We start from the raw sequence: 55670 nt of genomic DNA, 5'->3' as shown, positions 1-55670 counted from the left end.
TGTGGCACCTGCCCGGAATGCCACGCGGGGCACCAGCAGGTTTGCGACAACCAGTTTCAACCCGGCTTCACCCATTGGGGCAGCTATGCCGAATTCGTCGCGCTGCCACAGGCGGACCTGAACCTTGTCGGGCTGCCGCCTGACATGAGGTTCGATACCGCGGCCAGCCTCGGCTGCCGCTTTGCCACCAGTTTCCGCGCCGTGGTCGACCAGGGGCGGGTCTCCGGCGGCGAATGGGTCGCCGTGCATGGCTGCGGTGGCGTGGGGCTGTCCGCCATCATGATCGCGCGGGCGATGGGCGCGCGGGTCCTGGCGGTGGACATCGACGCGGACAAGCTGGACATGGCACGCAGCATGGGCGCCACGGCGGTCGTGGACGCGCGCGCCGGGAACGTGCCAGAGGCCGTGCGCGACCTGACGCGGGGTGGCGCGCATCTGTCGATCGACGCCCTCGGCCACCCCGAGACCTGCGCGAACTCGATCCTTTGCCTGCGCAAGCGCGGCCGCCATGTGCAGGTCGGCCTGCTGCTGGGCGACCAGAGCCGTCCGCCCCTGCCGATGGATCGCGTGATCGGCTGGGAACTGGAAATCCTCGGCAGCCACGGTATGCAGGCGCACCGTTATGGTACCATGCTGGACATGATCGCCAGCGGCGCCCTGTCCCCAGACCAGTTGGTCGGCGACCGGATCAGCCTTGAAGAGGCGGTGCCTGCGTTGATGGACATGGACAGTTTTCAGGCGCGCGGCGCGACGGTCATCACCCGGTTCTGACCTCAGCCGCGCAATTCTTCGCGCACCTGCATCAAGATTTCGCCCAGCCGGTTCAGCCCCTGCCCGTCCGGGCCGCAGCCCCAGTAGGCATCCATTGGCGCGTTTTCGACGATCTGCGCGTCACCCGTGGACAAGAGCAGGTCGCGCGGCCCCCGGTGCAGGGTGAACTTGTCAAGGACGGCCTCCATCATGATCCCGTCCTTGACCTCTTCCCAGTCACTGCGGAGCGGGATGTCACGGGTCATGCCCAGCGCCTTGGCCTGCTTCGGGCGCGAACACATGCGGATGCGTTCCCGGTGGGCGATGTCTTGGAACTTCATCGCCTGAAAATAATGTTCGACCGTGCGCCACCACAGGCCCTCCTTGTCCACGCCAAAGGGCGCAAAGTTCGAGAACTCTCCGTAAGGGTCGGTCTGGGCGTAGAAATAGATCGTGTCGGTCATGGCGCCAGAAACCCCGGAAGCGCCCGCAGTGCCAGTCCGGTATTCCCGACGTACATTCAGCCCCCCTGCGTATCGATGGCGCGCAGGAAAATAGACGCGCCGATTGCGATCAGGTCGTCGGGAAAGTCATAGTCGGGATTGTGCAGCGCCGGAGCCTCCTCCCCGGCCCCCAGAAAAAACATGGCAGAGGGCATCACGCTGCCGAACAGCCCGAAATCCTCGGAGGCACGCATGGGCACGGCGGCATCCTTGCGCGGCAGTCCTTCGACCGCGCGTTCCAGCAGGGCCACCGCCTCGGGCGCATTCACGCAATGGCCAAAGGCCTCGTACACCGTGATCTCCGTGCCAAAGCCCCGCGCCGAACCGGCGATCATGCCCCGTGCCTCGGCCTCAAGATCCGCCATCTGGTCATCCAGCAGTGTCCGCAGGGTGACATAAAGCTCGGCCTCGCCGGGCGCCACGCCGAATGCAGGCACGCCCAGCCGGGCATGGGTCACGGTGGCCAGCCGGAACCGCACGTCATCGGTCGGCAGATCACGGCTGAGCCCGGCCAGACCTGGGATCAGCGCGGCCAGCGCCACGCCGGGCGACATGCCGGTCTCGGGCTGCGAGGCATGGGCGGTGCGCCCGCTCAAACGCACGCGCAAGCCGCGCGAGGCACAGTTGGCTGGCCCCTCTCGCAATGCCACGGCACCCAGCGGCAAGCCGGGCAGGTTGTGCAGTGAAATCGCCATCCGCGCGCCCAGCGCGGCAAAGCGCGGGTCCGCCAGCACCGCGCGCGCCCCAGCCCCAGTCTCCTCGGCCGGCTGGAATAGCAGGATCACCCGGCCCGCAGGCGAGGACCGTGACAAAACCTGCGCCACCGCGTGCAGGATCGCCATGTGACCGTCATGTCCGCAAAGATGGGCAACCCCCGGCTGTTCCGATCGCCAGGCGGGCGCGCCGGTTTCCTCGATCGGCAGCGCGTCCAGCTCGCACCGGATCACAAGCCCGTCTTGCCCGCTGCCAAAGACCGCCGCCACGCCGGTACCCCCCAGCCCGGTGATGACTTCGGCCGCGCCCAGCGCCCGCATTTCCGCGGCGATACGCACGGCGGTGGCATGTTCCGCCCCGGACAATTCCGGCGCCCGGTGCAGCGCATGGCGCAAGGCCCGCGCCCGTTGCAAAACGCTTGCGTCGATCGCATCCACTGCGGACATGCCTTCCCCCTTGCCGATAGAGCAGCCTTTCACGGCGCAGGCCCCCGATGCAAGCCCGGCAGGCTCTTCCCAGCTCGCGATCTAGCTGGCACAGTCACCGCATGAAGGATCTCGTCTGCCCCTCGCCCCGGACCGGACTGCGCCCGCCGTCGCAGGTCATGCGCCTGCACCGCATGGGCGCAAGCTTTCCGACACGATTGAGCTTTCTGCGGGTTCTGACCCGACGCTTGGCCGCCGAAGGGGCGAGGCTGCGGCGCCCGGTCTGGAACATCGGTGCGGAGGGTTTTGGCCATGCGGTCTATACCATTGCACTGGGCGGGCACGACTACAGCCTTGTCGCCGTCTCGACCCATCTGCCCGACGAGATGCGCACCGACCGCGTGATCGCGACCGCCTGGGACACGGCCTATGTCCTTTATGATGGCGTGCCCGACTCCGATGAAATCGCCCGCATCTGCGCCGCCGCTCCGCAACAGGAGGCCGCCCGCTACACGGAAAGGGACCTGGTCCTGTCGCGTGCCAACAAATCCGTGCGGCTGTTTTCCCACGTGATCGAACGCCTGCGCGCGGGCCGGCAACCGGATGAGGCGCTGGTCAACGAGGTCGGCTACCTGATGCGGACAACGGCGGTTTACGGGAACGGCAAGTTCGGCATCGCCGACCGGGGGCTGATCGAGGGCCGGCCGGGGATCGAAGGTCCCTTTGCCGCCGAGATGCTGACGGTCTGGATGATCCGCAGCTTTACCCACGATCTTGTCGAGCACCTGGGCGGCACGGCCCTGGATCCGGCCCTGAAACGCCACCTTGGAATCGGCAATTCCACCGGGCTGGGCATGGCTCCCTTCCTGGTCTCGCATCCCGTTTTGCTGAACAACTGGATGCAGGCGCGGGAAACCGCCCTGGCCAGGGTTCGCGCCCTGCCCACGCTGGGACGCGAAGACCGCACAAGGCTGACCACCCTGTGCGATCGAGTGGCCGCGCACCTTGTAGAATGGCAGGTGCCAGCCCCCGACCACCAGGCGCGGATCGACCTGATCCGGGCCGAATGGCCCGCAATCCGCGGCTTTGTCGAGGAGCTTCCGCAGGACTCGCCGGTCGACGCGCTGATCCGCCGGTCCGAGGCCTTTTCGGTCGACACGCAGGAGCTTTGTGTTGCGCTGGCGCTGGAACCCTTCGGGGACATCGTGGACGACCTCGCCGCGGGCATGACGGACCCGCTGGCCCCGTCGGTAAACGGGTTCGACGACGCCCAATCCCTTCGCACGGCCATCGAAACGCATTTCGATTGGGTGCTGCGGCTGGATTTCGAAGAGACCGCACAGCAACGCCGCTTCTGGTACGTCTCCGAAGAAAAGCTTGAACCCAGGCTGGGCGATCGTTTCGACGACCCCGGCGCGGACCGCGAAAGCCCGCTGGACATTGCGCGGCGCGTGCAGGCGCTCTGGCATGCGCTGGATGGCGTCACGGACCTGCGCGCCTTTCGCGCCGCCCGGCCCGAACATGAGCTGGCCATAGCCCGGGTTGCCTGCCTGGCCGCGCATCCCTATGCCGAAATCCGCGACAACCTGATCGCCGAAAGCTGTCTGCCCATCGACATGTTGCGCTGCAAGCTGGCCTTTTTCGGCGCCACCAAGTTCGATCCGAAATCCGATCGCTGGACACGCATCACCCTTGCCCAGGGCGCCCCGCTGCCCGAGGACCTGGCGACTGCGCGGGCCGATGACTGGTGGCTTGCGGGGTTGGGCGCATGAGCTATTCCGCCAATGAAATCGCCACGCTGGCCCAGAAGGCCGCGCGCGGCGCCGGTTTTCCGCCGCACCAGGCGCAGATTTTCGGCGCCGCGACGGTGCAATTCCTGGCCAGCGGAGGAGAGGCGCAGGCCCTGCTGGACGCGCTCTCCGATCCTGATGACAGCCCGATCCTGCGCCTTCCGCTGCTGGTCGAGGACATCCAACGCGCGGTGGACCTCGCCGGTCCTGAGATCACCCTCACCCTGCAACCGGGGGACGAGGCGCTGGCCCCGGCCTATGCCCGCCTGACCGCCCTGCACATCACGCGCGCCGAGCTGGGCCAAAGCGAGGACGGACTGCCCCGGTTGTGTCTGGACACCGCCCCCGTTCAGGGCGCGGCCCCCACCCTCCCCCCGCGCATCGCGGCAGATCCGGCGCTGATAGACCGGCTGTCCACCCTCGCGGCCCTGACATATGTCCCGGCCACGGACAGCTCGCGCAGCGCCGGCGCCGGAGCGGGCGACATCGACAACGACTGACCCGGGCGCGGCTTGCCCATTCCGGCGCCCCGTGCTTCTCTCCGCCAAAATTCAGGAGAGTCCCATGCCCCACCCTTTGCTGACCCAGGCCGACATCGACGATTACCAGCGCAATGGCGTGGTCGTTGTGCGGGGGCTCTGGGCTGACCAGGTTGAAACGCTGCGCGCCGGAGTGGCCCGCAACATGTCCGAACCGGGTCCCTACGCGGCAGAAAACCTCAAGGAGGGCGAGGCCGGGCGTTTCTTTGATGACTACTGCAACTGGCAGCGCATCCCCGAGTTCGAAGAGGTCATCCGCAGCTCTCCCGTGGCCGAGGTCGCCGCGGACCTGATGCGGTCGGACAGCGCGCAGCTGTTCCACGATCATGTGCTGGTCAAGGAGCCGGGTACGTCAAAGCCCACGCCCTGGCACCAGGACGGCCCCTATTACTTTGTCGAGGGTCGCCAGACCGTCAGTTTCTGGAGCCCGCTGGACCCGGTGCGCGAAGCCACCCTGCGCTGCGTCGCCGGATCCCACCTCTGGGAAAAGCCCGTGCTGCCGACGCGTTGGCTGTCCGAGGAGGATTTCTATCCCGACGCGGATGCCTACATGCCGGTGCCGGATCCGGACGCCGAAGGCATGGAAGTTCGCGAATGGGCGCTGGAACCAGGCGATGCCGTGGCCTTCAACTTTGCCGTCCTTCACGGCGCGCGCGGCAATGACAGCCCGACGCGGCGCCGTGCCTTCTCGTTGCGGCTGGTGGGCGATGACGCGCGCTATACCAAGCGACCCGGCCCCACCTCTCCGCCGTTCCCCGGCCACGACATGACCGAGGGCCAGCGCCTGCGCGAGGATTGGTTCCCGGTCCTGTTCAACCGCTGAATCCGGTCCGACGGGCGCCTCTTGGGTCAGCAATTCAAAGGGCGGTGGGCTGTCTCAGGCGAAAGGATCGTCCGGATAGCCCACGCCCATCAGGCTCAGCCCGTCCGGTGGGCAGACCGGCCCGCAGGCGGCGCGCGACCGCGCCTCGAGCGCCGTCTTCACGTCCTCCGGTGCCCAGGCACCGGCGCCGACCCGTTCCAAGGTGCCCACGATAGACCGCACCTGGTTGTGCAGGAAACTGCGGGCACGCAGGAAGAAATGTACTTCGGGACCGGCCAGCCCCTCGACCCGCCTGATGGTGATCTCGTCCATCGTCTTGACCGGCGATTTCGCCTGGCACATGACGGATCGGAAGGTGGTGAAGTCGTTCTGACCCAGTAGGTGGGCCGCGCCGTCGCGCATGGCATCGACGTCAAGCTCGTGGTTGACCCGCCAGACCTGCCCCGCCTCCAGCGTCGCGGGCGCCCGCCGCATCAACAGCCGGAACAGGTAGCGCCGTTCGACCGCTGAGAACCGTGCGTGCCAGTCATCGGAGACCGCCGATGCCGCGCGGATCGCCACCGGTGCGGGCTTGAGGTGAAAGTTCAGCGCCTCGGACAGGCGAAAGGGATCCCAGTCCTTGTCCATGTCGCAATGGGCCACCTGCCCGCGCGCGTGCACCCCGGCGTCAGTGCGCCCTGCGGCGGCGATGGTATGGTCGCGCGGTTCCAGTCGGGCCAGCGCCGCCTCGATGGCCGCCTGAACCGAAGGCTGATCCGCCTGCCGCTGCCAGCCCGCGAAGGGACGGCCGTCATATTCCACCAAAAGCGCATACCTGGGCATGACGCGCCTCCTAGCCGTACACCGGACCAAGGGCAATCCCGCCAGGCTGTCCCGCGCGCGACAAGACGAGGATGGGCGCGTGGGAGACGCGCCGCGCGCGGGGCGCAACATTGCCCACATTCCCCCTGTCCGCCTCTGGCCCCGCACCGCGGCAATGACTAAGTTCGCATCCGAACCGAAGGGAAAGGCCCGGAACTCATGGTCATTGGCGCCATCGCCGACACGCTCACCCGGAGCGTCGAGAATGTCACCGGCACCTTGTCGGAAACCTTCTTCGAACCGACCCTCCGGCTGGGTGTCACCGGGCTGTCCCGGGCGGGCAAGACCGTCTTCATCACCTCGCTGGTGGCGAACCTGATGGACCGCGCCCGCATGGCGCAACTGGTGGCCGAAAGCGAACAGCGCATCCTTTCGGCCTTTCTGCAGCCCCAGCCCGACGACACGCTGCCGCGCTTCGACTATGAAACCCACCTAGGCGCCCTGACCGCCCGCACGCCGCATTGGCCGGACAGCACCCGCGCCGTTTCGGAACTGCGTCTGTCGCTGAAAATCCGGCCCGCCGGACTGCTGGCGGGCCTGCAGGGGCCACGCACCCTGCACCTCGATATCGTCGACTATCCTGGCGAATGGCTGCTGGACCTCTCGCTGATGGACAAATCCTATGCCGAGTGGTCCCAGGACATGCTGGAACGGCTGGAGCTTCGTCCCGGCGGCCCGGAAACGCTGGACCGGATACGGGCCGAAGACGGCAGCGCCGAACTGGACGAAACCCGCGCGCGGGCACTTTCAGAGGCCTATACACAAAGCCTGCACGCCGCCCGCAACGCCGGTTTCTCCGACTGTTCGCCGGGACGGTTCCTTCTTCCCGGGGAACTGGAAGGCTCGCCCGTGCTGACCTTTGCGCCGCTGCCTGCGGTCAGTGGCGCGCCACGCCGCTCGCTCTACCGCGAATTCGAACGGCGCTATGACAGCTACAAGTCGCGCGTGGTCAAACCCTTCTTCCGCGACCATTTCAGCCGCATCGACCGGCAGATCGTGCTGGTGGATACGCTTGGCGCCATCCATGCCGGGCCGCGCGCGATGGAGGACCTGCGCCGCACCCTCGCCGAGATCCTGACCGCCTTCCGCCCCGGCACCAATGCCTTTCTGACCAACCTCCTGATGGGCAAACGGGTGGAAAAGATCCTGTTCGCCGCCACCAAGGCCGATCACCTGCACCACCTGCAACACGGTCGCCTGACCGGCATCATGGAGGCCCTGACCCGCGAGGCGCGCGACCGGGCGCGCTTTGCCGGGGCCGAGACGCAGGCCATGTCCATCGCCGCCCTGCGCGCGACGACGGAACAGATGATGCCCCATCAGGGCAGCGAACTGCCCTGCGTGCGCGGCACCCTGATGGACAGTGGCAAGCAGGCGGCCTTTTACCCCGGTGAATTGCCGGAAGATCCGACGCACCTGTTGGGCAGCGCCCGCGAAGGGGCGGAAAAATGGCTCGATCAGGATTACTCGGTGATGAATTTCGCCCCCGCGCCGCTGACCCTGAAACCCGGCGAAGGCCCGCCGCACATCCGGCTGGACCGCGCGGCACAATTCCTGATCGGGGATCGGCTGTGACCGCCGAAACGATTACCCTGCGCGCAGCGGACCCGGGCGATGCCGGACGGCTTGGCGCGATGATCACAGAGGCGGTCGAGGCCCGCGCATGGAAACCGCGCCTGCATTCGGCGGCGCAGGACATCTCGCACGCGGGCACGCTGATTGATCGCGGCTGGGTCACGGTGGCAGAACTGGGGCCGGAGGTTGCGGGGTTCCTCGCCCGCGAGGGGTCTGAAATCCACGCGCTTTTCGTGGCGGGCTGGGCGCAGGGGCGGCGGCTGGGCAGCGCATTGCTGGACCATGCCAAAGCCCGCACCGACCGGCTGGAACTCTGGACCTTTCAGCAGAACGCGGGCGCGCAGCGCTTCTACCTGCGCCACGGCTTTGCCGAGACGGGTCGCACCGATGGCGACAACGAAGAAGGCCTGCCCGACATCCATTACCTCTGGCGCCGCGATGCGGGCGCCCTGCAGGAGCCTGTGACATGAGCCAGCCCCCCAAGGGTCCCGTCCTGATCGACCTCGACGACGACGGCGCAACGCCCAGCCCGTCCGAAGCGCCCCCCGTCCCCGAACCGCACCTGCCCCCGCCAGAGGGGGCCGCCATGACCACCGTCGCGGCGCTGGCCACGCGCGATCCGTCGCCGCTGGCGCGCTGGTTCTGGCGGCTGCTGCTGGCGCTGGTGGGCACGCTCGTTTCCATCGCGGCTTGGCGCTTTGTGACCGATCTGATCGCCAGCAACGCGATGCTCGGCTGGGCCGTGACCGCGCTCTTCGCCGCTTTCGGGCTTGTCTGCCTGATGATCATCATCAAGGAAATCGCGGCCTTCTCGCGGCTTGCACGGATCGACGCCTTACACCATGCCGCCGAAACCGCCCTGGCCGACGAGGACCTTGCCGGGGCGCGCAAGCTGACCGACGACCTGGTGACGCTTTACAAGGGGCGCGAAGACACGCGCTGGGGTCGGGACAAGCTGAAATCCCGGCGCGACGAGATATTCGACGCCTCCGGCCTTCTGACCCATGCCGAGGATGCGCTGCTCGCTCCGCTGGACACGGCGGCGCGGCGCGAGGTCGAGGCAGCGGCGCGGCAAGTGGCGACCGTGACGGCACTAGTGCCGCTGGCGCTGGCCGACGTGGTGGCGGCGCTGACCGCCAACCTGCGGATGATCCGCCGGATCGCCGAGATCTACGGCGGGCGCTCGGGCACGCTGGGCAGCTGGCGGCTGACGCGGGCGGTGATGTCCCACCTTGTCGCCACGGGGGCCGTGGCGGTGGGCGACGAAATGCTGGAACCGATCCTGGGCGGCGGCCTGCTGGGCAAGCTGTCGCGGCGCTTTGGCGAGGGGATGGTCAACGGCGCCCTGACCGCACGCGTCGGCGTCGCGGCGATGGAGGTCTGCCGCCCCCTGCCCTTCGGCAAGGGCAAACGCCCCTCGGTCCGGGCGATCATCCGCAGCTCGCTTAGCGGCCTCGTGATGCAGGACAAAGGGTGACACGGCCGGCTTGCGCGGGGTCCGGCATTCCGGACCTGTGCAGCGCCGGCCCCCCGTCCTAGACTGCGCGACCGAAGACATCGGAGACCGTCGACGGATGGAAGCGCTACTCGTTATTCTGGGTTTGGGCCTGCTGGCTCTGCCCATCGTGGTGATCGTCACGGTCGTCATGCAGGTCCGCACGCGCCGCGAGGTGCGCGCCTTGCAGGCCCGTCTGCAGGATCTCGAACGCAGCCTTGCGCAAACCACCCGTCCAGCCCCGGCAGAGCGGCCAAGGCCCGCGCCTGTGACCGCCAGCGCGCCGCGGGATGCCGCCCGATCCGCCACACCGCAGCCGGCCAACCTGTCGCCCGCGCCCGGAGAGGCCCCCAAGGCGCCCGCGAAACAGGCGCCGGCAAGCCCGCCCGCTCGGCCGCCAGCGCCCGCCCGTACCGAAGCCCCCCGCCCCTCCGCGCCTTCCCCGGCCGCACCCTCGGCCTTTGACCGGCTGGGCCGCTGGCTGCAGGAAAACTGGTTCTACGCCATTGCCGCCGTCTCGCTGTCGCTGGCCGGGATCTTCCTGGTCCAATACGGGATCGAAACCGGATTGCTGACGCCGACCGCCCGCGTGATCGCGGCGCTGGTATTCGGCGCTGCCCTGATCGCCGGAGGAGAGACCATCCGACGGCGGTTTGGCGACGACGAAAGCAGTTCGACCGTCTACCTGCCGTCCGTGCTGTCGGGCGCGGGCCTCGTCTCGCTGATGGGCGGCATTCTTGCGGCGCGGCTGCTGTATGACCTCGTCGGGCCAGGTTTCGCCTTGTCGGCGCTGTTCGGCGTCGCACTGTTCGGGCTGGTCCTGGGTTGGCGGCATGGCCCCCTGTTGGCGGCCATCGGATTGATCGGTGGCATGGGCGCTCCCTTTGTCGTCGGTGGACAAAGCGACGCGCCCGAGTGGTTCCTGGTCTACTTCGGCCTGCTCGCAGGCATGGGCCTGGGCATCGACACGCTGCGTCGCTGGGCCTGGGTCAGCGTGCTGTCGGTGGTGCTGGCGCTGGGCGCAGGGCTGCTGCTGGCGACGTCGGGCGGTGAGGCGATGATGGCGGGCCTCGCGGCCTTTGGCGTCGCGCTGGTGATCATGGTCCTGCTGATTCCTTCGCGCGGCTTGGCACCCGACCATGAGGGACCCGGCCTCGTGCAATCCGTGCTGGAGACCGGCGCTCGCGGACGGCCCGGTTTTCCGCTGATCCTGGCCCTCGGCACATTGGCGGCGGCCTGCGCGATCCTCGTCCATGCCGCGCCTGAAAGCGCATTGACCTGGCGGTTGTCTCTTGCATTGGCCTCGGGCCTGGCCGTGGCACTGACGCTGTGGTCACGCGGGGCGCCCGCCTTGCAGGAACTGGTGGCACTGCCGGTCCTGACCCTGCTGGCGCTGATCGGAATGCCGGATCTGAACGCCCCCGCGCAGGACGTGCTGACAGCGCGGTTCATCGCCGGGCAAGAGCTGACCGAACAGCGGATGCTGATGGCTTTCACGCTGATCCTGCTGGCAGCGGTGCTGCCGGGGCTGGCCGCGGCCTGGCGCAGCCTGCAACCCGGGGGCCACGCCGCCTGGGCCGCGGTCGCGGCCCTGATCGCCCCGCTTGCGGGGTTGGCGCTGGAATTCGGCTGGCACCCGGCGATGATGATCGGCGCCTGGCCCTGGGCGCTGCACGCGCTGGCACTGGCAGGACTGATGGTGGCCAAGGCGGCGCGGTTTGCCCAGGCCGACCCCGGGGACCGGCTGCGGCCCGCCCTGGCCACGGTTTCGGCCCTGGCCTGCATCGCGTTTGCCCTGACCGTCCTGCTGACCGATGCCGCCCTGACGCTGGCACTGGCGGCTGTCGTGGTCAGCGCCACCGCGCTGGACCGGCGGTTCGACCTGCCGCAGATGACCGGCTTTGTCGCGGCGGGCGTGCTGGCCCTGGGCTATCGGCTGTTGATCCAGCCGGGGCTCCCCTGGGCGTTGGAGGCGCCGGTGCTGGAGATGCTGGCCGCCTATGGCGGAACCCTCGCGGCCCTGCTGGGCGCGCTGATGCTGGGCCAGTCCCGGCCACGCCCCCGCGCGCAGGTCTTCCTGGAAAGCGCCGCCTGGTCGGTGGGCGGCATGACGGTCAGCCTGACACTGTATCACGCCATCGAGGCCTACGTGGGCCATGTCCCGAAAGAGGCGCATTGGGCGCTGGGTCTTTATGCGACGATCTGGATCGGCACCGCGCTGGCCCAACTGGAACGCCTGAAGGCGGGCGGCGCGCTGCGCTGGCTGCGCGCCGGGCTGGCGGCCGTCTTTGGCCTGGTGTCGCTGATCTGGCTCGCGCTGGGCGTCACCCTGGGCAACCCGCTCTTCGAGGAACAGGTGATACACGGCCTGATCGGGGTGAACACGCTGATTCCGGCCTACCTGCTGCCGGCGGCGGTTCTGTTGGCGGGCGCCCTTCGGCTGATCCACCTGCGGCGCTGGCTGCGCGTGGTGATCGGCGCGCCCGGTGCTCTCCTGGCGCTCTTGTGGCTGGGACTGGTGATCCGCCACGCCTGGCAGGGCGGCACGTTGATGCACACCGCCAACGGCATCACCGACGGCGAGCTGTACAGCTATACCGTCGGCCTGCTGCTGGCCGGGGCCGGGCTGTTCTACCAGTCACTGGCGCGCAGCTCTGACGGGTTGCGCCGGGCCGGGGTCGCCGTGATCGCACTGGCCGTGGCCAAGGTCTTTCTGATCGACATCTCGGGACTGGCGGGCTTGGTCAGGGTGTTTTCCTTCCTGTTGCTGGGCCTTTCGCTGGCGGGGCTGGCATGGGTCAACCGCTGGGCACAGACCCGCGCCACACCGGCGCCCGAAGCCTGAGGGTGCGACGCCCGCGCCCTTGACCGCAGGCGTCGCGCGCGCCAACCAAGAGGGGCCGAACGAGGGAGAGCGGGCACATGGACCTGCCGGAACATGGCCATTCCGAAGGCGAGATCGCCGAGCGCCTGGCCCACCCGCCGGGCCGTGGCGACCTGAGCGATGCGGTCTATGGCGCCATCGACGGGTGTGTAACCACCTTTGCCATCGTCGCGGGCGTGGCGGGCGCCGGGCTGTCGCCCTTCGTGATCGTGGCGCTTGGGCTGGCCAACGTGCTGGCGGACGGGTTTTCGATGGCCGCCGGGAACTTCTCGGCCACCAAGGCCGACCGCGACAACAAGCTGCGCCTGCGCCAGGTCGAGGAACGCCATATCCGCCTTTACCCGGATGGAGAGCGCCGCGAGTTGCGCGAGATCCTGCGCCAGAAAGGCCTGTCAGGCGCAACGCTCGACGACGCGGTAGAGCAGATCGCGAAGAACCGCCAGATCTGGATCGAGACCATGCTGGAAGGCGAGTACGGCATCGGCTCTGTCGATCCGCATCCAATGCGCGCCGCGCTGGTGACATTCGGCGCCTTCCTGGTGGCGGGCGCCGTGCCGCTCCTGCCCTTCCTGATCGGGCTGGCGCATGGGTTCACGGTGGCCAGCGTGCTGACGCTGGTGACCTTCTTTGCCATCGGATCGCTGAAAAGTATCTGGTCGCTGGCCCCCTGGTGGCGGTCGGGGCTGGAGACGCTGGCCATCGGCGGCGTGGCCGCGGGGATCGCCTACTGGGTCGGTTCCTTGTTTGGGTAGCCGGCAGGGAAGTCGGGTATACCTCACTCGCGCCAAACGGGAGTCCGGCACAGGATGGCGCTATTGTTTCCGCCCTTTCCCATTTGCCCGGACCCTTTTTCCCATGATCGATTTCCTGTCCACCGCCGAGCCAGAGGACATCTTTCGCGCCATCGGCCTCTGCGGGTTCTTCCTTTATGTCGGCGTGTACGCGGCGCTCAGCTTTCGGCTGGTGACCGGGGATTGTCTGACCTATTTTGTCGGCAATACGGCGGCCGCGTCGCTGGTGCTGATCGGCCTCAGCCATGAATTCAACCTGGCTTCGGCCTTGATCCAGGTGTTCTGGATCAGCATAGGAATCGCGGCCATTGTCCTGCGCCTGGTACGCAGGGGATCCGACCGCCGGGCAGAGGCTGCCCGGACAAGGCGCGTCACGCTTCGGGAGGCGCGAGAGAACCGAACGGCGGCAGAAGGTCCCCGCAGACAAGCCGCGTCAGGATACCCTGAATCGGTTTCAGCGTAGACATCGGGTACAGCACCCTGTCGCGCAGGATCGGTAACAGGCGGCTGTCGCCCTGGTACTGCGGCGTGAAAAGCCGGCTCATCAACTGGTAGCTGCGAACGTGCCAGCGCCGCGCCCGGGCATAGGTCAGCGCGGCCAGCGGCAGGTCATCATGTGCCAGCTTCAGAGCCTGCGCCAGGGCCCAGGCATCCAGAAGCGCCATGTTCGCCCCCTGCCCCAGCTGCGGGCTGGCGCGATGTGCCGCATCGCCGATATGCACCACGCGCTCGCGAAAGGGGCGCCTCAGGGTGCCATGCGCGTAGCGCGCCATCGTCATCTGGCCCGGATCGGTGATCTGGCTGATGAAGGGCGCGAAATCGGGCCAGAGCGCCACGGCCTCGGCCTGCCAGTCCTCCAGACCTCGGTCCAGCCAGGCCGCATGACTGCCGGACGGCAGAGACCAGAAGATCGCGCTGCGAAATCCCTCCTGCCCGGGAACGGCCCCCACGGGCAGGACGCCCATCATCCGGTCGGCGCGGCGATAGGCCTGGCGCAGTTCGTTGCGTGGCAGATCGGTCCTGTCCGGCCAGTTGACCGTCGCCCAGAGCGCGCCGTAGCCCAGCGGTCGGGCGCGCATCGGCGACAACGGAGAACCGGCGCCGGTGGCATCCACGATGAGATCGAAAGGACCTGCGCTGCCATTCTCGAACAAGAGCTTGCCGTCCTTTTCACCGGTGACGCGATGCCCGGGCTCCAGCCGCGCACCGGATGCCAAAGCAGTGTCGAACAATGCCTGGAACAGGGCGGCCCGGTGGATCGCCAGGCCAAACCGGGGCACACCCGGCGCGTCATAGGCCACGTCAAGCACAGGGAGCCCGCTGTTGGCCTCGTGGCCGAACATGCGGTGGATGCGGTTGCCCTTGGCCATCGCTGCGGGCAAGGCGCCCAGCTGTTCCAGGACGTCCAGGCCCACCGGCTGCAGCACCAGCCCCGAACCGACCGGCGCGGGCGCCTCGAACTGGTCGAAGACGGTCACGTCGTGGCCGGACTGCCGCAGCGCCGTGGCCGCCGCCAGGCCACCCATTCCGGCCCCGGCGATCGCGATGTCGAGTTTTCTGGACATGCCGCCCCTCCCAACCGACAGGGAAGCCCGGAGAGGCACGACAGCGCAAGCGGCGCACTGCCGCAGGCGGCCTGAATTTCCTGCAAACCGCGGCGACTGACGCAAAGAAGCCCGGGACCGGTAATGCCGGCCCCGGGCGCTGCCACCCGCCCGGGCGGGTTCATTCGGCGGGAACCGCCGGTTCCGTCGGAGCGATGGGCGCGTTTGTCTCTGCCTCGGGCGCGGCGGTGCCCAGGGTCGGGTCCATCGCCGTCGGCGCCCCTGCAGGATCAATGGCCGCCGGATCGACCGGCGTCGTGGTCGAACCCGAGCCGTAAGCGATCAGCGCCACGACCCCGAGGCCGACCAACAGAGCGACCAGGATGCCCAGTGCCGACCCACCGGAACGGCGCGAACTGGCAAGGCGATCGTCGATGCGCTCTTCGGGCGAATAGCGGGCTTCGTGTTGTCGCAGGTACGGGTCTGTCGTCTGATGTGTCATCTGGCTTTCCTTTCCTCCTGGCGCGCCGGGAGTGGCCGGCGCTCATGTACCAAGATGGGGAAGCTACGCGCCCGGAAAACCCGCCGATCCCGACGCGAAACCGGATCGGTCAAGGCCCGCCGAAACGGCAGAGTCGCCTCGGCGGGTTCCGGCGGATACAACCCAAGGATGTCACCAGACAGCCGTTTCCCGCCCATGCTGCAGGGCGGCATCGCAGGTTCCCGCCGATGCCTGCCCACTTTACGCGCCCGCACGGCGGGCCTATAAGGCGCGCAAGATGACGTACCATGTGTTCATCATTCGAATTACATGCCCGGCGCTCTGAGGATACGAGCCGCCGGGACAAGGCGTATGAGACGTCGCGCCGCCCCAACATCCTGACCGACACCAGTGATTCAAAGGACGCCACAAATGTGCGCCGACACGACCGAAACGACAGTGCCCGACTACAAGACCACACTGTCCCTGCCGAAAACCGATTTCCCCATGCGCGCCGGCCTGCCCAAGCGCGAACCCGACTGGCTGGCCCGCTGGGAAAAGATCGGCGTCTATGACCGCCTGCGCGAGAAAGAGGGCCGACCGGCCTTCACGCTGCACGATGGTCCGCCCTATGCCAACGGCCACCTGCACATCGGCCACGCGCTGAACAAGGTCCTCAAGGATTTCATCGTCCGCTCGCAGCAGATGATGGGTAAGGACGCGCGTTACATCCCCGGTTGGGACTGCCACGGGTTGCCGATCGAATGGAAGATCGAGCAGAAATACCGCGAAAAAGGCCAGAACAAGGACGAGGTCGACGTGGTCGACTTTCGCCAGGAATGCCGCAAGTTCGCCGACGGCTGGATCGACATCCAGCGCGAAGAGTTCAAGCGCCTGGGCGTGACCGGCAACTGGGTCGATCCCTACCTGACGATGAACTTTCACGCCGAGCGGGTGATCGCGGAAGAGTTCCAGAAGTTCCTGATGAACGGGACGCTCTACCAGGGGTCCAAGCCGGTGATGTGGTCGCCGGTGGAAAAGACCGCCCTGGCCGAGGCCGAGGTGGAATACCACGATCACAAGTCGCACACGATCTGGGTGCCGTTCGATGTTGTCTCCGCAGCGGACTTCCCGAATACCGGCGCCTGCATGGACACGGACCTGCTGTCCGCCCGCGTGGTGATCTGGACAACCACCCCCTGGACCATCCCCTCGAACAAGGCAGTCGCCTACAACCCGGCGATCTCCTACGGCCTCTACGAGGTCACGGGCACGCCCGAGGAATGCTGGGTCAAGGTGGGCGATACCTATCTTCTGGCCGATGCACTGGCCGAAGAGGTGCTGACCAAGGCCCGCCTGTCCGACGGACAATGGACCCGTGTCCGCGATGTTTCCGCTGACGAGCTGGCCGGGCTGACCCTCGCCCACCCCTTCCGGGGCGTCGAGGGCGGCGAGGACTTCTGGAACTACGACGTGCCGATGATCGATGGTGAGCACGTCACCGACGAGGCCGGGACCGGCTTTGTCCACACCGCGCCCAGCCACGGCCAGGAGGACTATGACGCCTTCGTCAAGCGCGGCTGGATGGACCGGATGACCCACAACATCGGCGAAGCGGGCGAGTTCCTGCCCCATGTGCCGCTGTTCAAGGGGCTGGAGGTCATCACCGCCAAGGGCAAGGAAGGCAAGGCCAACACCGCCGTCATCGACAAGCTGGTCGAGGTCGGCGGGCTGATCGCGCGCGGGCGGATGACGCACAGCTATCCGCATTCCTGGCGGTCCAAGGCGCCGGTGATCTACCGCAACACGCCGCAATGGTTCGCCGCCATCGACCGCGAGGTCGGCGACGGTCAGGACACCTATGGCAAGACAATCCGCGAACGCGCCCTGACCAGCATCGACAAGCTGGTCAAATGGACACCGCAGACCGGGCGCAACCGGCTGTACTCCATGATCGAGGCGCGGCCCGACTGGGTCCTGTCGCGCCAGCGCGCCTGGGGTGTGCCGCTGACCTGTTTCGTGAAACGCGCGGCCATGCCGACGGACGCGGATTTCCTGCTGCGCGACGAGGCCGTCAACGCCCGCATCCTCGAGGCTTTCGAGGCCGAGGGCGCGGATGCGTGGTACAAACCCGGCGCCAAGGAACGGTTCCTGGGCAATGACTATGACCCCAGCGAATGGGAACAGGTCTTCGACATCCTCGATGTCTGGTTCGACAGTGGCTCGACCCATGCCTTCGTGCTGCGCGACCGGCCGGACGGCTCCGAGGACGGTATCGCGGACCTCTACCTCGAAGGCACCGACCAGCACCGCGGCTGGTTCCATTCCTCGATGCTGCAGGCCTGCGGCACGCTGGGCCGCGCGCCCTATCGCGGCGTGCTGACTCACGGCTTTACGCTGGACGAGAAGGGCAACAAGATGTCCAAGTCGCTCGGCAATACCGTGGCGCCCGAGGACGTAACCAAGCAATACGGCGCGGACATCCTGCGGCTTTGGGTGGCACAGGCGGATTACACCGCCGATCTGCGCATCGGTCCGGAGATCCTGAAAGGCACCGCCGACGGTTATCGCCGGTTGCGCAACACCCTGCGCTACATGCTGGGCGCGGTGACGCATTTCACCGAGGATCAGCGCGTCGACGCCAAGGACATGCCCGAGCTGGAACGCTACATCCTGCACCGCCTTGCGGAACTGGATCACGTGGTGCGCGAAGGCTATGCCGCCTATGACTTCCAGGGTGTCTACCAGCAGCTGTTCAACTTCTGCACCGTGGAACTGTCGGCCTTCTACTTCGACATCCGCAAGGACGCGCTGTATTGCGATGGCGACACCGCACGCCGCCGCGCCGCGCGCACGGTCATGGACCTGCTGTTCCACCGCCTGACCACCTGGCTGGCGCCGATCCTGGTGTTCACGATGGAAGAGGTCTGGCTGGAACGCTTCCCGGGCGACGATAGCTCGATCCACCTGCAGGACATCCCCGAGACGCCCAAGGACTGGCTGGACGAACCGCTGGCGGCCAAGTGGCAGATGGTGCGCCGCGCCCGCCGTGTCGTCACCGCCGCGCTGGAGGTGCAGCGCACCGACAAGGTGATCGGCGCCTCGCTGGAAGCGGCGCCGGTGGTGCATGTGCGGGAGCCGGACATGCTGGAGGCGCTGAAATCGGTCGCCTTCGAGGATGTCTGCATCACCTCGGACATCTTCCTGACCGGCGACCCGATGCCGAACGAGGCCTACCGGATGCCCGAGGTCGAAGGCGTCGGCGTGGTCTTTGAGAAGGCGGACGGCGAAAAGTGCCAGCGGTGCTGGAAGATCCTGCCGGACGTGGGCCACCATGCCCACCCCGCCACCTGCAAACGCTGCAACGCCGCCCTGGACTGATCCCCGGAGCGCATCGAATAGCCTGCAAGGCCCGAAGTCCTGCCGGACTTCGGGCCTTTTTCATGGCCGTCCAGGGCCTTTCCCTCCGGCGTTGCCCGAAAGGTGACGTAGGGTTAGGCTATCAAAAAACAGACGAGGGATGCCATGAACCGCCGTTTCTTCCTGTTGGGCGCCGCCGCGCTTGTGCCCGCCTGCGGCATGATGCCCGGGCAGGCCCTGGCGCTTGCCCCCAACTCCACGCTGATCGTCACACGCCATGCCGACCGCGACGGCGAGGACCTGAATGCGCGGGGGCGCGAACGCGCGCGGGCGCTGGTGCAGGCGGTCAAGGATTTCGACATCGACCTGATCTTCAGCCCCGGCATAAAGCGCAACCTCGACACCGCCGCGCCGCTGGCGGGCGCCCGTGGGCTGGCCGTGAACCGCCTGCCACAAGAGGCGCCGACCGCCGGCCTCGTGCAGAGCGGCGCGGGCAAGACGCTGATCTGGATTGGCAACAAGGGCAATATCGCCACGATCTGGGAGGACCTGGGCCTGTCCGAGCCAATGCCCATCGAATACGGCGACCTTCACATCGTTCGGGCGGATGCACAGGGACGGGTGACGATTGAACGCCGCCGCTATGGCCCCAACTGACGCAGAGATCGCCGCAGTTCTGATGGATCTGGCCCGCGCAAGAGGACCCGGCAAGAGTCTGTGCCCGTCAGAGGCGGCAAAGACACTGGCCAGCGACTGGCGCCCGCTGATGCCCCGCGTCCGGCAGGTCGCGGCAACCCTGCCGCTGGTCGCCACCCAGAAAGGGCGCCCGGTCGACCCGACTGGCGCCTTCGGCCCGATCCGGTTGTCTTTGCACCGGGATTGACCCCGGGTCCGAAACCGGCGTTCAGATCAGTCCCCGGTCCCGCCCGATCATCGCGGCATGGGTCCGGTTGCGCGCCTCCAGCTTGCGCGAGAGCGTCTTGACGTGGAGCTTTACGGTGACCTCCTGCAGGTCAAGGTCGCGGGCGATTTCCTTGTTTGACTTGCCTTCGCAGATGCCCTGCAGGACCTGCTGTTCCCTGCGGGTAAGAATGTCATCCTCGCCCTTGCCGCCGGTTTTCAGGAACTCGATCGGAGTGTAGACCTCTCCGGCGGCCATGAAACGGGCTGCCGTCAGCAACGACCGGGCGCTGAGCGTCTTGGGGATGAACCCTTGTGCCCCCGCCTTCAGCGCCGCCGTGGCCACGTCGCGCGTGGCACTGCCGGACAGGATCGCCACCGGGCGCCCCTCGTTCGCGGCGCGCATGCGTTCCAACCCCTCCAGCCCGTTCATGCCAGGCATGTTATAGTCCAGCAGCACGAGATCGAAACTGCCGCTCGATTTGGCGAGCGAAACCGCATCCTGCAGCGTGGCCACGGTACAGACTTCTTCGACATCCGCACCGTCCAGATAAGCCGCAATCGTGTCCCGCACCAGGTCGTGGTCGTCTGCAACCAGAATTCTCATCTTTCAACTCGTCCCATCTGCGCCGATGGCGGATACACGCACAGTGGCAGTCTAGCCCGCCACGGCGCCTCAGGAACCCTGAAAGATACAGAAAACGCTACCTATTACAAACATCAGTTCCGGTCAGATGACACTTTGACCGGCTTTGGCCCCTTGCGCCCGCCTCTCTGCCCCGTTTTTCTGGAGAGGGCCGTTGGCCAGCCAGGAGATCCGGATGATCCAAGCCACCCACGCCCCGGTCACGCAGAGATGCAGTCGCCCGCCCTCGTCCTCGGGCGGCAGCACCGCGTGACCCAGGGACCCGAACGCACCCCGGGCCGCGATGGGCCCGGCTGGATGTCCAGCCTGCCGAACTGGCTGACGGGGATCGTCATTGTGATGATCGTGGTGTCCATCGCGGTGCTGGTCCTGGACCTGCAACAGCAGACACGCCGGCTGGCCTCGTCGGCGGCGGACAACATGCAGTGGACCCTGGGCCAGGCCGAGGTCGAACTGATGGCATTGGAAATTTCCGCCCTGCGCGCCGATACGGGCGACGTCTCGCTGAGCGATGTACGTCTGCGCTATGACATCTTCTACAGCCGGGTCGAGACGCTGACCGAAAGCCACAGGTTCGAAACCCTGATGCAGATCGGCGTGATGCCCGAACGGATCGAGGAAATCCGGACGTTTCGCAGCACCTGGCTGCCCTTGATCGACGGGCCGGACGAGGCCCTGAGGGCCGCCCTGCCCGACCTGGCAGAAGATGCAAGGTCGGTGCGCACCACCGTGCGCGACACCACCCTGGCCGGGGTCGAGTTCTTTTCCCAACAGGGCTTTGAACAGCGCGACAGCCTGAGCCGGAGCATGGTGCGCGTCGGCCTTCTGACCGTCGCCCTCGTGATCCTCCTGGCGGTTCTGGCGCTGATGCTGTTCCGGCTGGCCCGCAAGAGCGACGCCGAGGCCCGTGCCAACCGCGAGACACGCGAGCGGATCGAGACGATCCTGTCCACGTCGCTGGACGCGGTCGTGGTCTCGGATGCCGCCGGGCGCATCCTGGACTACAACGGCGCCGCCGAGCGCATCTTCGGCTATGATCGCAACCAGGCGCTGGGGGCGGACATGGCCGACCTGATCGTACCGGATCATTACCGCGCCGCGCACCGGCGCGGGATGGCCCGGTTCCGCCGTGACGGTGACGCGCGGGTGATCGGCAAAGGGATCGTGCGGCTGGACGCCCGCCGCAGCGACGGCACGGTCTTTCCCGTCGACCTTTCCCTGGCCCGGGCGCAAAGTCCCGCCGGCGAAATCTACATCGCCTTCCTGCGCGACATCTCGGACCGGGTCCGCAACGAGGCCGAGCTGAAACGCGCCCGCGACCGCGCCATCGCAGGCGAAAAACAGAAAGCCGAACTGCTGGCCGTCATGAGCCACGAAATGCGGACGCCGCTGAACGGGATGCTGGGCACGCTGGAACTGGTCGATGACCAGTCGCTGGACGCGCGTCACCAACGCTACCTGCGGATCGTGCGCGACTCGGGCCGTATCCTGCTGGGCCATGTGAACGACGTGCTGGACATCTCGCGGCTGGACGCGGGCAAGATGACACTGCGCAAGAGCGGTTTTGACCTGGTTAGACTGCTGGAAGACATCGTCGACAACCAGGGCCAGCACGCCAGCGCCCGGGGAAACCGGCTGATCCTGGTGCCCCCAAACCCCGAATTGCACCGGGTCTACGGCGATCCCGACCGGTTGCGCCAGATCCTGTTGAACCTCGTCGGCAACGCGATCAAGTTCACATGGAACGGGCGGATCACGCTGGAGGCCGACTGCGCCGCCGGGCTGGAGTCGGTCGAACTGCGCGTGACGGACACCGGGATCGGCATCGCCGAAGAGGACATCGACCGGATCTTCGAGGATTTCGTCACCATCGACAGCACCTATGGACGCAGCACCTCGGGCACGGGGCTGGGGCTGGGCATCTCGCTGCGGCTGGCCACGGTCCTGGGGGGTGAGCTGGGCGTGGAAAGCGAACCGGGGGACGGCAGCGTTTTCTGGTTGCGGGTGCCGCTGGCCCCGCCGGAAGAGAAACCCATGCCAGAGGTGCCCAGCCCGGAGCCCTGCGAGCGCCCCCCGGCCTGCGATGTCCTGCTGGTCGAGGACAACGAGATCAACCGCCTGGTGGGCCGCGACCTCCTGGAACGCGACGGCCACCGGGTCGAGACAGCCAACAGTGGCGAGGCGGCGCTTTCCGCCCTCGGAACCCGGCGTTTCGACGTGGTGATGATGGATATCTCGATGCCCGGCATGGACGGGATCGACGTGGCGCGCGCCTTGCGGCACAGCGCCGGAATCAACGCGGCAACCCCCGTGGTCGCCACCACCGCCCATGCCCTGCCGCAAGAGGTCGAGGCCTTTCATGCGGCCGGGATGCAGGCGGTGTTGATCAAGCCGTTGACGCTTGACGCGATCCGCACTGTCCTGACCGAGGTCTTGGCAGCAGGTGCAGCGGTCCGCCCTCTCGCGACCCGCCCGCCCGCGCCCGGTGACCAGACCACCGTGATCGACGAGGCTCACCTGGAGGAAATGCGCCAGGACCTCGCCCCGGCGCGACTGCGGCACCTGCACGAAAGGTTCCTGTTCGAGATGACCGATTTTCAGCATGCCATGCCCGACCTCGCCAAGGCCGGGATCACTGGGCAGGCGACCCTGGCCGCGGAGGCCCACCGCATGGCCGGGTCTGCCGCGATGATGGGCGCGGCCCGGCTGATGACGCTGCTGCAGGAGATCGAGCAGGCGGCCAAGGCCGGGAACGCAATGGAGCTGGACGGGCGCCAGGCCGATCTGGCCGAATGCTGGCAGACGACGCGCGACGCACTTTCCGCCGTGTTGCGCCCGGTAGAACAGTTGCACTGAGCCCGCTTTACCCCCTGTGCACGCTGCGTTTAAACACGAGGGGCCAGCGCAGCAGGAGAGCCCAATGTCCAATCCGCTTTACGACACGCTCCTTGGTCATCAGACCGCGAACAGCTCTGTCTTTCTGCACCTCCCGGACGGTGGGCAGATCAGCTATGCCGGGTTCACCGCGCGCGTGGCCCAGTTCTCCGGGGCGCTGCGCGAACTGGGGCTGGAACCCGGCGACCGGCTGGCCTTGCAGGTCGAAAAATGCGCCGACGCGCTGGCCCTGGTCTTTGGCTGCATCCAGGCCGGGATTGTCTTTCTGCCGCTGAACACCGGCTACACCGGGGACGAGATCGCCTATTTCGTCGAGAACTCGGGCGCGCGAGTGCTGGTCTGCGACCCGGCCGACGCCCGCCTGCTGGGCGAGGTTGCCGCGCGCTGCGGCGCCCATTGCGAAACATTGGGTCCGGATGGGGCCGGCACCTTGGCCGAACGGGCAGACGCAGCCCCCGAAGAGGCCCCCGTCGAACCGCGCGCAAGCGATGACATTGCCGCCTTTCTCTACACCTCGGGTACCACGGGCCGCTCCAAGGGTGCGATGCTGAGCCAGGACAACCTCTTGTCCAACGCTCTGACCCTGGTCGACCTCTGGCGGTTCACCAGGGACGACGTGCTGCTGCACGCGTTGCCGATCTTTCACACCCACGGGTTGTTCGTGGCGACCAACGTGATGCTGGCGGCGGGCGGCACGATGGTGTTTTTCCCGAAACTGGACACCGACGCGCTGATCGACTGGATGCCCAGGGCGACCAGCCTGATGGGGGTGCCGACCTTCTACACCCGCCTGTTGGACAACCCGCGCTTTGGCGTCGAGGTTGCGGGCGACATGCGTCTGTTCATCTCCGGCTCGGCGCCCCTGCTTGCCGAAACGCATCGCCAGTTCGAAGCCCGCACCGGCCACCGCATCCTGGAACGCTACGGCATGACCGAAACCAACATGAGCACCTCGAACCCCTATGACGGTGACAGGCGCGCCGGCACCGTGGGCCTGCCCCTGCCGGGGGTCGAGGCCAAGGTCTGCGACGAGGCCGGCACCGAACTGCCGCGCGGCGAGATCGGCATGCTCGAGGTACGCGGCCCGAACGTGTTTCAGGGCTACTGGCAGATGCCGGAAAAGACCGCCGCCGAGCTGCGCGAGAACGGCTTTTTCATCACCGGCGATCTCGCCCAGATGAGCGAGGATGGCTATGTCACCATCGTCGGACGCGGCAAGGACCTGATCATCTCGGGCGGGTTCAACATCTACCCCAAGGAGATCGAGGAACTGCTGGACGACCAACCGGGCGTGCTGGAAAGCGCCGTGGTCGGCGTGCCTCATCCGGATTTCGGAGAGACCCCGGTGGCAGTCATCGTTCCTGAACCCGGCCAGACGCCCGACCTTGACGCCATCGACGCCGAGGTCTCGGCGAAACTGGCCCGGTTCAAGCATCCCCGCCACATGGAGGTCATCGACGCCCTGCCGCGCAACACGATGGGCAAGGTTCAGAAAGCCGCCCTGCGCGAGCGTTTCGCGGGGCTATTCTCAAGTTGAGACGCCCGGCTTGGCGCGGGCCTGCACGGCAAAATCGCAGCGATAGGGTTTCACGTCGAGCAGCGGCGTTCCGGACAGGCAATCCAGCCCGCGCACGATCAGCCGGGGACCGTCGCGTTCGATCAGCCGGACGATACTTGTTCCGATGGGGTTGGGACGCAGCGGGCTGCGCAGCGAAAAGGTGCCGCGTGTCCGGCCATCGGCCTTGGGGCTTTGGGTGAGCAGGTCGCGCCGGGCCTCATGCAGCCAGTAGAGCAGTTCGATGAACTCGAATTGTTCGATCCCGTCCAGCGCGGGCGCATAGACCGGATCGAGGGTCACGGTGCAGTCCGGGCCAGTCTCGGGGTCGCCCTGCCGGGGGCAATCGGCGCGCACCCTGAAAGGCGTCTCGATCCGGCCGATGAAACGCAAGCCCGCGTCGGTGGCGGGCGGAAACTCGGCAAGGGTTTCTCCGGGGCGCAGCTGGTCGCGATGGATGGATGTGGACATTGTCAAATCCCTGTAGGTCATCGGGGACGGGGTCAGACAAGAACGCGCGGTTCTGCCCTGCCCTGCGCGTCCGTTTCAAAAACAAAGGTGTTCCCTGCCACCCTGTCCTCATCCGGGCGGCCTTCGGCGGCAGAGGTGACCATCAGCCGGGTGAACTCCGGTCCGCCGAAGGCCGGGCAGGTCGTCTGCGGCGTCGGCAGGTCCAGTGCGCGCAGGAAACGCCCGTCCGGCGCATAACAGGCGACGCGGCTTGCCTCCCATTGCGCATTCCAGAAGTTGCCCTCGGCATCCGTCACGGCACCGTCGGGGTTCAGCCCCTCGGGCCGCAGGTCCAGCCAGTCCTCAGGATCGCCCGTGGGCCAGCCCTCGGCATCCAGCGCGACGCGGCGGATCACCCCGGTCGGCGTGTCCGTGAAATAGGCCTGCCCACCATCAGGGGCGAAACAGATCGCGTTGGGAATGCTGATCGGGGCAAAGAGCCTGCGCAGCTCTCCCTTGTACCAGCGATAGATCGCCCCGGCGCCGGTTTCCCCCGCGTAGCCCATCGTCCCGATCCAGAACCCACCCAGCGGATCAGCACGGCCATCGTTGGACCGCGTGACGGGATTGTCGGCTTCGAGATCGCAAAGACGGGATTCGGTGGCGACGTCGAGATCGAACAGGAACAGGTCCCGCTCGGAGGCGATCAGCAGGCGCTTGGCGTCCACAATACCCGCCGCCGACACCGCCCGGTCGAACTGCCAGTGACGTTCCTGTTGCCCGTCGTGCTCGTACAGCCGGTGACCCAGGATGTCGAACCACAGAAAGCTGTTCCGGTCCGGGTGCCACAACGCCCCTTCGCCAAGGGTGCAGCGGGTGGCGGAAAGCGTGGCGGGTTGGGTCATCTTCGATCCTTCAGGCGGCGGTGGTGACAACCCCGCCATCGACGGCAAGGCATTGTCCGGTGATCATGGCGCTGGCCTGCGAGGCCAGGAACAGCACGGGTCCGGCAAGATCCGCCGGTTCCAGGTGACGGCCAAGACACTGCTTGGTCAGGAAGTCGTCCAGCGCCTCGGGCGAAGCCCAGAGCCGCAACTGGCGTTCCGTCAGCACCCATCCGGGCGCAACCGCATTGACGCGGATGCCATCGCGGCCGAATTCGCGCGCGTGGCCCCGCGTCATGGCGGTGATCCCGCCGTTGGCGGTGGTATAGGCCGTCATCTCTGCCATGCCCAGCATGTAGCTGATCGAACTGAAATTGACGATGGCGCCGCCGCCCGCCTCCATCATACCGGGCACGGCGATCTGCGTGGTCAGGAAATAGCTTTTCAGGTTGACCGCGATCAGATCGTCCCATTCGTCGGAACTGATATCCAGCGTGTCATGGCGGGTGTCGTTGGCGGCGTTGTTGACCAGCACGGTAATCGGGCCGTGTTCGCTGGCGGCCTCGGCCATCGCGGCGCGCAGAGCGGGTTCATCCGTGACGTCGCATTGCAGGAACAGCGGTCGGTTGCCGTGCCGTGTTTCCATCCGGTCGCAGAACACCGTCACGTCCGACCGCTGGCAAAAGGCAACCCGGGCCCCCTGTTCAAGAAAAGCCTCGGTCAGCGCGGCCCCGATCCCCGCGCCGCCGCCGGTGATGAAGACCGACGTGCCGCGCAGGTCCGGGAACGCCGCACCCCCTGCAAGTTGTTCGGTCACTGGCTTTCTCCCCTGCAGACATCCCTGTCACTCTCGCCGCGCAGACCGTTCCGCGCAAGAGCCTGTCAAAGGGCTGGAATCATGGCGCGATATCGGGTCTAGTCGGCGCACGACCGGAAAGGAGGGTTCCATGAACTGCGTATTCGTCCAGATCCGATGCCGCCCCGGCACCGCCTATCGCGTGGCCGGCGACATCGCCCTGCGCGAAATCCATTCCGAGCTCTACTCGACCAGCGGCGAGTATGACCTGCTCCTCAAGATCTACATCCCAAAGGAAGAGGACACGGGCAAATTCATCAACGACAACCTGCTGGACATCGACGGGATCGAACGCACGCTGACGACGCTGACGTTCCGCGCGTTCTGACATCTGACAACCGGGAGAATTCCATGAGTCTCAAGACATTGACGATGGGCGGGCTGCTCTGCGCCGCCCTGGCCCTGCCGGCCGCGGCCGAGGTCAAGGTGGGCATGATCACCACGCTGTCCGGCGGTGGCGCAAGCCTGGGCATCGACACGCGCGACGGCTTCATGCTGGCCATCGAACAATCGGGGCGGACCGACATCGAGGTGGTCATCGAGGACGACCAGCGCAAACCCGACGTGGCGGTGCAGCTGGCCGACAAGATGATCCAGTCGGAAAAGGTCGACCTGCTGACCGGCATCGTCTGGTCCAACCTCGCGATGGCGGTGGTGCCCTCGGCCACGGCTCAGGGCAAGTTCTATCTCTCGACCAACGCCGCGCCGGCGCAACTGGCTGGGCGGGGCTGCAATGCCAGGTATTTCTCGGTCTCCTACCAGAACGACAACCTGCACGAGGGCGCGGGCGCCTATGCGACGCAGGCCGGGTTCAAGAACACCTTCATCCTTGCGCCCAACTATCCGGCGGGCCAGGACAGCCTGACCGGCTTCAAGCGCTTCTACGAGGGTGACCTGGCGGGCGAGGTCTATACCAAGCTGGGCCAGACCGACTATGCCGCAGAAATCGCCCAGATCCGGGCCAGCGGCGCGGATTCCGTCTTCTTCTTCCTGCCCGGCGGCATGGGCATCTCCTTCCTCAAGCAATACGCGGACTCGGGCGTGGACCTGCCGCTGGTCGGTCCGGCGTTCAGTTTTGACCAGGGCATCCTGCAGGCGGTGGGCGACGCGGCACTGGGGGTCAAGAACTCCTCGACCTGGTCCAAGGATCTGGACAACGCCGCCAATGCCGCCTTCGTCGAGGCATTCCAGGCGAAATACGACCGCCTTCCGTCGATCTACGCGGCGCAGGGCTATGACACAGCCAACCTGATGCTCTCGGCGCTGGACAAGGCCGATATCTCGGACGAGGCCGGTTTCGGTGCAGCTCTCAAGGCGGCAGAGTTCGACAGCGTGCGGGGTGAATTCTCCTTCGCGGCCAACAACCACCCGATCCAGAACGTCTACGTTCGCGAGGTCATCAAGGAAGGCGACATCTATACCAACAAGATCGTCGCCACCGCGATGGAAGACCGCGCAAACGCCTACGTCGACGACTGCAAGATGTAACACACCTGTACGCCCCGGGGCCGTCCCGGGGCGTCCGACCCAACGACATTCCCCATGACAACCACCCTGATCCTCGAGCAGATCCTGAACGGTCTGCAATCCGGCATCATGCTTTTCCTCATGGCGGCCGGGCTGACGCTGATCTTCGGCGTCATGGGGTTGATCAACCTGGCGCATGGCTCGCTCTACATGGTGGGCGCCTTTTGTGCGGCGGCGGCGGCGGCGGCAACCGGGTCCTTCGCGCTGGGACTGGTGGCCGCGCTGGCGGGCGCCTCGGCGGCCGGCGCATTGATCGAATTGGTGGTGATCCGGCGGCTCTACGATCGCGACCACCTTGACCAGGTGCTGGCCACCTTTGCGCTGATCCTCGTCTTTTCGGAAGGCACCCGCTGGGTCTTTGGCTCATTTCCGCTCTACCTCGACGTGCCGGATGCGCTGTCCGGCCCCGTGACCCTGCCCGGCGGCATCGAGTATCCGCTGTACCGGCTGACGCTGATCCTCGCCGGTCTTGCCGTGGCGGCGGGTCTCTTCTGGCTGATCGCCCGGACCCGGATCGGCGTGCAGATCCGCGCCGGCGAAAACGACCGCGAGATGATCGCCGCGCTGGGTGTCGATATCGACCGGCTCTATACCTTCATCTTTGCGCTCGGCGCGGCGCTGGCGGGACTGGCCGGTGCGCTGGTGGGCGCGATCCAGTCGGTGCAGGTGGGCATGGGCGAACCCGTTCTGATCCTGGCCTTTGTCACCATCGTGATCGGCGGTATCGGCTCGATCAAGGGCGCGCTTGTAGGCGCCCTGCTGGTGGGACTGACGGACACGCTGGGCTCGGTTTTCCTGCCCGAACTCTTCAAGCTCTTCATGGCCCCCGCCGCCGCCACCCAGACCGGCGCCTCGCTCTCCTCGATGGCGATCTACATCCTGATGGCCGTGGTCCTGGTCTGGCGCCCGACGGGCCTGTTCGGAGCACGCGCATGACCCGCGAGACCCTGTTCAATCTCGCCGTTCTGGCAGGCCTCGTCGCGCTGCCAATCTACGCACATCTGGCGGATGAGCCCTTTACCATCACGCTGGCCACCCGCGCCGTGATCCTGTCGCTGGCGGCGGTGGGGCTGAACATCGCCCTGGGGATCGGCGGGCTCGTCAGCCTTGGCCACGCGGTGTTTTTCGGCATCGGGGGCTATGCGATGGGCATTCTCGCCTTTCACGCGCAGAATTACATGCCGCTGATGGAGGCGCCCTTCCTGATCGAGGGCACCAAATCCATGCCGGTGATCTGGCTGGTGGCAGTGATCGCCTCAGCGCTGGCGGCACTGGTCATCGGCCTGCTGTCGCTGCGCACCAGCGGCGTCTATTTCATCATGATCACGCTCGCCTTCGGGCAGATGTTCTACTATTTCGCGATTTCCTGGTCCGCCTACGGCGGCGAGGACGGCATGTCGATCTATGTCCGCAACGGGTTTCCCGGCCTCAACACCTTGATCCCGATCCAGTTTTACGGCCTTTGCCTTGCGGCACTTGTGCTGGCGCTGGGGTTCAACGGTGCGCTGGCGCGCTCGCGCTTCGGCCTTGCGCTGAACGCGGCGCGTCAGGTGCCCGACCGGGTGCGCGCCGTGGGGCTGGACCCGTTCCGCCTGCGCCTTGTGGCCTTCACGATCTCGGGGGCGATCACCGGGCTGGCAGGAGCGCTGTTCGCAGACCTCAACCGCTTTGTCTCGCCCACCATGTTCAGCTGGCAACTGTCCGGAGAGTTCATCGTCTTCATCATCATCGGCGGCACAGCGCGCCTGTTCGGCCCAGTCGTCGGCGCCTGCCTCTTCGTGGTTCTGGAACATTACATCGGCGGCTGGTCCGACTATTGGCACATCTGGTTCGGCCTGCTGTTGCTGGTCATCGTTCTGTTCGGACGCGGCGGCGTCATCGGGTTGATCGCCGGAAAGGCGCGGGCGCATGGCTGAGGCGGTTCTGGAAACCAGGGACCTGCGCAAGGCGTTCGGCGCCCTGCAGGCGACGGATGACGTCTCGATCTCGCTGCGCGCCGGAGAGATCCATGCCATCATCGGTCCGAACGGCGCCGGAAAGTCGACGCTGATCGCGCAGATCAGCGGTGCGCTGGCCCCGGATGCCGGGCAGGTGGTGCTGGATGGCCGGGATGTCACCGGCCTGCCGGTGCAGGCCCGCGCCCGCGCCGGGTTGGCAAGAACCTTTCAGATCAGTCAGTTGGCAATGGAGGACACGGTTCTTCAGAACGTCGCGCTGGGGGCGCTTGGCGCGCAGGGCCGCCCCTTTGGCATGTTCCGCCCGGTGCTGCGCGACCGGGCGATCCGGGACCGGGCCGAGGCGGCGCTGGAGCGGGTCGGACTGGCCGGGCAACGGGCGATGCGGGCGGCAGAGCTGTCGCATGGCGAGCGGCGCAAGCTGGAGGTGGCGGTGGCGCTGACGCTGGAACCGCGCGCCTTTGTCATGGACGAGCCGATGGCGGGCCTGGGCACCGAGGGCTCGGCGCAACTGACCGGCTTTCTGGACGGGCTGCGGGCGCAGGCGCCGATCCTGCTGGTGGAGCATGACATGGACGCGGTCTTTGCGCTGGCCGACCGGGTCAGCGTGCTGGTCTATGGCCGCGTGATCGCCAGTGGAACGGTCGGGGAAATCCGCCGCGACAAGGCCGTGCGCGAAGCCTACCTGGGGGACGAAGCATGAGCGCGCTCTTGCAGGTCGAAGGGCTGAAAGCCACCTACGGCGCCAGCCAGGCGCTGTTCGGGGTCGACCTTCAGGTCGCCTCGGGCGAGGTCGTGGCGCTGATGGGGCGCAACGGCATGGGCAAGACGACCACGGTGAAATGCATCTGCCGCCTGCTGCGCGCCGAGGGGGATATTTCTTTTGACGGCAAGGACTTGCGCCGTCTTCCCGCGCACCGCGCCGCGCGGCTGGGGATTGGTCTGGTGCCCGAGGGGCGGCGCTGTTTCGCGGACCTGACGGTGCAGGAGAACCTGACCGCCGCCGCCCGTCCCGGCCCCTGGGACATGGGCAAGGTGGGCATGTTGTTTCCGCGCCTGGGCGAACGCCGGACACAGGTGGCGCGGTCGCTGTCGGGAGGGGAACAGCAGATGCTGGCGATCGGCCGGGCGCTGATGACGAACCCGCGCCTGCTGATCCTGGACGAGGCGACAGAGGGGCTGGCACCGCTGATCCGGCAGGAAATCTGGGAGGCCATCAGCCAGCTTAAGCGAGAGACGGGCATGGCCATTCTGATCATCGACAAGAGCCTGAAGGAACTGACGCAGGTCTCTGACCGGGCGGTGATCCTGAACCGGGGGCGCACGGCCTGGACCGGGGCGCTGGATGGCTTGGACCCGGAACTGGCGCACCGCTACCTGGGCGTCTGACCCCCGTCGCGGTTTGTACGTTTTGTACAAAACGTACGGCGATTCCAGCATTTCGTACAAAGCGGTCAGGTTTCGTTAACCCGCCTCCTGCCCGCCTATTCGAAACCGCCCGGCCGGATCATCAGATCCCATCCCGCAAACGCCGGCACCTCGAGGTAGCGGGCGCTGGCCCAGCCGGTCTGCCCCTCGCCGCGGACCTGGTACCAGACCCCCTGCCCGTCCGCAGAAAGGGTGCAGTCCAGCACCTCGACCGGGGTGCCCTCGGACCAGCGGGCGAGACGGTCGCCGCCGGGCGCGCTGCGAATGTTGAGATTGGTTTCGAGCCGCGCGCCGGACCAGTCCATCGACAGGATCGGCGCTTCGGGCGCGTCATGGCGTTCTCCGACCCAGCTGTAGGCCTCGGGGTCTTCCTCTTCGAAGAACCGGTTGCCCGCGTCCCAGCGGTAATAGCGGGTGGTCAGGTTTCCGCCGTGACAGCCGAGGCTGTCCCCAAGCAGGGCGCCAGTGGCGCGCGGAAGGTCGCCCCGGTGCTGGGTGTAACCGTTGTTGTTTCGCGGCGCCGCACACCATCCGCTGCCGGTGGACCGGCGGCCACAGTCACCGAAGGCGGCAATGCCCAGTATATCGCCCTGCTGCCACTCGATACTGCACCCGTCATTGGCCAGCCGGCGATCGCCGTATCTTTCGAAAAGGGTCTTGAGCGGGGTGTCATCGGGAAATTCGCTGCCTATGTCGACCGGCCAGAACTCGTATTCGGCGGCGATCATGTCGCGCCCCTGCGAATAGGTCAGATACTGGCACATGTTGAGCGCGTCGCGCTGGGTTAGGCCAGAGAGAGCCAATGGCGTACTGCCCTTCGGCCCCGCGACCGGGACAAAGTCCATGAACCGCGTCACCAGCCCCCCACGCAACAGAAAGAACGCGTCGGGGCGGCGGTAGTGAAGCGCATTTTGCACCAACGCCGAGGGCGCGATGCCGTTGCCGATCAAACGAATGTATTCCGACATGATCTGATAGGTGAGGTCCATCGCGGCAACGATTTCAGTCTGGCGATCTTGCTGGTCCACCGGGACGTACGGCATGTGAAAGCCCAGCTGCGCCCCCTGTTCGACATAGCGCACCGACCGACCGGAATCGCGTAGCTTGGCCGCCAAGGTGAATGCCACGGCGCAGGCGGACATGCACTCCGCGTCGTCAAGGACGATCACGCCATGCAGCTTCGGAGCAGCATTTCCCTCACGATAGTGGCTCAGCAGGCGACCGATCTTGACCCCTTCCGCGAAATTGCCGCCTGGGCTGTCGAAGACGATGACAAATGCTGGAACAGGGACCGCTACCCGGATCATCGCGGCAAGCCGCTCGGCATCGCCGGGTTCAATCACACCCGAGACCGAGATGATCCGCAGGCCGTTGGGATAGTATCCATCTTCTTCACCCGCCGGAAGGACCACGGGACGGTTGCGGCCAGTGTTCGTTTCCTCGCCGTAGATCGGCCAGAGCTGTGACAGCCGCGGGCGCAGGTCGTCGCGCAGGGAGATCTCGGCTGAAAGGGCGGCGCTGCCAATCAGGGTCAGGGTCGCGGCGAGGACCGCGCGGATCAGGCACATTACTCGATCACGTAGCTCTTGAAGGCGTAGTCGACGGTACCGCCATCGAGTGTGACCTTGCCCGAAAGCTGCCCCTTGTTCAGGTCGGCCACCACCAGCCGCAGGGCCGATTTCAACTGTTCGGCATCGCTGACGCCGCTACTGCTGCAGAGATAGCCGATGCGATGTTCGCCCTTTTCGTCCTGTTCCTGCACCACGACGGCATAGCGGCTGGTCGGGGTGACCTGGTAGCGGGTCTGGCCGGGACCAAGATCGACCTTCTCGAAGACTTCCAGCGGGATCGGCGTCAGTTGCAGGCTGGGCGAGATGTCGACAAAAGCCGGTGTGCAGTCGGCAGGCATGTCGGCCACCAGCGACAGTTCCCCACCTACGCCAAGACTGGCGGGAAAGGCCGACATGAGCATCGGCAGCGCCTTGGGTTTTGCCACGGGGCCCGGTTTAAGCAGCACCTTTGACTGCGCCAGGATCTCGGCCATCGGGATGCCGTAGTTGATGCCCACATTGCGGTTGCCGGAGTTGTGCAGGGCAATCACCCGGCGGGCGGAACTGTCGATGATCGGAGAGCCGGAATTGCCGCCCAGCGTATCGCAGGTATGGCGCACCCGCTGCCCCGACTGGGCCTCGGGCGCCTTTTCCAGCGGTGGACGCGCGGCGCGGCAGCCCTCGCGGCTGATGTGCTGCGACTTGCCCATCGGGTGGCCGATGATCCAGAAGGGCATCCCCTCGACCGGCGGGGCATCGGACAGCGGCAAGGGCGGAAAGCGGTCGGTCGGCACGCCCGTCACCTCGAGCACGGAATAGTCCAGCTCTGCCGAGCTTTCGACCGGGACCGGGTTGACGGTGAAACGCGCGGTTTCCTCGTCCCGGCCCGGCTCGACGAACCCGGCGATCCAGGTGACCGAGGTGATTTCCGTGGCGCCGATGCGCGGGTCTTCCAGCACGCCGGGAATGCAATGGTAGTTGGTCAGGATATGGGTGGCATCAACCAGGAAGGCAGTGCAGGGGTTTTCGCCCGCGTCGGTCCGGATCTGCAGCTTGCCGACGCCCCGGCCCAGCCTTCGGAAGTCCGAGCTTTCGGCGTAGGTATAGATCGCCTCGTTGTTGTAGCCCTCGATGGCCAGTTCCTTCTGGATCCCGTCCTGGGCCGGGGCCTGTGCGGGCAGGAGGCAGAGCGCCACGGCAGAGGCAGCGGCAAACGGGCGGACAACGCGGGGCATGGCAATCCTCTGGTCAGACAAATCCGGGGGAAGCATAGCAAATCCCTACCTGCGCGCTTGGAAAAAATGCGGTAAGTGGAAAAAGCAGGGGATTTCGGGTATCTTGTCCCCATATTTTCCGGGGGCCGCGATGCACCGTTCATTTCCCATTCTGATCCTTGCCGCCCTGGCCCAGGCACGACACTCAGCCGGGTGCAGCTGGCAATCGTGCCGAAATACCTGCTTTCCTTCTGACCAACGCTGGATATTGCCATGACCAAGACGATCCTTCCCCTTTTCGCCGCCGCGCTGGTCCTGCCCGGCGTGGCCTTCGCCCAGTCGACCGTGACGCTGGACAGTTTCTCTCTCGGGGATCCGCCCAAGCCGGATGCCGCCGCCGCGGAGATGCGCGATTGCCTTGTCGATCCGACGGCCTGCGACAACGCCGAATTCGGCGGCGGGGCCAAGTTCACGCTGGACGACGTGGTCAACCTGGGCGTGGTCGAGCGCAAGCCCAAGCCGCCGGCCTCGGCCACGCCGGCCCGGGCCGGCGTGGCCATCGCCATCGAGGACCGCACGAAAAAGCCCGAACCGCTGCCGACCATCGACCTCGAGGTGCTCTTTGCCTACGATTCGGACGCGCTGACGCCGCAGGCGATGGCGAAACTGTCGACCCTGGCCAATGCGCTCAGCGATCCGCGGCTGAAGGACAGCAAGCTGATCTTCATCGGCCACACCGACGCGGTGGGGGGCGCGGCCTACAACAAGGCGCTGTCGCAGCGCCGGGCCAATGCCGTCGCGCGTTATGTCCAGGGCACCATGCGCCTGGGCACCGGCCAGATCGAGGCGGTGGGCGTGGGCTTTGACTATCTCAAGAACACGCGCGCGCCGGATGCCGCCGAGAACCGCCGTGTTCAGCTGGTGCTGGTGCCCGGCGCCTGACCAGCCGGGCGACCTGCCGAAGACAAGGGGGCCGGCGGCCCCCTTTTTGCTGCGCGGGTGGGCAGAGGGCGGAAAAACAGCGGGTTTCTGGCCGGGGCAGAATTTTACCGTTTGATAAAATTCCGACCTGTGGCAGGCTGAGTCCACAGAACAGGAAAAAAACAGGGAGAGGCCATGACCAGCCCGCAGACCCCCGGCATCCAGTCCGGGCGCCTCAGCCAGGATCAGTTGGCTCGGAACTTCGAGGATCTTCACGCGCCTTACGACCCGCACGAGGCGGCGGTGGCGGCGGACCGTTGCTATTTCTGCCACGACGCGCCCTGCGTGACCGCCTGCCCCACCGAAATCGACATCCCGCTGTTCATCCGGCAGATCGCCACCGGCCAGCCGGAGGCGGCGGCCAAGACGATCTTCGAACAGAACATCCTGGGCGGCATGTGCGCCCGGGTCTGCCCCACGGAAACGCTGTGCGAAGAGGCCTGCGTCCGCGAGACCGCCGAGGGCAAGCCGGTCGAGATCGGGCGGCTGCAACGCTATTCCACCGATGCACTGATGGCGCGGCAGGGCCACCCCTTTGACCGCGCCCCCGAGACCGGCAAGCGCGTGGCGGTTGTGGGCGCCGGCCCCGCGGGACTGGCCTGCGCGCACCGGCTGGCGATGAAGGGCCACGCGGTCACCATCTACGAGGCGCGGCCCCGGCCCGGCGGGCTGAACGAATACGGCATCGCCGCCTACAAGACCGTGGACGGCTATGCCGCGCGCGAGGTCGACTGGCTGCTGGGCATCGGCGGCATCACCATCGAGTACCGCAACGCGTTGGGGGTCGAAGTGTCCCTGGACGGGCTGCGCGAGAATTTCGACGCGGTGTTCCTGGGCGTCGGCCTGGCCGGGGTGAACCTGCTGGAAATCGAGGGCGGCGAAAAGGCCGGGGTCGAGGACGCGGTGCGCTTTATCTCCGACCTGCGGCAGAGCGACGACCTGGCCGCCCTGCCGGTGGGCCGCAACGTGGTGGTGATCGGCGGCGGCATGACCGCCGTGGATGCCGCCGTGCAGTCGAAACTGCTGGGCGCCGAGACAGTGACGCTGGCCTATCGCCGCTCGCGCGAGGAAATGCCCGCCAGCGGATTTGAACAGGACCTGGCGGCGTCCAAAGGCGTGCGGCTGATGTTCAACGTGATGCCTGTCGCCATGCACGGCAACGGCGCGGTGCGCGAGATCGAGCTGGAATACACCGAACTGGTGGACGGCAAGCTGCAGGGCACGGGCGAAACCATCCGCCTGCCCGCCGACCAGGTGTTCCGCGCCATCGGCCAGACCCTGGCGCCGGTCGACGGGCTGGACCTGGAGGGCCGCAAGGTCAAGGTGAACGGCGCCGGGCGGACCTCGGTCGCGGGAGTCTGGGCCGGGGGCGACTGCACGCCCGGCGAGGACCTGACCGTTGTCGCCGTGGCCGAAGGCCGCGACGCCGCAGAGGACATTCACGCGACGCTGATGGCGCAGTGACCCCGTCCCGGGCCTGCCCCGGGACCTCCGACCCAAGCAAGAGGCCCCGGATCAAGTCCGGGGCGCGACGGATCAAATGGAGACGTTGAGATGGCTGATCTGACAACCGATTTCCTGGGCATCACCTCGCCCAACCCCTTCTGGCTGGCCTCGGCGCCGCCGACCGACAAGGAATACAACGTCCGCCGCGCCTTCGAGGCGGGCTGGGGCGGCGTGGTCTGGAAGACCCTCGGCGAAGAGGGCCCGCCCGTCGTGAACGTGAACGGCCCGCGCTATGGCGTCGTCTACGGCGCCGACCGGCGGGTTCTGGGCATCAACAACATCGAGCTGATCACCGATCGCCCCCTGGAAACCAACCTCGAGGAAATGGCGCGGGTGAAGGCGGACTACCCCGACCGGGCGCTGATCGCCTCGATCATGGTGCCCTGCGACGAGGCGTCGTGGAAGGCGATCCTGCCGCGCGTGGCGGAGACGGGCTGTGACGGGATCGAGCTGAACTTCGGCTGTCCGCACGGCATGTCCGAACGCGGCATGGGCTCGGCTGTGGGCCAGGTGCCGGAATACATCGAGATGGTCACCCGCTGGTGCAAGCAATACTACGACAAGCCGGTGATCGTGAAGCTGACGCCCAACATCACCGACATCCGCAAGCCTGCCGCGGCGGCGAAGAACGGCGGCGCCGACGCAGTGAGCCTGATCAACACGATCAACTCCATCACCTCGGTCGACCTCGACAATTTCGCCCCCGAGCCGACGATAGACGGCAAAGGATCGCACGGCGGCTATTGCGGCCCGGCGGTGAAACCCATCGCGCTGTCGATGGTCTCGGAAATCGCGCGCAACCCGGAAACGCATGGCCTGCCGATCAGCGGCATCGGTGGCGTGACCACCTGGCGCGACGCGGCAGAGTTCATGGCGCTGGGCTGCGGCAACGTGCAGGTCTGCACGGCGGCCATGACCTATGGCTTCAGGATCGTCGAAGAGATGAAGCGCGGGCTGAGCCAGTGGATGGACGAGAAGGGCTATCGTTCGACCTCCGAATTCATCGGCAAGGCGGTGCCCAATGTCACCGACTGGCAGTACCTGAACCTGAACTACGTCACCAAGGCCAAGATCGACCAGGACGCCTGCATCAAGTGCGGCCGCTGCTATGCCGCCTGCGAGGACACCAGCCACCAGGCGATCTGGATGAAGGAAGGCCGTGTCTTCGAGGTCAACGACGCGGAATGCGTGGCCTGCAACCTGTGCATCGATGTCTGCCCGGTCGAGGACTGCATCACCATGGAGCGGATGGCGGCGGGCAGCACCGACCCGCGCACGGGCAAGACCGTGTCGGACGACTATGCCAACTGGACGACGCATCCGAACAACCCGATGGCCAAGGCGGCGGAGTAAGGCAGGAGGGGCGCTGCCCCTCTGTCGCCTGCGGCGCCATTCACCCCGGAGGTATTTTTGGCCCAAAGAAACATGGGCGCGGACCGGTGTTTCTTTGGGCCTCAAATACCTCCAGGGGAGTCGACCGTAGGGAGACGGGGGCAGCGCCCCCTCAACGGCCCGGCCCGGAATGCGTTGTCCGGTCTTCGGGGGCCGTCAGGGCGTCAGCAAACGCCGGAACAACAGTTCGAGATGCGTCTCGGCCCCGGGATAGGGGTCGTCCGCGTTCAGCACGGCACGCACCTGCACGTCGAAATCCGCATAGTGCTGGGTCAGCGACCAGACGGAGAACATCAGGTGGCGCGGGTCGACCGGCGCCAGCCGCCCCTCGGCAATCCAGCCCTCGATCACCATCGCCAGCCTGTCGACCATGCCGCGCAGCTCGCCCTCGAGCACGGGCATGATCCGGGGCGCGCCCTGCACGATTTCGTTGGCGAAGAGCCGGCTTTGGCGCGGGAAATCCCGCGACATCTGCAGCTTGCGGCGCACGTAGCCAAGCAATTCCTCGACCGGCTCGCCCATTGGGTCGATGGCCTGCAGGGGGTCCAGCCAGGTTTCCAGAAGACCGCGCAGAAGCGCCTCGTAGATCGCCTCCTTGGAAGGGTAGTAGTAGAGCAGGTTGGGTTTCGACAGGCCCGCCTCGCTGGCGATCCGATCCAGCGTGGCGCCGCGGAACCCGGCCTCGGAAAAGACCGTCAGCCCGGCCTCGAGGATCGCCTCGCGCTTGGCCCGTTGGATACGGGTCTGCGGCGCGGCTTTTCCACTTTGTCCCGATGCCGATTTTCCGATCATGGCCACGCGCCCCTGCCCTATTTAACAGCATCTGCCGGAATTGACGGCAGGACGCTTGACTGACTCCTTCCCTCTGGTAGCGTTGATTTGACCGGTTGGTCAAATCGGAACACCCGCGAGAGACGGGGAATTTCACGGGGAGATACGACATGGCCGCACCTGCTGCAAACATGACCATCAATGCCGACCGGCTGTGGGACAGCCTGATGGAAATGGCGAAGATCGGCCCCGGTGTCGCCGGGGGCAACAACCGCCAGACGCTGACCGACGCGGATGGCGAAGGGCGCGCCCTGTTCCAGCGCTGGTGCGAAGAGGCGGGCTGCACCATGGGGCTGGACACGATGGGCAACATGTTCGCCCGGCGCGAGGGCACCGACCCGGACGCGCTGCCGGTCTATGTGGGCTCTCACCTCGACACCCAGCCGACGGGCGGCAAGTACGATGGGGTGCTGGGTGTGCTGGGCGGGCTGGAACTGATCCGGACGCTGAATGACCTGGACATCAAGACGAAACACCCGATCGTCGTGACCAACTGGACCAACGAGGAAGGCACGCGGTTTGCCCCGGCCATGCTGTCCTCGGGTGTCTTTGCCGGGGTGCATGAGCAGGACTGGGCCTATGCGCGCGAGGATGCCGAGGGCAAGTCCTTCGGCGACGAACTGGTACGGATCGGCTGGAAGGGCGACGAGGAGGTGGGCGCGCGCAAGATGCATGCCTTTTTCGAACTGCACATCGAACAGGGTCCGATCCTCGAGGCCGAGGGCGTGGACGTGGGCGTGGTCACGCATGGCCAGGGGCTGTCGTGGACGCAGGTGACGGTGACGGGTAAGGATGCGCACACCGGCTCGACCCCGATGCCGATGCGCAAGAACGCAGGGCTGGCAATGGCGCGCATCCTGGAGAAGGTTGAGGAAATTGCGCTGTCGCACGCCCCGCACGCGGTAGGCGCGGCGGGGCATATCGACGTCTACCCGAACTCGCGCAACGTGATCCCCGGCAAGGCGGTATTCACCGTCGATTTCCGCTCTCCCGAACTGGCGGTGATCCGGGACATGGAGGCGCGGCTGAAGGCGGCGGCAGAGGAGATCTGCACCCACATGGGGCTTGAGGTGGACTTCGAGAAGGTTGGTGGCTTCGACCCTGTGGATTTCGACGAGGGCTGTGTTGCGGCGATCCGGAACGCGGCGGAGCGGCTGGGCTATTCGCACCGCAATATCATCTCTGGCGCCGGGCATGACGCCTGCTGGATCAACCGGGTGGCGCCGACGGCGATGGTGATGTGCCCCTGTGTGGACGGGCTGAGCCACAACGAGGCCGAGGAGATTTCCAAGGACTGGGCCAAGGCGGGGGCGGATGTGCTGTTCCACGCGGTGGTGGAGACGGCGGAGATTGTGGAGTGACACCGCGGACCGGAGACCCCGTCCCGGACTTGATCCGGGACCTCCTGCCGTTCCGAGCCGGCGAGGCCCCGGCGCGGAGGCCGGGGCGGGGTTTACACTTTGTTTACCGAAATTCGGCACTCAGGACCGGTGGCTCATTTCGTCTACATCATGGCCGCTCGTCCGGGGGGCGCACTCTACATCGGCCGCAGCACCAACCTGCGCGACCGCGTCGCGGCACATCGCGCCGGGCTTTCGGTACATACGGCACGATATGGTATCCACACACTGGTCTGGTTCGAGGAACACGCGGAATTCGAGAGTTCCTTGCGCCGGGAACGCCGCCTGAAACGGTGGCGACGCGCGTGGAAAGACCAGTTGATCACCGAGTTCAACCCGAACTGGCAGGACATGATACACGCCATCCCTTGATGTCCGGGGCGCGGCCCCGGCTCAGGGCCGGGGCGGGATACACCAGGGAGACAAACACATGAGCACAGTCATCAAGAACGGCACCATCGTCACGGCGGATCTCAGCTACAAGGGCGACGTGCTGGTCGAGAACGGGATCATCACCGAGATCGGCGAGAACCTGAAGGGCGACGAGGAGCTGGACGCCACCGGCTGTTACGTCATGCCGGGCGGGATCGACCCGCATACGCACCTGGAGATGCCCTTCATGGGCACCTATTCCAGCGATGATTTCGACAGCGGCACCCGGGCGGCACTGGCCGGCGGGACGACGATGGTGGTGGATTTCGCCCTGCCCTCGCCCGACGGCCAGGGCCTGCTGGACGCGCTGCAGATGTGGGACAACAAGTCCGGTCGCGCGCATTGCGATTACTCTTACCACATGGCGGTGACCTGGTGGGGCGAGCAGATCTTCAACGAGATGAAGACCGTCGTCGAGGACCGCGGCATCACCACCTTCAAGCACTTCATGGCCTACAAGGGCGCGCTGATGGTGCAGGACGACGAGATGTTCGCCAGCTTCCAGCGCGTCGGTGAGCTGGGCGGGATCGCCCTTGTCCACGCCGAGAACGGTGACGTGGTGGCGGACCTGTCGCAAAAGCTGCTGGCGGAGGGCAACACCGGACCCGAGGCACATGCCTATTCGCGCCCGCCGCAGGTCGAGGGCGAGGCCGCCAACCGCGCGATCATGATCGCCGACATGGCCGGTGTGCCGCTTTATATCGTGCATGTCTCCTGCGAAGAGGCGCATGAGGCGATCCGGCGCGCGCGCCAGCAGGGCAAGCGCGTCTGGGGAGAGCCGCTGATCCAGCACCTGACGCTGGACGAAAGCGAGTATTTCAACAAGGACTGGGACCATGCCGCGCGCCGCGTGATGTCGCCGCCCTTCCGCAACCAGAAACACCAGGAAAGCCTGTGGCACGGGCTGATGTCCGGCTCTCTCTCGGTCGTGGCGACGGACCACTGCGCCTTCACCACCGATCAGAAACGCTATGGCGTGGGCGATTTCACCAAGATCCCCAACGGCACCGGCGGGCTTGAGGACCGGCTGCCGATGCTCTGGACGCATGGCGTGGGCACCGGGCGGCTGACGCCCGAGGAATTCGTCGCCATGACCTCGACCAATATCGCCAAGATCCTGAACTGCTACCCCCGCAAGGGGGCGATCCGGGTGGGGTCTGATGCGGATATCGTGGTCTGGGACCCGGAAAAGGAAAAAACCATCAGTGCCGCCAGCCAGGTGTCTTCGATCGATTACAACGTCTTCGAGGGCAAACAGGTCAAGGGCCTGCCGCGCTTTACCCTGACGCGGGGCCATGTGGCGGTGCACGACGGCGAGCTGCGGTCGCGCGAAGGTCACGGGCAGTTCGTCAAGCGCACGCCGGGCACGCCCACGAACAAGGCGCTGTCGAAGTGGAAGGAACTGACCGCGCCGCGCCCGGTGACGCGCACCGGCATCCCGGCGAGCGGGGTGTGATGCTTGGTGCGATGCTCATATCCTTGGTGGTCACGCTGGCGCTATATGTCGGCTTGGCATGGGCCTTGATGTGGGCATCGCGTCGCTGGTTGCATGTCTGGGTGTCGATTGGCCTTGCCGTTCTGGCTGCGGGTTCCCTTGTTCAGAACATCATTTCCGGCTTGATCCACTGCAGCCAACCGCCAACGTTCGTCCCGCCGGAACTTGGTTCGGGTGGTGAAGGACAAATGGTTTTCAATTGTGACGCTCCGGGGGGCATGATTGACAGGTTTTACCTGTACTTTCTTGGACCAGTGGCCGTCGCGGCCATTATCTGGCTGGCTTGGCGGTTTTGGGCACGCCGAGATCTCCTTTCGCCGAGGGAGGCCCGATGACCGCCCCTACCCTCTCCGGCGTCCTCGAGGCCGCCGTCTACGTCGATGACCTCGACGCCACCGAGGACTTCTATGGCGGCATTCTGGGGTTGGAAAAGATCATCCGGGTCGAGGGGCGGCATGTCTTCTTTCGCTGCGGCGCATCGGTCGTGCTGGCCTTCATCGCGGAGGCCACGGAGCAGCCGCCCAAGCCGGGCGCCCTGCCCGTGCCGCCGCATGGGGCGCGCGGACCGGGGCACTTGTGTTTCTCTGTGCCGGGGACGGACCTGGACGCGATGGTCGCACACTTGACGGAAAACGGCATCGGGATCGAAAGCGATTTCAACTGGCCGCACGGGCCGCGATCCGTCTATGTGCGGGATCCGGCGGGCAACAGCGTGGAATTCGCGGACCCCGCGCTTTGGGAGATGCCGGAATGAGCGTGCCCGCGTCAGGCCGGAACCAGCGCCTCCAGCTCGGGCAGCAGGACCACGGATTCCTGTTCATGCGGGTCGGTGCGGGCGATCACCGCCACGGCGGGTTCGTCACCGTCGTTCAGCGGCAGATGCGGCACATCCGCCGGGATGTAGATCATGTCGCCCGGCCCCGTCTCCATGCAATGTTCCAGCCGCTCGCCCCAGTACATTTTCGCCCTGCCGGAAATGACATAGATCGCGGTCTCATGGGTCGCATGTTTATGCGCCCTGGCCCGCCCGCCCGGCGGGACCGTCAGCAGGTGCATGCAGATCCCCTGCGCGCCGGCGGTCTCCTTCGCGATGCCCTCGAAATAGGAAAAACCCTGCTTGCCGTCATATGTGCCCCCCGGGCGCAGCTTTTTGCAGTCGGTCATGGTAGATCCCCGGTATCCAACATCCTGAATGTCCAGCTTACAGCGGCCCTGCCGCTTCGCCAAACAAGGATCACGCGTGTTGAGCGATGAAGAAATAAAGAACTGGCCGGAGGCGGGAACCGCCACCACTGCCCCCGTCATCCGGGCGGACCACCTCGACCTGACCTTTCAGACGAATGACGGGCCGGTGCATGCGCTGAAAGACGTCAGCCTGGACATCGCCAAGGGCAGTTTCGTCAGCTTCATCGGCCCCTCGGGCTGTGGCAAGACGACCTTCCTGCGCTGTATCGCGGCGCTGGAGCATCCCACCGGGGGCAGCCTGACGGTGAACGGCATGACGCCCGACGAGGCGCGGCGCGCCCGGGCCTATGGCTATGTCTTTCAGGCCGCCGGTCTGTACCCCTGGCGGACCATCGGGCGCAACATCGCGCTGCCGCTGGAGATCATGGGCTATTCCAGGGCCGAACAGGCCGAACGCGTGGCGCGGGTGCTGGAGCTTGTGGAGTTATCGGGTTTTGAAAAGAAATTCCCCTGGCAACTGTCCGGAGGCATGCAGCAACGTGCGTCCATTGCAAGGGCTCTGGCATTCGATGCAGACATCCTCTTGATGGACGAACCCTTTGGCGCGCTCGATGAGATCGTGCGCGACCGGCTGAACGAGGAATTGCTGAAGCTCTGGGACAAGACGGAAAAGACCATCGGGTTCGTGACCCACTCGATCCCCGAGGCGGTCTACCTGTCGACCCATATCGTCGTGATGAGCCCGCGTCCGGGCCGGATCACCGACGTGATCGAAAGCCCCCTGCCCAAGGAGCGCCCGCTGGACATCCGCGACACGCCGGAATTCATCGAGATCGCGCACCGCGTGCGCGAGGGGCTGCGCGCGGGGTACGAGGAATGAGGGTCACGCAGCGCATTCCCGTCCCGGGCCTGACCCGGAACAAGCTCGCCCCGCGCCGGGAGGGAACGCATGGCTGAGGCGAGCGATCCGAAGGCCGGAGCCACCGCCGGGACGGGTTGGCCCCGCTGGCTGCGACTGCCGCCGGTGCTGGGCATGGTGCTGGCCCTCCTGGCGATCTGGTACGTTGCCGTCGTCCCGATGAACGTCAAGGAGGTGCTGACGGCGGCGGAACGTGCGGGCGTCGAGGTGTCCCCGCCCTCCGCCGTGGACCGGCGCGACATGGGCAACTGGGCTCTGGTCCTTCGCAACCCCCATGCGCTTGGGGACAGCTGGAGCTCGGACCGTCCGAAACTGCCCGCGCCGCATCAGGTGCTGGTGGAGCTTTACGACTCGACCATCGACGAGGAGCTGAACGGGCGGCGCGGGATCGTGCGGTCGGGGACGCTGTCGAACCGCAGCCTAGTCTACCACGCGCTGGTGACGCTGAACGCCACTTTCCTGGGGTTCCTGATCGGCGCCCTGCTGGGCGTGGGCCTGGCGGTGGGGATCGTGCATTCCCGCGTCATGGACATGAGCGTGATGCCCTGGGCCATCGTCAGCCAGACCATCCCCATCGTGGCGCTGGCGCCGATGATCATCGTGGTGCTTTATTCCATCGGGGTGCAGGGGCTGATCCCCAAAGCGGTGATCTCGGCCTATCTCTCCTTCTTCCCGGTGGTCGTGGGCATGGTGAAGGGGCTGCGCAGCCCGGACGCCATGCAGATGGACCTGATGCGCACCTATAGCGCGCCGACTGCCTCGGTGCTGACGAAGCTACGCCTGCCCTCGTCCATTCCCTACCTCTTTGCCTCGCTCAAGATCGCCATCGCGGCCAGCCTTGTGGGCGCCATCGTCGGGGAACTGCCGGTGCAGAAAGGCGGGCTTGGCGCGCGGATGCTGGCGGGCAGCTACTACGGGCAGACCGCGCAGATCTGGGCCGCGCTCCTGGTGGCGGCGGCGCTGGCGGCGCTGCTGGTCTATGCCATCGCGGCCCTGGAAAGGCGCACGCTGCGCAGGATGGGGATGATGCCATGACGCTGGTGATTTTCGCAGTCCTGCTCTGGGCGGTGGGCTTTGGCGTGAACGTCGTGCTGGCGAACGGGCCTGCGCGAGATACCGGCGCTGTGCGCCTTGCGGTGCCGCTGATCTTTGGCCTGACCATCCTGGGCATGTGGGAGCTGATCGTGCGGGGCATGCAGGTCTCGACCGTGATCCTGCCGCCACCCTCGCTGATCGCGGCCAGCTTTGCCGAAAACCTCGGGACGCTTTGGGGCGATTTCGTGCAGACGATCCTCAAGGGGGCGCTGTCAGGCTATATCTTCGGATGCGGCGCGGCCTTTGTGACCGCGCTGCTGGTGGACCGCTCGGACTACCTGCGGCGCGGGTTGCTGCCGCTGGGCAACTTCATGGCGGCCCTGCCCATCGTTGGCACGGCGCCGATCCTGGTGATGTGGTTCGGCTTTGGCTGGCAGTCCAAGGCGGCGGTGGTCGTTCTGATGGTCTATTTCCCGATGCTGGTGAACACGGTCGCCGGCCTGTCGGAAACCACCTCGATGCAGCGCGACCTGATGCGGACTTATGCCGCGACCTGGGGTCAAACGCTGTGGACCTTGCGCCTGCCCGCCGCCCTGCCCTTTGTCTTCAACGGGCTCAAGATCTGCTCGACGCTGGCGCTGATCGGGGCCATCGTTGCCGAGTTCTTCGGCAGCCCGACGCTGGGCCTTGGATTCCGCATCTCGACCAGCATCGGCCAGCTTGACCTCGGGATGGTCTGGTCGGCCATCCTCGTGTCGGCGCTCTCGGGGACGGTGTTCTACGGGCTCGTGGCCCTGGCCGAACGCCGCACGACATTCTGGCACGCCTCGCACCGGGGCGGCCGATAACCGGACCGGACAAAACCGGCCACAAGACACTAGGCACCAAGGAGGTACTGAAGATGAAACAGACATGGATCGCCGCCGTTGCGGCCCTGGGGCTGGCCAGCCCCGCGCTGGCGGCGGACGAGGTCACGCTGCAGCTGAAATGGGTCACGCAGGCGCAGTTCGCGGGCTATTACGTGGCGCTGGAAAACGGCTATTACGAAGAGGCCGACCTTGACGTGACGATCCTGCCCGGCGGGCCGGACATCGCGCCGACGCAGGTGATCGCCGGCGGCGGCGCCGACGTGATCGTGGAGTGGATGCCGGCGGCGCTCTCGGCCCGCGAAAACGGCCTGCCGCTGGTCAATATCGCCCAGCCGTTCAAATCCTCGGGCATGATGCTGACCTGTTGGAAGGACGCCGGGATTTCCGCGCCCGCCGACCTGGACAACCGCACGCTGGGGGTCTGGTTCTTCGGCAACGAATTCCCCTTCCTCGCCTGGATGAGCCAGCTGGACATCGCCACCGACGGCAAGGCCGAAGGCTCGGTCGAGGTGCTGAAACAGGGCTTCAACGTCGACCCGCTGCTGCAGCGGCAGGCGGATTGCATCAGCACCATGACCTATAATGAGTACTGGCAGGTCATCGACGCGGGCGTGTCGCCCGAAGAGCTGATCACCTTCAAGTACGAGGACCAGGGCGTCGCCATGCTGGAAGACGGCCTTTATGTGCTGGAGGAGAACCTCGAGGATCCCGAGTACGTCGACAAGATGGCGCGGTTCGTGGCCGCCTCGATGAAAGGCTGGAAATGGGCCGAAGAGAACCCTGAGGACGCGGCGATGATCGTGCTGGACTATGACGAGACCGGCGCCCAGACCGAGGGCCACCAGATCCGCATGATGGGCGAGGTCGCCAAGCTGACGGCCGGATCGAACGGCGCGCTGGACCCGGCGGATTACCAGCGGACCGTGGATACGCTTTTGGCCGGCGGGTCCGACCCGGTGATCACCAAGGAGCCGGAAGGCGCCTGGACCCATGTCATCACGGATGCGGCGCTGGACTGAGTCCCGGCCCCTGCGTTGAAGAGTTGAGAAAAGCCGCGGAAACGCGGCTTTTCGCTTTTGGGCGCGTTGGGGGCTCTGCCCCCAAACCCCCGGAGGTATTTTCGGCCCAAAGAAACTTGCGTAGTCCCGGTGTGGCCTAGCCGCCCTTGACGCCCGCGACGTTGACGTAGAGCGCGTAGAGAGATTGCGAGGCGGCCATGAACAGGCGGCTGTTGGCGCGCCCGCCGAAGCAGACATTGGCGCAGCGTTCCGGCAGGGCGATGCGCCCGATGGGGCGCCCGTCGGGCGCGAAGACCATGACCCCGTCGAGACCGGGATCGCCCATGCCCCAGCCGCACCAGAGGTTGCCGTCCACATCACAGCGCATCCCGTCCGGCGTGCCCGGCCCGGCGTCGATCTGCACGTGCCGGTTCGACAGGCTCTGCCCGTCCGCGCCGACGTCATAGGCCAGGATCTTGCGGTTGGGCGTGCCGCGGGACTCGACGATGTAGAGGAGGCTTTCGTCCGGCGAAAAGCACAGGCCGTTGGGCCCAAGGATGCCGTCGGCCACCAGGGAGGCCTGCCCCGTTTCCGGGTCCAGCCGGTAGACCGCCTCGGGCAGTTCGGGGTCAGAACGGTAGCCCTCGTAGTTTCCGAGAATGCCGAACACCGGGTCGGAGAACCAGATCGAGCCGTCTGATTTCACGATGATGTCGTTGGGCGAGTTCAGGCGCTTGCCGTCGAACCTGTCCATCAGCACCGTGATCGTGCCATCATGTTCGGTGCGGGTGATGCGCCGCGTTCCATGTTCGCAGGAGATCAGCCTGCCCTGCCGGTCGCGCGTGTGGCCGTTGGCGTAGTTCGACGGCGCGCGGTATTCGCTGACGGCGCCCGTTTCCTCGGTCCAGCGCATGATGCGGTTGTTGGGGATGTCGCTCCACAGGAGGTGGCGGGCGTCGCCGAACCAGACCGGGCCTTCGGCCCAGCGCAGGCCCGTCGCCAGCCGTTCGATCCCCGCCAGCGGCAGGCGGTACTTGTCGAAGGCGGGATCGAGCGATTGCACCGCCGGGTCGGGATAGCGCGTCGTCGGCGCCCAGCCGTTCGGGAATAGGTCCTTGTCGCTCACCTGTCGTCTCCTCCTGCTGACGTGGAGACGAAACTCGGGCGTGGCCGCGCGATTGTAAAGGCTCAGCGATGCTTCAGCGCGATCCCCTGCCCGGCCTCGGGCGGGGTGCCCAGCGCGCGATGTGCCGCCAGCACCTTCGCCAGCCTTTCGGCGACCTGCGGCTGCCAGGCCTCGGCGCGGCGGGTGTCGAGGTTGAAGCCCAGCATCTTGGTCTCGTTGGTGGCGCTTGGCCTGCCATCGGCGTCCAGCACGCGGTGAAAGAGGACGAACCGCTTGGCGTCCAGGTCCAGAAGCTGCGTCTGGATGGAAAACGCCGCGCCTTCCGCCAGTTCGCCGGTATAGGTGACGTGGTTCTCGACGATGGCGTATTCATGGCCCGCGCGGGCCTCGATCGTCTGGACGGGCGCGTTGATCCAGTTCCAGAAGGCCCAGTTTGCCTGGTCGCAGATGGTCAGGTAGTGGGCCATGTTCAGGTGGCGGTATTCGTCCACCCACTCGGGTTTGACCCTATTGCGGACAAGGGTCAGAGGGGCCGCGATCTCTCCTGTCCAATCGTGCAGGAAGGTTTCGGTCTCCAGCATCAGCGGCCCTTCCAGACCGGGTCGCGCTTTTCGGAAACCGAGGCGATGCCCTCTACGGCGTCCTCGCTGGCGTAGACGCGCCCGTAGGCGCAGAGGTTGCCGGCGCGCATGCGGTCAAAGGCTGCGCACTCGCCCAGCCCGTCGGTGGCGCGGTCGATTTCCTTGATCGCCTGCAGCGAGAGAGGCGCGGAGGCGGCGACACGGTTTGCCAGCTCCAGCGCGGCGTCCATAAGCCGATCCGCGGGCACCACGGTATTGACGACGCCCCAGCGGTGCAGCTCTTCGGCCCCGGCGCGGCGGCCGGTCATCAGCATTTCCATCGCCACCGCGCGCGGCAGGCGGCGCGGCAGGCGGATCACCCCGCCGCTGTCGGGCACGACGCCGATGGTGGCCTCGGGCAGGGCAAACTCGGCGTGGTCGGCGGCGACGATCATGTCCGCCGCCAGCGCCAGCTCGAACCCGCCGCCCAGCGCCAGCCCGTTGACGGCGGCGATGACGGGTTTGGTCAGGTCCCAGTATTCGGTCAGTCCGGCGAAGCCGCCGACGCCCTGGTACGCATCCGCCGCCTCGCCTTCGGCGGCGGCCTTGAGGTCCCAGCCGGCGGAAAAGAAGCGTTCACCGCCCCCGGTCACGATGCCGACGGAGAGCGTGTCGTCCTCTTGCAGGCAGCGAAACGCCTCACCCAGCGCGATGCTGGTGGCGGCGTCGATCGCGTTGGCCTTGGGCCGGTCCAAAGTCACCAGCAGCACGCGCCCGCGCCGCTCTGTCGCTACATCGCTCATGTCTCTACCAGTCGCGCCAGGTAGGCGCCGTAGCCGGATTTTCCGAACATGCGGGCGCGTTCCATCAAGGCATCCGCATCTATCCAGCCCTGTTGATAAGCGATCTCTTCGGGGCAGCCAACCTGCTGGCCCTGCCGTTCCGACAGGGTGCGGACGAAATTGCCCGCATCCAGAAGCGAGCCATGCGTGCCGGTGTCCAGCCAGGCATAGCCGCGCCCCATCTGCTGCACGTTGAGCAGCCCTTCGTGCAGGTACATCTCCAGGAGCGACGTGATTTCCAGCTCTCCACGTGCCGAGGGGGCAACCGCGCGCGCCCGGTCCGGCGCGCTGCCGTCGAGGAAATAGAGCCCGGTGACCGCGTAGGGTGACGGTGCCTTTGTCGGCTTCTCGATAATCGAGCGCACCGTGCCATCGGGGCCGAAGTCCACCACGCCGTAGCGTTCCGGATCGGCGACCCGGTAGCCGAAGACCGTGCCGCCCGCCTCTTGCGCATCGGCAGTGCGCAGCTGTTCCGGCAGCCCGTGGCCGAAAAAGATGTTGTCCCCCAGCACCATAGCCGAGGGCGCGCCATTGAGAAAGGATTCGGCCAGCAGATAGGCCTGCGCCAGCCCGTCCGGAGAGGGCTGCACCACATAGTCCAGCGACAGTCCCCACTGGCTGCCATCGCCCAGCGTGCGGCGGAACTGTTCCTGGTCCTGTGGCGTGGTGATGATGCAGATCTCGCGGATGCCGGTCAGCATCAGCACCGAGAGAGGGTAGAAGATCATCGGCTTGTCGTAGATCGGCACCAGCTGTTTCGAGATGCCCATCGTGATCGGGTACAGCCGCGTGCCCGATCCCCCCGCCAGAATGATGCCCTTGCGCCTGGTCATGCGACCCCCTGAAATCCCCGTGTTCCGCCCCTAGTGCCCCCCTACTCTGTCAAGAGTTTGGCGAAAGGGGAAACAATCCGTACGCTGACGCCCCGCTTGCGCCTTACTGTTGCCGCCTGACTTGGTTAAAAGGGCGCCGAACTCTGGACCGATGGGGGCCCTATGCTCGACGTTCAAGCCACCGCCTTGCCCGGTGTGCTCATCCTGACGCCGCGCCGGTTCGGCGATGCGCGCGGCTATTTCAGCGAAAGCTGGAACCGCAAGCGCATGGCCGAACACGGGATCGACCTGGATTTCGTGCAGGACAACCACTCGCTCTCGGCCGAGGCCGGCACCCTGCGCGGGCTGCATTTCCAGGCGCCCCCCTATGCCCAGGACAAGCTGGTGCGCTGCGGGCGCGGGCGGCTTTTCGACGTGGCGGTGGACATCCGGATGGGCTCTCCGACCTATGGCAACTGGATCGGGGTCGAGTTGAGCGCCGAGAATGGCAAGCAAATGCTGGTGCCACGCGGGTTCCTGCACGGGTTCGTCACGCGCGCGCCCGACACCGAAGTGATCTACAAGTGCTCGGATTACTACGCCCCCGACTGCGAAGGCGCGGTGCGTTTCGACGATCCCGCCATCGGCATCGACTGGGGCCTGGAGGGGTTTCCGATCCTGAGCGAAAAGGACGCTGCGGCACCGCTGTTCGACAAGCTGAACAGCCCTTTCACCTGGGAAGGCACGTCATGAAACTGCTGGTCACGGGCGGCGCCGGGTTCATCGGTTCGGCGGTGGTGCGGCAGGCGATTGCCGCAGGGCACGAGGTGGTGAACCTGGATGCGCTGACCTATGCCGCCTGTCTCGACAACCTGGCCTCGGTCGCGGACGATCCCGGCTATGCCTTTGAACATGCGGACATCCGTGACCGCGCCGCGCTGGACCGGATCTTCGCGCAGCATCGCCCGGACGCGGTGATGCACCTGGCGGCCGAAAGCCATGTCGACCGCTCGATCGACGGGCCGGGCACCTTCATCGACACCAATGTCATGGGCACCTTCCACCTGCTGGAGGCGGCGCGCACCTACTGGACCCGCGAGGGCCGGCCCGAGGGCTTCCGCTTTCACCATATTTCCACCGACGAGGTCTTTGGCTCGCTGGGCGCGGAGGGACAGTTCACCGAGGAGACGCCCTATGATCCGCGCTCGCCCTATTCGGCGTCCAAGGCCGGGTCGGACCACCTGGTGCGCGCCTGGCACGAAACCTACGGCCTGCCCGTCGTCCTGACCAATTGCTCGAACAACTACGGCCCCTTCCATTTCCCCGAGAAACTGATCCCCGTGGTGATCCTGAACGCGCTGGCGGGCAAGCCGCTGCCGATCTACGGGGACGGCTCGAACGTGCGCGACTGGCTTTATGTCGAGGACCACGCAGAGGCGCTGCTCTTGGTGGTGCAAAGGGGCGCGGTGGGGCGCAGCTACAACATCGGTGGCGAGAACGAGCGCGCGAACCTCGACTTGGTGCGGACGCTCTGCGCGATCCTCGACCGGAAGCGCCCGCGAGACAGCGGGTCCCATGCCGACCTGATCACCTTCGTCACCGACCGGCCCGGCCATGACGCCCGCTATGCCATCGACCCGGCACGCATCCGCGAGGAACTGGGCTGGCGGCCCTCGGTGACGGTGGAGGAAGGGCTGGAAAAGACCGTCGACTGGTATCTTGCGAACGAGCCGTGGTGGCGCGCCCTGCAGGCCCGCCAGGGCGTGGGAGAACGGCTGGGGGTGGGCGCATGATCCTGGTCTTCGGCCGGACCGGACAGGTCGCGACAGAGTTGCAACGCCTGGGCGATGTCACCGCCTTGGGGCGCGACCAGGCCGATCTGGCGGACCCCGGGGCCTGCGCCGAGGCCATCCGCACCCGCCAGCCCCGGGTCGTCATCAACGCCGCCGCCTACACGGCGGTCGATCGGGCCGAAGACGAAGAGCCGCTGGCCACCACGATCAACGGCGCGTCCCCAGCCGCGATGGCCCGCGCCTGCGCGGCGATCGGGACCCCACTGGTCCATATCTCGACCGACTATGTCTTTGACGGGTCGGGCACCCGCCCCTGGTCGCCGGACGATCCCACCCGTCCGATCAATGCCTATGGCCGGTCGAAACTGGCCGGCGAAACCGGCATCCGCGCGGCGGGCGGCTCCCATGCCATCCTGCGGACTTCATGGGTTTTTTCCGCGCACGGCAACAACTTCGTCAAGACGATGCTGCGACTGGGCAAAGATTGCGACCGGCTGAGTATCGTCGCCGACCAGGTGGGCGGCCCCACCTCTGCCGCCGCCATCGCGCGGGTCTGCCTGACCGTGGCAGAGGCGCTGTGTCTGCATCCGGACAGGACCGGCACCTATCACCTGTCCGGCGGGCCGGATGTCAGCTGGGCCGATTTCGCCCGCGCGGTCTTTGCCCGTACGGGACGGACGCCCGAGGTGGCGGATATTCCCAGCAGCGCCTACCCCACCCCGGCGGCCCGCCCGCACAACTCGCGTCTGGACAACACGGCGCTTACGCGGGCCTTCAACCTGGGCCGTCCGGACTGGCAGGCGGATCTCGACGAGGTATTGCGGGACCTCGATCGTCTCTAGGCCGCGTCCGCCGCGCGCATTGCGCCCGGGCTAGCGCCGCACCACCACCTCCGCGCCGCGCGCGGAAGGTTCTTCGTCCACCAGCACCTTGGGAAAACCAGGCGCCCGCACGGACAGGCCCGCCGCGTCCTCCAGACGTTCGATCATCCGGTCGGACTGGGCCCGGTCGCCCATCCGCTGCTGGCCGTCGCGGATCATCGAGATCACCAGAGGCGAGAGTTCCAGCGGCACGCCATGCTCATCTGCCAGCGCCTGGAACAGGCCGATATCCTTCATCACCAGGTCCAGCGCGAAGTCCACGTCGCGGCTGCCGGACAGGATCAACTGGCTTTCGGTCTCATGGACAAAGGAATTGCCCGAGGAAATGCGGATCGCTTCATAGGTCGTGGCCATGTCCAGCCCCGCCGCCTGCATCGTCGCCAGGGCCTCGCACAGCGTCAGCAGGTTGGCGGTGGCCAGGTAGTTGGTCATGACCTTCAGGCGCGAGGCGGTGCCGACCTCGCCGGTGTGCAGCACCTGTCGCCCGAGGATCGTCAACAGCGGCAGAACCGCCTCGAAACTGTCGCGCGGCGCGCCGCAAAAGACCGAGATATTGCCCGTCGCCGCCCGGTGGCACCCGCCCGAGACCGGTGCCTCGATGGCGACGGCGCCGGTTTCGGCCACCCGCGCCGCCTGGGCCACGATCACCGCCGGGTCGGTGGTCGACATCTCGACCCAGGTCTTGCCCGGCCCCATCTCGGGCAGCATCTCGGCCAGAACCGCCTCCGAGGCGGCGGGACTGGGCAAGGAAGTGATGACCACGTCGCAGCGGGCCATGACCTCTGCCGCCGATGCCGCCGCCTCGGCGCCCGCCGCGGCCATCCCGGCCAGCCGCGTTTCGTCAAGGTCGAAGACCGTCAGCCCGACGTCGTTGCGCAGCAGATTGCCTGCCAGCTTGGCGCCCACCGCGCCCAGTCCGATGAATCCCGTCTGCATCCGTACCTCCTGTTTGTGGCCAGCCTGCGACGACACCCTGTGCCCGGTCCGCACCGTTTGCGACATGAAACTTGTGCGCCGCGTCGCAGGCCCCTAGCGTTTCGGCATGACATGGCCCAGCAATAGCCCCCGGCAGAACCCACTGACTGGCCTCGCCCCCTTGGCACAGCGCCGGCGGCACGCCGCGATCCGGGTTTGGGCTGACTGATGCCGCGGACCTGCATCGACACCCCTACCGGCCCCTTCGAGATCACCGAAACCGAAGGCGCCATAACCCGGGCCACCTGGACCCGGAGCGATGCAAGCGACGCGACACCCTTGCTGCGACGCGCGGCGGACCAGGTGGCCGCCTATTTCGCCGGGCGCCTGACCACCTTCGACCTGCCCCTGCGGGTGGCGGCAAGCCCCTTTCAGCAACAGGTTTGCGCACAGATCGCCGCGATCCCCTTTGGCGAGACCCTGACCTATGGCGACATCGCCCGCACCCTTGGCGCGCCGCCACAGGCAGTGGGGCGCGGCTGTGGCGGCAATCCGATTGCCCTGATCATCCCCTGCCACCGCGTGCTGGGCCGCGACGGGCTGGGCGGGTTTTCCGGCGGCACCGGGGTCGAGACCAAGGTCTGGCTGCTGCGTCACGAGGGGGCGGGCGGATTGCTGATCTGACGGGGCAGCCCCATCGGTCGCCAAAGAATTGGTGACTGCTCTCTTTCCATGCTGATCGTCACGCTTTTGGTTACCCAACCCGGCATAGGCCCGGGTTTGAGTGTAGCCGCTGCCCCCGATCCGGCCTGGTCGGAATGTCCTCACGGCACACGGTGTCTGCCCTTGGAAACGGGGAGACGGGGTCATCCTGCTTGTGATCCAGCCCAGCCCTCGGCAACCGCCCCCAGCATCGACCGGCCCCACGCGGTCTGAGCCACGGGCCGGGATCAGTCGCGCTTGGGATCGCGCGGATAGACGCCCAGGATGTCCAGCATGTCGGTGAAGTAATCCAGCTCTTCGAGCGCGCGCTTGACGCCGGGATCTTCGGGGTGGCCCTCGATGTCGGCATAGAATTGCGTCGCGGTGAAGGAGCCGTTGACCATGTAGCTTTCCAGCTTGGTCATGTTGACACCGTTGGTCGCGAAACCGCCCATCGCCTTGTAGAGCGCGGCCGGGATGTTGCGCACCTGGAAGATGAAGGTGGTCATCATCCCGTGGCTGCCCCGGCGCGAGATGTCGGGTTCCGGCGCCATCAACAGGAAACGCGTGGTGTTGTGGGCGTGATCCTCGATGTGGCGGG

At 66.5% G+C, this 55670-nt stretch carries 54 protein-coding genes and 1 pseudogene (2 of these 55 running past the window's edge); 36 read left to right on the top strand and 19 right to left on the bottom strand.

The window, feature by feature from the left end; genetic code table 11:
• Positions 1-771: the 3' portion of a zinc-dependent alcohol dehydrogenase family protein gene (locus BLQ71_RS07465; RefSeq protein WP_074621238.1), read on the top strand. Its footprint begins 267 nt before the window's first position; only the last 771 of its 1038 coding nucleotides appear in the window; its start codon lies beyond the left edge, outside the window; the stop codon is at positions 769-771.
• Between the two features lie 2 nt (positions 772-773).
• On the opposite strand, the gene ybiA is transcribed toward BLQ71_RS07465, so the two are convergent.
• Both ybiA and BLQ71_RS07455 read right to left on the bottom strand, forming a co-directional pair.
• Positions 774-1214 carry a riboflavin biosynthesis intermediates N-glycosidase gene (ybiA, locus tag BLQ71_RS07460; RefSeq protein WP_074621237.1) on the bottom strand — a complete coding sequence of 147 codons (441 nt, stop codon included), beginning with the start codon at positions 1212-1214 and terminating at the stop codon, positions 774-776.
• Positions 1215-1270: 56 nt separating this feature from the next.
• Positions 1271-2413 (bottom strand): amidohydrolase, encoded by a 1143-nt coding sequence (locus BLQ71_RS07455; RefSeq protein WP_074621236.1) that lies wholly within the window; start codon positions 2411-2413, stop codon positions 1271-1273.
• A gap of 101 nt (positions 2414-2514) precedes the next feature.
• Between BLQ71_RS07455 and BLQ71_RS07450 the strand changes: the two genes are divergently transcribed.
• The 3 genes from BLQ71_RS07450 to BLQ71_RS07440 all read left to right on the top strand — a co-directional run bounded on the left by BLQ71_RS07450 (position 2515) and on the right by BLQ71_RS07440 (position 5544).
• Entirely contained in the window at positions 2515-4164 is a 1650-nt protein-coding gene (locus tag BLQ71_RS07450; RefSeq protein WP_074621235.1) for a hypothetical protein, read from the top strand.
• Complete coding sequence (locus BLQ71_RS07445; protein WP_074621234.1) at positions 4161-4682, top strand: DUF3726 domain-containing protein; 522 nt, start codon at positions 4161-4163, stop codon at positions 4680-4682. Before BLQ71_RS07450 ends, BLQ71_RS07445 begins: the two co-directional genes overlap by 4 nt.
• 64 nt (positions 4683-4746) lie before the next feature.
• Complete coding sequence (locus BLQ71_RS07440; protein WP_074621233.1) at positions 4747-5544, top strand: phytanoyl-CoA dioxygenase family protein; 798 nt, start codon at positions 4747-4749, stop codon at positions 5542-5544.
• Between the two features lie 54 nt (positions 5545-5598).
• On the opposite strand, the gene truA is transcribed toward BLQ71_RS07440, so the two are convergent.
• A complete protein-coding gene (truA, locus tag BLQ71_RS07435) occupies positions 5599-6366 on the bottom strand; it encodes a tRNA pseudouridine(38-40) synthase TruA (protein ID WP_069211528.1) in 768 nt (255 codons plus the stop codon).
• Positions 6367-6564: 198 nt separating this feature from the next.
• On the opposite strand from truA, the gene BLQ71_RS07430 reads away from it, so the two are divergent.
• From BLQ71_RS07430 to BLQ71_RS27140, 6 genes are all read left to right on the top strand, one after another.
• Entirely contained in the window at positions 6565-7980 is a 1416-nt protein-coding gene (locus BLQ71_RS07430; RefSeq protein ID WP_074621232.1) for a YcjX family GTP-binding protein, read from the top strand.
• Positions 7977-8450 carry a GNAT family N-acetyltransferase gene (locus tag BLQ71_RS07425; RefSeq protein ID WP_229754780.1) on the top strand — a complete coding sequence of 158 codons (474 nt, stop codon included), beginning with the start codon at positions 7977-7979 and terminating at the stop codon, positions 8448-8450. Before BLQ71_RS07430 ends, BLQ71_RS07425 begins: the two co-directional genes overlap by 4 nt.
• Entirely contained in the window at positions 8447-9457 is a 1011-nt protein-coding gene (locus BLQ71_RS07420) for a YcjF family protein (RefSeq protein ID WP_074621231.1), read from the top strand. Before BLQ71_RS07425 ends, BLQ71_RS07420 begins: the two co-directional genes overlap by 4 nt.
• 97 nt (positions 9458-9554) lie before the next feature.
• Positions 9555-12320 carry a DUF2339 domain-containing protein gene (locus tag BLQ71_RS07415; protein ID WP_074621230.1) on the top strand — a complete coding sequence of 922 codons (2766 nt, stop codon included), beginning with the start codon at positions 9555-9557 and terminating at the stop codon, positions 12318-12320.
• A gap of 83 nt (positions 12321-12403) precedes the next feature.
• Positions 12404-13111 carry a VIT1/CCC1 transporter family protein gene (locus BLQ71_RS07410; protein WP_083242265.1) on the top strand — a complete coding sequence of 236 codons (708 nt, stop codon included), beginning with the start codon at positions 12404-12406 and terminating at the stop codon, positions 13109-13111.
• Between the two features lie 103 nt (positions 13112-13214).
• Positions 13215-13613 (top strand): CBU_0592 family membrane protein, encoded by a 399-nt coding sequence (locus tag BLQ71_RS27140; protein WP_183520997.1) that lies wholly within the window; start codon positions 13215-13217, stop codon positions 13611-13613.
• Here BLQ71_RS27140 and BLQ71_RS07405 read toward each other — a convergent pair.
• Both BLQ71_RS07405 and BLQ71_RS07400 read right to left on the bottom strand, forming a co-directional pair.
• Complete coding sequence (locus tag BLQ71_RS07405; RefSeq protein WP_074621229.1) at positions 13522-14715, bottom strand: FAD-dependent oxidoreductase; 1194 nt, start codon at positions 14713-14715, stop codon at positions 13522-13524. The genes BLQ71_RS27140 and BLQ71_RS07405 overlap by 92 nt on opposite strands.
• 160 nt (positions 14716-14875) lie before the next feature.
• Complete coding sequence (locus tag BLQ71_RS07400) at positions 14876-15196, bottom strand: hypothetical protein (RefSeq protein ID WP_043136566.1); 321 nt, start codon at positions 15194-15196, stop codon at positions 14876-14878.
• 411 nt (positions 15197-15607) lie between these two features.
• On the opposite strand from BLQ71_RS07400, the gene ileS reads away from it, so the two are divergent.
• From ileS to BLQ71_RS07385, 3 genes are all read left to right on the top strand, one after another.
• Positions 15608-18556 (top strand): isoleucine--tRNA ligase, encoded by a 2949-nt coding sequence (ileS, locus tag BLQ71_RS07395; protein ID WP_074621228.1) that lies wholly within the window; start codon positions 15608-15610, stop codon positions 18554-18556.
• A 144-nt stretch (positions 18557-18700) separates the two neighbouring features.
• Positions 18701-19192 (top strand): histidine phosphatase family protein, encoded by a 492-nt coding sequence (locus BLQ71_RS07390; RefSeq protein WP_069209127.1) that lies wholly within the window; start codon positions 18701-18703, stop codon positions 19190-19192.
• Positions 19179-19418, top strand: coding sequence for a DUF3253 domain-containing protein (locus BLQ71_RS07385; protein WP_088702304.1), 240 nt, complete (start codon positions 19179-19181; stop codon positions 19416-19418). The genes BLQ71_RS07390 and BLQ71_RS07385 overlap by 14 nt, the downstream gene beginning before the upstream one ends.
• A gap of 21 nt (positions 19419-19439) precedes the next feature.
• On the opposite strand, the gene BLQ71_RS07380 is transcribed toward BLQ71_RS07385, so the two are convergent.
• Positions 19440-20042, bottom strand: a complete 603-nt coding sequence (locus tag BLQ71_RS07380) for a response regulator (RefSeq protein WP_043136561.1) — start codon at positions 20040-20042, stop codon at positions 19440-19442.
• A gap of 288 nt (positions 20043-20330) precedes the next feature.
• Between BLQ71_RS07380 and BLQ71_RS07375 the strand changes: the two genes are divergently transcribed.
• Positions 20331-22937: a PAS domain-containing hybrid sensor histidine kinase/response regulator gene (locus BLQ71_RS07375; protein WP_175459226.1), complete on the top strand. Its 2607-nt coding sequence runs from the start codon at positions 20331-20333 to the stop codon at positions 22935-22937.
• 64 nt (positions 22938-23001) lie between these two features.
• Positions 23002-24513: a malonate--CoA ligase gene (locus BLQ71_RS07370; protein ID WP_074621227.1), complete on the top strand. Its 1512-nt coding sequence runs from the start codon at positions 23002-23004 to the stop codon at positions 24511-24513.
• On the opposite strand, the gene tsaA is transcribed toward BLQ71_RS07370, so the two are convergent.
• From tsaA to BLQ71_RS07355, 3 genes are read right to left on the bottom strand one after another with little or no spacing between them, the layout of a single operon-like run.
• Positions 24505-25002, bottom strand: a complete 498-nt coding sequence (gene tsaA / locus BLQ71_RS07365) for a tRNA (N6-threonylcarbamoyladenosine(37)-N6)-methyltransferase TrmO (RefSeq protein WP_074621226.1) — start codon at positions 25000-25002, stop codon at positions 24505-24507. The two genes, BLQ71_RS07370 and tsaA, sit on opposite strands and share 9 nt — an antisense overlap.
• A gap of 32 nt (positions 25003-25034) precedes the next feature.
• On the bottom strand, positions 25035-25886 hold the full coding sequence (locus BLQ71_RS07360; protein ID WP_074621225.1) for an SMP-30/gluconolactonase/LRE family protein: 852 nt from the start codon (positions 25884-25886) through the stop codon (positions 25035-25037).
• Between the two features lie 10 nt (positions 25887-25896).
• Entirely contained in the window at positions 25897-26682 is a 786-nt protein-coding gene (locus tag BLQ71_RS07355; protein WP_043136552.1) for an SDR family NAD(P)-dependent oxidoreductase, read from the bottom strand.
• Between the two features lie 130 nt (positions 26683-26812).
• On the opposite strand from BLQ71_RS07355, the gene BLQ71_RS07350 reads away from it, so the two are divergent.
• The 6 genes from BLQ71_RS07350 to BLQ71_RS07325 are packed head-to-tail and all read left to right on the top strand — an operon-like array spanning position 26813 to position 31592.
• Positions 26813-27049 (top strand): Lrp/AsnC ligand binding domain-containing protein, encoded by a 237-nt coding sequence (locus BLQ71_RS07350; RefSeq protein WP_043136551.1) that lies wholly within the window; start codon positions 26813-26815, stop codon positions 27047-27049.
• 23 nt (positions 27050-27072) lie between these two features.
• Entirely contained in the window at positions 27073-28209 is a 1137-nt protein-coding gene (locus tag BLQ71_RS07345) for an ABC transporter substrate-binding protein (protein ID WP_074621224.1), read from the top strand.
• A gap of 54 nt (positions 28210-28263) precedes the next feature.
• Complete coding sequence (locus BLQ71_RS07340) at positions 28264-29184, top strand: branched-chain amino acid ABC transporter permease (protein ID WP_074621223.1); 921 nt, start codon at positions 28264-28266, stop codon at positions 29182-29184.
• Complete coding sequence (locus tag BLQ71_RS07335; protein ID WP_074621222.1) at positions 29181-30164, top strand: branched-chain amino acid ABC transporter permease; 984 nt, start codon at positions 29181-29183, stop codon at positions 30162-30164. The genes BLQ71_RS07340 and BLQ71_RS07335 overlap by 4 nt, the downstream gene beginning before the upstream one ends.
• Complete coding sequence (locus BLQ71_RS07330; protein WP_069209134.1) at positions 30157-30906, top strand: ABC transporter ATP-binding protein; 750 nt, start codon at positions 30157-30159, stop codon at positions 30904-30906. The genes BLQ71_RS07335 and BLQ71_RS07330 overlap by 8 nt, the downstream gene beginning before the upstream one ends.
• A complete protein-coding gene (locus BLQ71_RS07325; RefSeq protein ID WP_074621221.1) occupies positions 30903-31592 on the top strand; it encodes an ABC transporter ATP-binding protein in 690 nt (229 codons plus the stop codon). Before BLQ71_RS07330 ends, BLQ71_RS07325 begins: the two co-directional genes overlap by 4 nt.
• 95 nt (positions 31593-31687) lie before the next feature.
• Here the strand turns inward: BLQ71_RS07325 and BLQ71_RS07320 are convergent, their stop codons facing one another.
• A complete protein-coding gene (locus tag BLQ71_RS07320; protein WP_074621220.1) occupies positions 31688-33199 on the bottom strand; it encodes an SH3 domain-containing protein in 1512 nt (503 codons plus the stop codon).
• A complete protein-coding gene (locus tag BLQ71_RS07315) occupies positions 33199-34416 on the bottom strand; it encodes a trypsin-like serine peptidase (protein ID WP_074621219.1) in 1218 nt (405 codons plus the stop codon). The genes BLQ71_RS07320 and BLQ71_RS07315 overlap by 1 nt, the downstream gene beginning before the upstream one ends.
• Before the next feature lie 252 nt (positions 34417-34668).
• Between BLQ71_RS07315 and BLQ71_RS07310 the strand changes: the two genes are divergently transcribed.
• The 3 genes from BLQ71_RS07310 (at position 34669) to preA (ending at position 38235) form a co-directional block, all read left to right on the top strand.
• On the top strand, positions 34669-35337 hold the full coding sequence (locus BLQ71_RS07310; RefSeq protein ID WP_074621218.1) for an OmpA family protein: 669 nt from the start codon (positions 34669-34671) through the stop codon (positions 35335-35337).
• 174 nt (positions 35338-35511) lie between these two features.
• Complete coding sequence (locus tag BLQ71_RS07305; RefSeq protein ID WP_074621217.1) at positions 35512-36840, top strand: NAD(P)-dependent oxidoreductase; 1329 nt, start codon at positions 35512-35514, stop codon at positions 36838-36840.
• Between the two features lie 90 nt (positions 36841-36930).
• On the top strand, positions 36931-38235 hold the full coding sequence (gene preA, locus BLQ71_RS07300; RefSeq protein WP_074621216.1) for an NAD-dependent dihydropyrimidine dehydrogenase subunit PreA: 1305 nt from the start codon (positions 36931-36933) through the stop codon (positions 38233-38235).
• Positions 38236-38430: 195 nt separating this feature from the next.
• On the opposite strand, the gene BLQ71_RS07295 is transcribed toward preA, so the two are convergent.
• A complete protein-coding gene (locus BLQ71_RS07295; protein ID WP_052244212.1) occupies positions 38431-39066 on the bottom strand; it encodes a TetR family transcriptional regulator C-terminal domain-containing protein in 636 nt (211 codons plus the stop codon).
• 149 nt (positions 39067-39215) lie between these two features.
• On the opposite strand from BLQ71_RS07295, the gene BLQ71_RS07290 reads away from it, so the two are divergent.
• The 4 genes from BLQ71_RS07290 (at position 39216) to BLQ71_RS07270 (ending at position 43186) form a co-directional block, all read left to right on the top strand.
• On the top strand, positions 39216-40466 hold the full coding sequence (locus BLQ71_RS07290; protein ID WP_043136528.1) for a Zn-dependent hydrolase: 1251 nt from the start codon (positions 39216-39218) through the stop codon (positions 40464-40466).
• 129 nt (positions 40467-40595) lie between these two features.
• The gene (locus BLQ71_RS07285) at positions 40596-40877 is read left to right on the top strand and encodes a GIY-YIG nuclease family protein (protein WP_088702302.1); all 282 of its coding nucleotides are present in this window, start codon (positions 40596-40598) and stop codon (positions 40875-40877) included.
• 58 nt (positions 40878-40935) lie between these two features.
• On the top strand, positions 40936-42393 hold the full coding sequence (hydA, locus tag BLQ71_RS07280) for a dihydropyrimidinase (RefSeq protein ID WP_074621215.1): 1458 nt from the start codon (positions 40936-40938) through the stop codon (positions 42391-42393).
• A gap of 370 nt (positions 42394-42763) precedes the next feature.
• The gene (locus tag BLQ71_RS07270) at positions 42764-43186 is read left to right on the top strand and encodes a VOC family protein (protein ID WP_074621214.1); all 423 of its coding nucleotides are present in this window, start codon (positions 42764-42766) and stop codon (positions 43184-43186) included.
• 11 nt (positions 43187-43197) lie between these two features.
• Here BLQ71_RS07270 and BLQ71_RS07265 read toward each other — a convergent pair whose 3' ends face one another.
• Positions 43198-43596: a cupin domain-containing protein gene (locus BLQ71_RS07265; RefSeq protein ID WP_043136513.1), complete on the bottom strand. Its 399-nt coding sequence runs from the start codon at positions 43594-43596 to the stop codon at positions 43198-43200.
• A 79-nt stretch (positions 43597-43675) separates the two neighbouring features.
• Here BLQ71_RS07265 and BLQ71_RS07260 point away from each other — a divergent pair, with 79 nt between their 5' ends.
• The 4 genes from BLQ71_RS07260 (at position 43676) to BLQ71_RS07245 (ending at position 47459) form a co-directional block, all read left to right on the top strand.
• On the top strand, positions 43676-44497 hold the full coding sequence (locus tag BLQ71_RS07260) for an ABC transporter ATP-binding protein (protein ID WP_373286025.1): 822 nt from the start codon (positions 43676-43678) through the stop codon (positions 44495-44497).
• Positions 44498-44650: 153 nt separating this feature from the next.
• Positions 44651-45571 (top strand): ABC transporter permease, encoded by a 921-nt coding sequence (locus tag BLQ71_RS07255; RefSeq protein ID WP_074621286.1) that lies wholly within the window; start codon positions 44651-44653, stop codon positions 45569-45571.
• On the top strand, positions 45568-46419 hold the full coding sequence (locus BLQ71_RS07250) for an ABC transporter permease (RefSeq protein ID WP_074621213.1): 852 nt from the start codon (positions 45568-45570) through the stop codon (positions 46417-46419). Before BLQ71_RS07255 ends, BLQ71_RS07250 begins: the two co-directional genes overlap by 4 nt.
• 53 nt (positions 46420-46472) lie before the next feature.
• A complete protein-coding gene (locus BLQ71_RS07245; protein WP_043136508.1) occupies positions 46473-47459 on the top strand; it encodes an ABC transporter substrate-binding protein in 987 nt (328 codons plus the stop codon).
• A 136-nt stretch (positions 47460-47595) separates the two neighbouring features.
• Here the strand turns inward: BLQ71_RS07245 and BLQ71_RS07240 are convergent, their stop codons facing one another.
• The 4 genes from BLQ71_RS07240 to rfbA all read right to left on the bottom strand — a co-directional run bounded on the left by BLQ71_RS07240 (position 47596) and on the right by rfbA (position 50799).
• On the bottom strand, positions 47596-48564 hold the full coding sequence (locus tag BLQ71_RS07240) for an SMP-30/gluconolactonase/LRE family protein (protein WP_074621212.1): 969 nt from the start codon (positions 48562-48564) through the stop codon (positions 47596-47598).
• A gap of 62 nt (positions 48565-48626) precedes the next feature.
• Positions 48627-49145 (bottom strand): thioesterase family protein, encoded by a 519-nt coding sequence (locus BLQ71_RS07235; RefSeq protein WP_074621211.1) that lies wholly within the window; start codon positions 49143-49145, stop codon positions 48627-48629.
• Positions 49145-49927: an enoyl-CoA hydratase-related protein gene (locus BLQ71_RS07230; protein ID WP_074621210.1), complete on the bottom strand. Its 783-nt coding sequence runs from the start codon at positions 49925-49927 to the stop codon at positions 49145-49147. The genes BLQ71_RS07235 and BLQ71_RS07230 overlap by 1 nt, the downstream gene beginning before the upstream one ends.
• Positions 49924-50799 carry a glucose-1-phosphate thymidylyltransferase RfbA gene (gene rfbA / locus BLQ71_RS07225; protein WP_074621209.1) on the bottom strand — a complete coding sequence of 292 codons (876 nt, stop codon included), beginning with the start codon at positions 50797-50799 and terminating at the stop codon, positions 49924-49926. The genes BLQ71_RS07230 and rfbA overlap by 4 nt, the downstream gene beginning before the upstream one ends.
• 162 nt (positions 50800-50961) lie before the next feature.
• Here rfbA and rfbC point away from each other — a divergent pair, with 162 nt between their 5' ends.
• The 3 genes from rfbC to rfbD are packed head-to-tail and all read left to right on the top strand — an operon-like array spanning position 50962 to position 53413.
• Positions 50962-51531: a dTDP-4-dehydrorhamnose 3,5-epimerase gene (gene rfbC / locus BLQ71_RS07220; protein ID WP_074621208.1), complete on the top strand. Its 570-nt coding sequence runs from the start codon at positions 50962-50964 to the stop codon at positions 51529-51531.
• Positions 51528-52571 (top strand): dTDP-glucose 4,6-dehydratase, encoded by a 1044-nt coding sequence (gene rfbB / locus BLQ71_RS07215; RefSeq protein WP_074621207.1) that lies wholly within the window; start codon positions 51528-51530, stop codon positions 52569-52571. Before rfbC ends, rfbB begins: the two co-directional genes overlap by 4 nt.
• Positions 52568-53413: a dTDP-4-dehydrorhamnose reductase gene (gene rfbD, locus BLQ71_RS07210; RefSeq protein ID WP_074621206.1), complete on the top strand. Its 846-nt coding sequence runs from the start codon at positions 52568-52570 to the stop codon at positions 53411-53413. The genes rfbB and rfbD overlap by 4 nt, the downstream gene beginning before the upstream one ends.
• Positions 53414-53443: 30 nt before the next feature.
• On the opposite strand, the pseudogene BLQ71_RS07205 reads toward rfbD, so the two are convergent.
• Positions 53444-54463 (bottom strand): annotated as a pseudogene (locus BLQ71_RS07205) (NAD(P)-dependent oxidoreductase); the annotation flags it as partial.
• 132 nt (positions 54464-54595) lie between these two features.
• Here BLQ71_RS07205 and BLQ71_RS07200 point away from each other — a divergent pair.
• Complete coding sequence (locus BLQ71_RS07200) at positions 54596-55051, top strand: methylated-DNA--[protein]-cysteine S-methyltransferase (RefSeq protein WP_074621204.1); 456 nt, start codon at positions 54596-54598, stop codon at positions 55049-55051.
• Between the two features lie 266 nt (positions 55052-55317).
• On the opposite strand, the gene BLQ71_RS07195 is transcribed toward BLQ71_RS07200, so the two are convergent.
• Positions 55318-55670, bottom strand: partial view of a prephenate dehydratase gene (locus BLQ71_RS07195; RefSeq protein ID WP_043136480.1) — the 3' end only. It continues 481 nt past the right edge of the window; 353 of the gene's 834 nt are visible here — the last part of the coding sequence; its start codon lies beyond the right edge, outside the window; it ends in the stop codon at positions 55318-55320.

Origin of the sequence: Antarctobacter albus, from assembly GCF_900101505.1 — a bacterium.
Lineage (GTDB): Bacteria > Pseudomonadota > Alphaproteobacteria > Rhodobacterales > Rhodobacteraceae > Antarctobacter > Antarctobacter albus.
Note: the sequence above shows the minus strand (reverse complement) of the source record. Positions and strands in the feature narration are given on the sequence as shown.

Bases quoted from the DNA above. Each gene is read 5' to 3' on its own strand.
- ybiA (WP_074621237.1), bottom strand. From the start codon at position 1,214: ATGACCGACACGATCTATTTCTACGCCCAGACCGACCCTTACGGAGAG.
- BLQ71_RS07455 (WP_074621236.1), bottom strand. From the start codon at position 2,413: ATGTCCGCAGTGGATGCGATCGACGCAAGCGTTTTGCAACGGGCGCGG.
- BLQ71_RS07450 (WP_074621235.1), top strand. From the start codon at position 2,515: ATGAAGGATCTCGTCTGCCCCTCGCCCCGGACCGGACTGCGCCCGCCG.
- BLQ71_RS07445 (WP_074621234.1), top strand. From the start codon at position 4,161: ATGAGCTATTCCGCCAATGAAATCGCCACGCTGGCCCAGAAGGCCGCG.
- BLQ71_RS07440 (WP_074621233.1), top strand. From the start codon at position 4,747: ATGCCCCACCCTTTGCTGACCCAGGCCGACATCGACGATTACCAGCGC.
- truA (WP_069211528.1), bottom strand. From the start codon at position 6,366: ATGCCCAGGTATGCGCTTTTGGTGGAATATGACGGCCGTCCCTTCGCG.
- BLQ71_RS07430 (WP_074621232.1), top strand. From the start codon at position 6,565: ATGGTCATTGGCGCCATCGCCGACACGCTCACCCGGAGCGTCGAGAAT.
- BLQ71_RS07420 (WP_074621231.1), top strand. From the start codon at position 8,447: ATGAGCCAGCCCCCCAAGGGTCCCGTCCTGATCGACCTCGACGACGAC.
- BLQ71_RS07415 (WP_074621230.1), top strand. From the start codon at position 9,555: ATGGAAGCGCTACTCGTTATTCTGGGTTTGGGCCTGCTGGCTCTGCCC.
- BLQ71_RS27140 (WP_183520997.1), top strand. From the start codon at position 13,215: ATGATCGATTTCCTGTCCACCGCCGAGCCAGAGGACATCTTTCGCGCC.
- BLQ71_RS07405 (WP_074621229.1), bottom strand. From the start codon at position 14,715: ATGTCCAGAAAACTCGACATCGCGATCGCCGGGGCCGGAATGGGTGGC.
- BLQ71_RS07400 (WP_043136566.1), bottom strand. From the start codon at position 15,196: ATGACACATCAGACGACAGACCCGTACCTGCGACAACACGAAGCCCGC.
- ileS (WP_074621228.1), top strand. From the start codon at position 15,608: ATGTGCGCCGACACGACCGAAACGACAGTGCCCGACTACAAGACCACA.
- BLQ71_RS07390 (WP_069209127.1), top strand. From the start codon at position 18,701: ATGAACCGCCGTTTCTTCCTGTTGGGCGCCGCCGCGCTTGTGCCCGCC.
- BLQ71_RS07385 (WP_088702304.1), top strand. From the start codon at position 19,179: ATGGCCCCAACTGACGCAGAGATCGCCGCAGTTCTGATGGATCTGGCC.
- BLQ71_RS07380 (WP_043136561.1), bottom strand. From the start codon at position 20,042: ATGAGAATTCTGGTTGCAGACGACCACGACCTGGTGCGGGACACGATT.
- BLQ71_RS07370 (WP_074621227.1), top strand. From the start codon at position 23,002: ATGTCCAATCCGCTTTACGACACGCTCCTTGGTCATCAGACCGCGAAC.
- tsaA (WP_074621226.1), bottom strand. From the start codon at position 25,002: ATGTCCACATCCATCCATCGCGACCAGCTGCGCCCCGGAGAAACCCTT.
- BLQ71_RS07360 (WP_074621225.1), bottom strand. From the start codon at position 25,886: ATGACCCAACCCGCCACGCTTTCCGCCACCCGCTGCACCCTTGGCGAA.
- BLQ71_RS07350 (WP_043136551.1), top strand. From the start codon at position 26,813: ATGAACTGCGTATTCGTCCAGATCCGATGCCGCCCCGGCACCGCCTAT.
- BLQ71_RS07345 (WP_074621224.1), top strand. From the start codon at position 27,073: ATGAGTCTCAAGACATTGACGATGGGCGGGCTGCTCTGCGCCGCCCTG.
- BLQ71_RS07340 (WP_074621223.1), top strand. From the start codon at position 28,264: ATGACAACCACCCTGATCCTCGAGCAGATCCTGAACGGTCTGCAATCC.
- BLQ71_RS07335 (WP_074621222.1), top strand. From the start codon at position 29,181: ATGACCCGCGAGACCCTGTTCAATCTCGCCGTTCTGGCAGGCCTCGTC.
- BLQ71_RS07330 (WP_069209134.1), top strand. From the start codon at position 30,157: ATGGCTGAGGCGGTTCTGGAAACCAGGGACCTGCGCAAGGCGTTCGGC.
- BLQ71_RS07325 (WP_074621221.1), top strand. From the start codon at position 30,903: ATGAGCGCGCTCTTGCAGGTCGAAGGGCTGAAAGCCACCTACGGCGCC.
- BLQ71_RS07320 (WP_074621220.1), bottom strand. From the start codon at position 33,199: ATGTGCCTGATCCGCGCGGTCCTCGCCGCGACCCTGACCCTGATTGGC.
- BLQ71_RS07315 (WP_074621219.1), bottom strand. From the start codon at position 34,416: ATGCCCCGCGTTGTCCGCCCGTTTGCCGCTGCCTCTGCCGTGGCGCTC.
- BLQ71_RS07310 (WP_074621218.1), top strand. From the start codon at position 34,669: ATGACCAAGACGATCCTTCCCCTTTTCGCCGCCGCGCTGGTCCTGCCC.
- BLQ71_RS07305 (WP_074621217.1), top strand. From the start codon at position 35,512: ATGACCAGCCCGCAGACCCCCGGCATCCAGTCCGGGCGCCTCAGCCAG.
- preA (WP_074621216.1), top strand. From the start codon at position 36,931: ATGGCTGATCTGACAACCGATTTCCTGGGCATCACCTCGCCCAACCCC.
- BLQ71_RS07295 (WP_052244212.1), bottom strand. From the start codon at position 39,066: ATGATCGGAAAATCGGCATCGGGACAAAGTGGAAAAGCCGCGCCGCAG.
- BLQ71_RS07290 (WP_043136528.1), top strand. From the start codon at position 39,216: ATGGCCGCACCTGCTGCAAACATGACCATCAATGCCGACCGGCTGTGG.
- hydA (WP_074621215.1), top strand. From the start codon at position 40,936: ATGAGCACAGTCATCAAGAACGGCACCATCGTCACGGCGGATCTCAGC.
- BLQ71_RS07270 (WP_074621214.1), top strand. From the start codon at position 42,764: ATGACCGCCCCTACCCTCTCCGGCGTCCTCGAGGCCGCCGTCTACGTC.
- BLQ71_RS07265 (WP_043136513.1), bottom strand. From the start codon at position 43,596: ATGACCGACTGCAAAAAGCTGCGCCCGGGGGGCACATATGACGGCAAG.
- BLQ71_RS07255 (WP_074621286.1), top strand. From the start codon at position 44,651: ATGGTGCTGGCCCTCCTGGCGATCTGGTACGTTGCCGTCGTCCCGATG.
- BLQ71_RS07250 (WP_074621213.1), top strand. From the start codon at position 45,568: ATGACGCTGGTGATTTTCGCAGTCCTGCTCTGGGCGGTGGGCTTTGGC.
- BLQ71_RS07245 (WP_043136508.1), top strand. From the start codon at position 46,473: ATGAAACAGACATGGATCGCCGCCGTTGCGGCCCTGGGGCTGGCCAGC.
- BLQ71_RS07235 (WP_074621211.1), bottom strand. From the start codon at position 49,145: ATGCTGGAGACCGAAACCTTCCTGCACGATTGGACAGGAGAGATCGCG.
- BLQ71_RS07230 (WP_074621210.1), bottom strand. From the start codon at position 49,927: ATGAGCGATGTAGCGACAGAGCGGCGCGGGCGCGTGCTGCTGGTGACT.
- rfbA (WP_074621209.1), bottom strand. From the start codon at position 50,799: ATGACCAGGCGCAAGGGCATCATTCTGGCGGGGGGATCGGGCACGCGG.
- rfbC (WP_074621208.1), top strand. From the start codon at position 50,962: ATGCTCGACGTTCAAGCCACCGCCTTGCCCGGTGTGCTCATCCTGACG.
- rfbB (WP_074621207.1), top strand. From the start codon at position 51,528: ATGAAACTGCTGGTCACGGGCGGCGCCGGGTTCATCGGTTCGGCGGTG.
- rfbD (WP_074621206.1), top strand. From the start codon at position 52,568: ATGATCCTGGTCTTCGGCCGGACCGGACAGGTCGCGACAGAGTTGCAA.
- BLQ71_RS07200 (WP_074621204.1), top strand. From the start codon at position 54,596: ATGCCGCGGACCTGCATCGACACCCCTACCGGCCCCTTCGAGATCACC.